49 protein-coding genes and 1 pseudogene (1 of these 50 only partly in view) are annotated in these 57,671 nt (G+C 65.5%); 21 read left to right on the top strand and 29 right to left on the bottom strand.

Features of this window, described 5'->3' with window-relative positions; all coding sequences use genetic code 11:
• Positions 1-205: 205 nt before the first annotated feature.
• The 5 genes from KF791_03700 (at position 206) to KF791_03680 (ending at position 7,937) form a co-directional block, all read left to right on the top strand.
• A complete protein-coding gene (locus KF791_03700) occupies positions 206-1,330 on the top strand; it encodes a glycosyltransferase family 4 protein (protein ID MBX3731680.1) in 1,125 nt (374 codons plus the stop codon).
• A complete protein-coding gene (locus KF791_03695; GenBank protein MBX3731679.1) occupies positions 1,327-2,391 on the top strand; it encodes an NAD-dependent epimerase/dehydratase family protein in 1,065 nt (354 codons plus the stop codon). The genes KF791_03700 and KF791_03695 overlap by 4 nt, the downstream gene beginning before the upstream one ends.
• 14 nt (positions 2,392-2,405) lie before the next feature.
• Positions 2,406-3,110 (top strand): DUF1080 domain-containing protein, encoded by a 705-nt coding sequence (locus KF791_03690; protein MBX3731678.1) that lies wholly within the window; start codon positions 2,406-2,408, stop codon positions 3,108-3,110.
• A 126-nt stretch (positions 3,111-3,236) separates the two neighbouring features.
• Positions 3,237-6,422: a PSD1 domain-containing protein gene (locus KF791_03685; protein MBX3731677.1), complete on the top strand. Its 3,186-nt coding sequence runs from the start codon at positions 3,237-3,239 to the stop codon at positions 6,420-6,422.
• 33 nt (positions 6,423-6,455) lie between these two features.
• Positions 6,456-7,937 (top strand): DUF1501 domain-containing protein, encoded by a 1,482-nt coding sequence (locus KF791_03680; GenBank protein ID MBX3731676.1) that lies wholly within the window; start codon positions 6,456-6,458, stop codon positions 7,935-7,937.
• Between the two features lie 17 nt (positions 7,938-7,954).
• Here KF791_03680 and KF791_03675 read toward each other — a convergent pair whose 3' ends face one another.
• The 7 genes from KF791_03675 to ilvN form a co-directional block, all read right to left on the bottom strand.
• Positions 7,955-9,244, bottom strand: a complete 1,290-nt coding sequence (locus KF791_03675) for a glycosyltransferase family 4 protein (protein ID MBX3731675.1) — start codon at positions 9,242-9,244, stop codon at positions 7,955-7,957.
• 18 nt (positions 9,245-9,262) lie between these two features.
• Complete coding sequence (locus KF791_03670; GenBank protein ID MBX3731674.1) at positions 9,263-10,060, bottom strand: HAD family hydrolase; 798 nt, start codon at positions 10,058-10,060, stop codon at positions 9,263-9,265.
• Complete coding sequence (locus KF791_03665) at positions 10,042-11,601, bottom strand: glycosyltransferase (GenBank protein MBX3731673.1); 1,560 nt, start codon at positions 11,599-11,601, stop codon at positions 10,042-10,044. The genes KF791_03670 and KF791_03665 overlap by 19 nt, the downstream gene beginning before the upstream one ends.
• A gap of 141 nt (positions 11,602-11,742) precedes the next feature.
• On the bottom strand, positions 11,743-12,438 hold the full coding sequence (locus KF791_03660; GenBank protein MBX3731672.1) for a polymer-forming cytoskeletal protein: 696 nt from the start codon (positions 12,436-12,438) through the stop codon (positions 11,743-11,745).
• Between the two features lie 30 nt (positions 12,439-12,468).
• Positions 12,469-12,897, bottom strand: coding sequence for a polymer-forming cytoskeletal protein (locus KF791_03655; protein ID MBX3731671.1), 429 nt, complete (start codon positions 12,895-12,897; stop codon positions 12,469-12,471).
• 103 nt (positions 12,898-13,000) lie between these two features.
• Positions 13,001-14,023, bottom strand: a complete 1,023-nt coding sequence (ilvC, locus tag KF791_03650) for a ketol-acid reductoisomerase (protein MBX3731670.1) — start codon at positions 14,021-14,023, stop codon at positions 13,001-13,003.
• A gap of 120 nt (positions 14,024-14,143) precedes the next feature.
• On the bottom strand, positions 14,144-14,617 hold the full coding sequence (ilvN, locus tag KF791_03645) for an acetolactate synthase small subunit (GenBank protein ID MBX3731669.1): 474 nt from the start codon (positions 14,615-14,617) through the stop codon (positions 14,144-14,146).
• 426 nt (positions 14,618-15,043) lie between these two features.
• On the opposite strand from ilvN, the gene KF791_03640 reads away from it, so the two are divergent.
• Positions 15,044-15,976: a sugar phosphate isomerase/epimerase gene (locus KF791_03640; protein MBX3731668.1), complete on the top strand. Its 933-nt coding sequence runs from the start codon at positions 15,044-15,046 to the stop codon at positions 15,974-15,976.
• Position 15,977: 1 nt separating this feature from the next.
• Positions 15,978-17,051 carry an alpha/beta hydrolase gene (locus KF791_03635; protein MBX3731667.1) on the top strand — a complete coding sequence of 358 codons (1,074 nt, stop codon included), beginning with the start codon at positions 15,978-15,980 and terminating at the stop codon, positions 17,049-17,051.
• Here the strand turns inward: KF791_03635 and KF791_03630 are convergent.
• Positions 17,021-17,719 (bottom strand): TIGR04283 family arsenosugar biosynthesis glycosyltransferase, encoded by a 699-nt coding sequence (locus tag KF791_03630; protein ID MBX3731666.1) that lies wholly within the window; start codon positions 17,717-17,719, stop codon positions 17,021-17,023. The genes KF791_03635 and KF791_03630 overlap by 31 nt on opposite strands.
• A gap of 53 nt (positions 17,720-17,772) precedes the next feature.
• Positions 17,773-18,678, bottom strand: a complete 906-nt coding sequence (locus tag KF791_03625; protein MBX3731665.1) for a sugar kinase — start codon at positions 18,676-18,678, stop codon at positions 17,773-17,775.
• Between the two features lie 492 nt (positions 18,679-19,170).
• On the opposite strand from KF791_03625, the gene KF791_03620 reads away from it, so the two are divergent.
• Positions 19,171-19,848: a transposase gene (locus tag KF791_03620; protein MBX3731664.1), complete on the top strand. Its 678-nt coding sequence runs from the start codon at positions 19,171-19,173 to the stop codon at positions 19,846-19,848.
• A gap of 21 nt (positions 19,849-19,869) precedes the next feature.
• Here KF791_03620 and KF791_03615 read toward each other — a convergent pair whose 3' ends face one another.
• Positions 19,870-20,349, bottom strand: a complete 480-nt coding sequence (locus KF791_03615; protein MBX3731663.1) for an ecotin family protein — start codon at positions 20,347-20,349, stop codon at positions 19,870-19,872.
• Positions 20,350-20,566: 217 nt separating this feature from the next.
• Here KF791_03615 and KF791_03610 point away from each other — a divergent pair, with 217 nt between their 5' ends.
• Positions 20,567-22,147 (top strand): CotH kinase family protein, encoded by a 1,581-nt coding sequence (locus KF791_03610; protein ID MBX3731662.1) that lies wholly within the window; start codon positions 20,567-20,569, stop codon positions 22,145-22,147.
• A 90-nt stretch (positions 22,148-22,237) separates the two neighbouring features.
• On the opposite strand, the gene KF791_03605 is transcribed toward KF791_03610, so the two are convergent.
• From KF791_03605 to KF791_03595, 3 genes are all read right to left on the bottom strand, one after another.
• The gene (locus tag KF791_03605; GenBank protein ID MBX3731661.1) at positions 22,238-23,137 is read right to left on the bottom strand and encodes a prepilin-type N-terminal cleavage/methylation domain-containing protein; all 900 of its coding nucleotides are present in this window, start codon (positions 23,135-23,137) and stop codon (positions 22,238-22,240) included.
• Between the two features lie 169 nt (positions 23,138-23,306).
• Positions 23,307-26,516, bottom strand: a complete 3,210-nt coding sequence (locus KF791_03600) for an excinuclease ABC subunit UvrA (protein ID MBX3731660.1) — start codon at positions 26,514-26,516, stop codon at positions 23,307-23,309.
• Positions 26,517-26,620: 104 nt separating this feature from the next.
• Complete coding sequence (locus KF791_03595; protein ID MBX3731659.1) at positions 26,621-27,664, bottom strand: alpha/beta hydrolase; 1,044 nt, start codon at positions 27,662-27,664, stop codon at positions 26,621-26,623.
• A 167-nt stretch (positions 27,665-27,831) separates the two neighbouring features.
• On the opposite strand from KF791_03595, the gene KF791_03590 reads away from it, so the two are divergent.
• The gene (locus KF791_03590) at positions 27,832-28,470 is read left to right on the top strand and encodes a hypothetical protein (GenBank protein ID MBX3731658.1); all 639 of its coding nucleotides are present in this window, start codon (positions 27,832-27,834) and stop codon (positions 28,468-28,470) included.
• A 276-nt stretch (positions 28,471-28,746) separates the two neighbouring features.
• On the opposite strand, the gene KF791_03585 is transcribed toward KF791_03590, so the two are convergent.
• Both KF791_03585 and KF791_03580 read right to left on the bottom strand, forming a co-directional pair.
• The gene (locus KF791_03585) at positions 28,747-29,643 is read right to left on the bottom strand and encodes a hypothetical protein (protein MBX3731657.1); all 897 of its coding nucleotides are present in this window, start codon (positions 29,641-29,643) and stop codon (positions 28,747-28,749) included.
• Positions 29,644-29,920: 277 nt separating this feature from the next.
• On the bottom strand, positions 29,921-31,480 hold the full coding sequence (locus tag KF791_03580; GenBank protein ID MBX3731656.1) for a hypothetical protein: 1,560 nt from the start codon (positions 31,478-31,480) through the stop codon (positions 29,921-29,923).
• 151 nt (positions 31,481-31,631) lie between these two features.
• On the opposite strand from KF791_03580, the gene KF791_03575 reads away from it, so the two are divergent.
• On the top strand, positions 31,632-31,814 hold the full coding sequence (locus tag KF791_03575; protein ID MBX3731655.1) for a hypothetical protein: 183 nt from the start codon (positions 31,632-31,634) through the stop codon (positions 31,812-31,814).
• 12 nt (positions 31,815-31,826) lie between these two features.
• Here KF791_03575 and KF791_03570 read toward each other — a convergent pair whose 3' ends face one another.
• The 5 genes and pseudogenes from KF791_03570 to tpiA all read right to left on the bottom strand — a co-directional run bounded on the left by KF791_03570 (position 31,827) and on the right by tpiA (position 36,748).
• Positions 31,827-32,762 carry an ABC transporter permease gene (locus tag KF791_03570; protein ID MBX3731654.1) on the bottom strand — a complete coding sequence of 312 codons (936 nt, stop codon included), beginning with the start codon at positions 32,760-32,762 and terminating at the stop codon, positions 31,827-31,829.
• Positions 32,755-33,717 (bottom strand): ABC transporter permease, encoded by a 963-nt coding sequence (locus KF791_03565; GenBank protein ID MBX3731653.1) that lies wholly within the window; start codon positions 33,715-33,717, stop codon positions 32,755-32,757. The genes KF791_03570 and KF791_03565 overlap by 8 nt, the downstream gene beginning before the upstream one ends.
• Positions 33,718-33,721: 4 nt before the next feature.
• A complete protein-coding gene (locus KF791_03560) occupies positions 33,722-35,464 on the bottom strand; it encodes a peptide ABC transporter substrate-binding protein (GenBank protein ID MBX3731652.1) in 1,743 nt (580 codons plus the stop codon).
• A 267-nt stretch (positions 35,465-35,731) separates the two neighbouring features.
• Positions 35,732-35,965: pseudogene (secG, locus tag KF791_03555) on the bottom strand (preprotein translocase subunit SecG).
• 18 nt (positions 35,966-35,983) lie between these two features.
• Positions 35,984-36,748: a triose-phosphate isomerase gene (gene tpiA, locus KF791_03550; protein MBX3731651.1), complete on the bottom strand. Its 765-nt coding sequence runs from the start codon at positions 36,746-36,748 to the stop codon at positions 35,984-35,986.
• A gap of 231 nt (positions 36,749-36,979) precedes the next feature.
• Between tpiA and KF791_03545 the strand changes: the two genes are divergently transcribed.
• The gene (locus tag KF791_03545) at positions 36,980-38,977 is read left to right on the top strand and encodes a hypothetical protein (GenBank protein MBX3731650.1); all 1,998 of its coding nucleotides are present in this window, start codon (positions 36,980-36,982) and stop codon (positions 38,975-38,977) included.
• Between the two features lie 35 nt (positions 38,978-39,012).
• Entirely contained in the window at positions 39,013-40,230 is a 1,218-nt protein-coding gene (locus KF791_03540; protein MBX3731649.1) for a c-type cytochrome, read from the top strand.
• 52 nt (positions 40,231-40,282) lie between these two features.
• On the opposite strand, the gene KF791_03535 is transcribed toward KF791_03540, so the two are convergent.
• The 5 genes from KF791_03535 to rpmH are packed head-to-tail and all read right to left on the bottom strand — an operon-like array spanning position 40,283 to position 43,458.
• On the bottom strand, positions 40,283-40,756 hold the full coding sequence (locus KF791_03535) for a KH domain-containing protein (GenBank protein ID MBX3731648.1): 474 nt from the start codon (positions 40,754-40,756) through the stop codon (positions 40,283-40,285).
• Positions 40,757-40,784: 28 nt separating this feature from the next.
• Positions 40,785-42,620, bottom strand: coding sequence for a membrane protein insertase YidC (yidC, locus tag KF791_03530; protein ID MBX3731647.1), 1,836 nt, complete (start codon positions 42,618-42,620; stop codon positions 40,785-40,787).
• 9 nt (positions 42,621-42,629) lie between these two features.
• A complete protein-coding gene (gene yidD / locus KF791_03525) occupies positions 42,630-42,863 on the bottom strand; it encodes a membrane protein insertion efficiency factor YidD (protein ID MBX3731646.1) in 234 nt (77 codons plus the stop codon).
• A 20-nt stretch (positions 42,864-42,883) separates the two neighbouring features.
• On the bottom strand, positions 42,884-43,300 hold the full coding sequence (gene rnpA / locus KF791_03520) for a ribonuclease P protein component (protein ID MBX3731645.1): 417 nt from the start codon (positions 43,298-43,300) through the stop codon (positions 42,884-42,886).
• 20 nt (positions 43,301-43,320) lie between these two features.
• The gene (gene rpmH, locus KF791_03515; GenBank protein ID MBX3731644.1) at positions 43,321-43,458 is read right to left on the bottom strand and encodes a 50S ribosomal protein L34; all 138 of its coding nucleotides are present in this window, start codon (positions 43,456-43,458) and stop codon (positions 43,321-43,323) included.
• Between the two features lie 150 nt (positions 43,459-43,608).
• Between rpmH and KF791_03510 the strand changes: the two genes are divergently transcribed.
• The 3 genes from KF791_03510 (at position 43,609) to KF791_03500 (ending at position 45,736) form a co-directional block, all read left to right on the top strand.
• Positions 43,609-43,905 (top strand): type B 50S ribosomal protein L31, encoded by a 297-nt coding sequence (locus tag KF791_03510; protein ID MBX3731643.1) that lies wholly within the window; start codon positions 43,609-43,611, stop codon positions 43,903-43,905.
• Positions 43,906-44,018: 113 nt separating this feature from the next.
• Positions 44,019-45,095, top strand: a complete 1,077-nt coding sequence (gene prfA, locus KF791_03505; protein MBX3731642.1) for a peptide chain release factor 1 — start codon at positions 44,019-44,021, stop codon at positions 45,093-45,095.
• A 59-nt stretch (positions 45,096-45,154) separates the two neighbouring features.
• The gene (locus tag KF791_03500) at positions 45,155-45,736 is read left to right on the top strand and encodes an HAD-IA family hydrolase (GenBank protein MBX3731641.1); all 582 of its coding nucleotides are present in this window, start codon (positions 45,155-45,157) and stop codon (positions 45,734-45,736) included.
• A 19-nt stretch (positions 45,737-45,755) separates the two neighbouring features.
• On the opposite strand, the gene nifS is transcribed toward KF791_03500, so the two are convergent.
• On the bottom strand, positions 45,756-47,015 hold the full coding sequence (gene nifS, locus KF791_03495) for a cysteine desulfurase NifS (GenBank protein ID MBX3731640.1): 1,260 nt from the start codon (positions 47,013-47,015) through the stop codon (positions 45,756-45,758).
• A gap of 199 nt (positions 47,016-47,214) precedes the next feature.
• On the opposite strand from nifS, the gene KF791_03490 reads away from it, so the two are divergent.
• Genes KF791_03490 through KF791_03475 form a run of 4 tightly spaced genes read left to right on the top strand, consistent with a single transcriptional unit; the run spans position 47,215 to position 51,876 of the window.
• Entirely contained in the window at positions 47,215-48,924 is a 1,710-nt protein-coding gene (locus KF791_03490; protein MBX3731639.1) for an NADPH-dependent assimilatory sulfite reductase hemoprotein subunit, read from the top strand.
• A 20-nt stretch (positions 48,925-48,944) separates the two neighbouring features.
• Positions 48,945-49,625 carry a phosphoadenosine phosphosulfate reductase family protein gene (locus tag KF791_03485; protein ID MBX3731638.1) on the top strand — a complete coding sequence of 227 codons (681 nt, stop codon included), beginning with the start codon at positions 48,945-48,947 and terminating at the stop codon, positions 49,623-49,625.
• Positions 49,622-50,560 carry a sulfate adenylyltransferase subunit 2 gene (locus tag KF791_03480; GenBank protein MBX3731637.1) on the top strand — a complete coding sequence of 313 codons (939 nt, stop codon included), beginning with the start codon at positions 49,622-49,624 and terminating at the stop codon, positions 50,558-50,560. Before KF791_03485 ends, KF791_03480 begins: the two co-directional genes overlap by 4 nt.
• Positions 50,560-51,876 (top strand): sulfate adenylyltransferase, encoded by a 1,317-nt coding sequence (locus KF791_03475; GenBank protein MBX3731636.1) that lies wholly within the window; start codon positions 50,560-50,562, stop codon positions 51,874-51,876. The genes KF791_03480 and KF791_03475 overlap by 1 nt, the downstream gene beginning before the upstream one ends.
• A 156-nt stretch (positions 51,877-52,032) precedes the next feature.
• Here the strand turns inward: KF791_03475 and KF791_03470 are convergent, their stop codons facing one another.
• The 3 genes from KF791_03470 to KF791_03460 all read right to left on the bottom strand — a co-directional run bounded on the left by KF791_03470 (position 52,033) and on the right by KF791_03460 (position 56,235).
• The gene (locus KF791_03470; protein MBX3731635.1) at positions 52,033-53,058 is read right to left on the bottom strand and encodes a hypothetical protein; all 1,026 of its coding nucleotides are present in this window, start codon (positions 53,056-53,058) and stop codon (positions 52,033-52,035) included.
• 24 nt (positions 53,059-53,082) lie between these two features.
• A complete protein-coding gene (locus KF791_03465) occupies positions 53,083-54,735 on the bottom strand; it encodes an immunoglobulin domain-containing protein (GenBank protein MBX3731634.1) in 1,653 nt (550 codons plus the stop codon).
• 198 nt (positions 54,736-54,933) lie between these two features.
• On the bottom strand, positions 54,934-56,235 hold the full coding sequence (locus KF791_03460) for an outer membrane beta-barrel protein (protein ID MBX3731633.1): 1,302 nt from the start codon (positions 56,233-56,235) through the stop codon (positions 54,934-54,936).
• 220 nt (positions 56,236-56,455) lie between these two features.
• Between KF791_03460 and KF791_03455 the strand changes: the two genes are divergently transcribed.
• Positions 56,456-57,671 carry the 5' portion of a hypothetical protein gene (locus tag KF791_03455; protein ID MBX3731632.1) on the top strand. 113 nt of this gene lie beyond the right edge of the window, so 1,216 of the gene's 1,329 nt are visible here — the first part of the coding sequence; it begins with the start codon at positions 56,456-56,458; its stop codon lies off the right edge, out of view.

Genomic DNA, 57,671 nt, shown 5'->3' with positions numbered 1-57,671 from the left:
GGTCCGGGAAACTCACCTTGACGGTCAAATTTCGGCAGCGATACGCTGTCCGGAGTCAGAGTCGGCGGGGTACGAGACGCTCCTGATTTTCGTCCGCCCTCGAAGCCTTGAAATTGCCGCATCGCAAGTCCGCCCGGGTCACTTTGGCTTCGTGGATTTCGCGATCCGGCGTCGGGTGCTCCCCTCGTTGTGTGGTCGAACCCTCATGAAAGTCCTAATCGTCGGGGCGGGTTACTTTCCAGCCAATGCCAGCCTGATTCGTGCCGCCGCCCTTGGCGGGGCCCTGAAGCGTCTGGGGCAGGATCCGGTCCTGTGCCTCGCCGAGTCGCCGGGGAGCCGCCAGCTGCTGGAGCAGCACGATTTGGTCGAGTGCTGCCGCTGGGTTCCCAGCCGCAATCCCGCACATTTTGCGCGGGCCGCCCGCGACTTTCGCGATGTCCAGTTTGTCCACCTGATCAATGCCAACCTGGTGGGCGAAGTCATGGGATGGAGCCTGCGCCGCCACGGGGCGCGGGTCATTTCGGATTGGGATGAATGGCTGTCCTCCATGCCGCGTGGCTGGAAGGCGAAGCTCAAATCCGTCCTCATGGAATGGATCGCCCGCCGCATTTCCTCCGGGTTCGTCTTCTCCTCGACCTACCTGCAGTCCGAATACCGGCGTCATCTGGGCGCCCTGCCGACGGCGTACATTCCTTACGGATTTGATCCCACGGGACCCACGTCTCCCGGGCTTGCGGAACAATGCCTGCGCCCCGGCCGCCAGTATGCGATGTACCTGGGCAGCCTGGGCGCCTTGTACCGCGAGGATCTTCAGGAACTGGTCCTCCTGGCGGCGTGCTGCCGGGATCTCGATCTCGACCTGTTGATCGCCGGCAATGGCTCCGAACGGGAGCGTCTCGAGGCGGAAATCGCCCGGTTTCTGCCCGACGGGCGGGCGGTGTTCACGGGGCAGCTGACCCTGCCCGTCCTTGACGGCCTCGTACCCGCCCCGGCCATCCGGTTCTGTTTCCTGCCGCTCAAGGACACGGTCCAGAACCGCTCCCGATGTCCCAACAAGGTGTTCCACTACATCCGCGGCGGCAAACCGGTCGTCACCAACCGTGTGGGAGAGCCGGCCAACCTCCTCGCCGAGCAGGGGCGATACTACGAGTACGGCAACCGGGCCTCCCTGATCGCAGCGATGCGGGACGCCCTTGCCCGGCCGGCGCAGTACGTTCTCGAAGACTACACGTGGAAGCGCCGCGCCGAGACCTACCTGCGGTTTCTTCAGGACCATTTCCACCCGGGACGCTCACCGACACCTCTTCCACCCCCTTTTCCTCGAACATGACTCCCAAAAAACTCCTTGTGACCGGCTCGTCCGGTCTGATTGGCAGCGAGGTCGTTGCCGGCTTCTCCCGCGACGGCTGGCGGGTTCACGGTGTGGACAACAACATGCGGGCCGATTTCTTTGGGCCGCAGGGGGACACCCGCTGGAACATGAACCGGCTCCGCGAAACGTGGCCCGGGTTCCGTCACCATGAGCTGGACATCCGGAACCGGCCGGGCGTCCTCGAACTGCTTCAGACCGTGAAGCCCGACGCCATCGTCCACACCGCCGCCCAACCCAGCCATGATCTGGCGGCCAGCCGGCCGTTCGATGATTTTGACGTCAATGCGGTCGGGACCCTGAACCTGCTGGAGGCGGCCCGGCTTGCGGTCCCCGAGGCGCCCTTCGTCCACATGAGCACCAACAAGGTGTATGGGGATGCCCCGAACGAGATCCCCCTCGTGGAGCTCCCCACCCGGTGGGATTACGGGAGCCCGGAGTATTCGGACGGCATCCGGGAGACCTTTCGTATTGACCAGAGCAAGCACTCCCTCTTTGGCGCCTCCAAAGTCGCGGCGGACGTGATGGTCCAGGAGTACGGGCGCTACTTCGGGATGCCCACCTGCTGTCTGCGCGGCGGTTGCCTCACCGGGCCCAACCACAGCGGCGTCGAGTTGCACGGGTTCCTCAGTTACCTCATCAAGTGCAACCTGGAAGGCCGCAAGTACCGGATTTTCGGCTACAAGGGCAAGCAGGTCCGGGACAACATCCACAGCGCCGACGTCGTCGGATTCATCCAGCGGTTCCTCGCCGCGCCCCGCATGGGGGAGGTGTACAACATCGGCGGGGGCCGTGCGAACTCCGTGTCCATCCTCGAGGCCTTCGACCTCATCGCGGGCATTTCGGGCCGGCCGATGCAGTACGAGTACGTGGACCAGAACCGCCAGGGGGACCACATCTGCTACATCTCAAATCTGGACAAGATGCGGGCGCACTATCCAGGCTGGGAGATCACCAAGAACTTGAAAACCACCTTTGAGGAGATCTTCCAGTCCTGGACCCGGAGGCAGCCCTCGAACTGAATCATTCCCGCCCCATGAAACCCTCCCGGTTCAACGGCATCGCCGCATTGTCCCTGCTTCTTGTCACCGTCCTCCGTTGTCCCGCCGCCGATGCCGAGCCGCGGGTGGTGACTCCCGGAACCGCGGGTGGCCCGCCCTCCGATGCCATCGTCCTGTTTGACGGCACCGACCTCTCGGCCTGGGTTGGCGAGGGGGGCACCGCCCCGAAGTGGAAGGTGGAGAATGGCCATGCAGAGGTCTCCGGAGGCAGCATTCTGACCCGCGAGGAGTTCGGCCCGGTCCAGTTGCACGTCGAATGGGCGGCGCCGGCGGTGGTCCGGGGTGAGGGGCAGGAGCGTGGGAACAGCGGCGTTTATCTCCAGGGCCGTTATGAGATCCAGGTCCTCGACTCGCACCAGAACCCCACGTATCCGAATGGCCAGGCAGGTGCGTTCTACGGTCACAACCCGCCGCTGGTGAATGCCAGCCGCAAGCCCGGGGAGTGGCAGTCCTACGACATCATCTTTCATCCCCCGATGCCCGGACCCGACGGCAAGGTGGCACCCGGGTCGTTTACCGTGCTGCACAATGGCGTGCTGGTGCAGGATCGAATCCCGGTGAAGGGCGACGCGACCACCGCCGCGAAGTTCGCCGGCGCCACCCCGAAGGGCCCGATTTTGCTTCAGGACCACGGGGACCCCGTTCGCTACCGCAACATCTGGGTCCGACGGCTCGACTGACGGGCCTCCGAAGGGTTCGATGCCGGCGGTCGGTTGAGCTCCGGAGACACACCGTTGAATAATTTCGCGGCTCAATCGGATGCCTGACCGGTTGAAATTGCGCCGCCAAGGTCAAAACTGCTTCCGATGGGTTTATCGTCCCTGCCGTTCAACGTCCCGTCGCCACGGGGCATTCGATGGGGTGCGGGTGCGCTGATTGCGCTCGCGCTGGCGCTGGACCTTTCGGTCGCCGCGGTGACCGAGGCCCCGTCCCGGCTGTCGTTCAATCGGGACATCCGGCCCATCCTCTCCGACAATTGCTTCGCCTGCCACGGCACGGATGCCCAGCATCGCAAAGCGGGGCTCCGCCTGGACGTTCCTGAGGGCGCCCTGTTCCCCGGCAAGTCAGGTGTGCCGGCAATTGTGCCTGGAGATCCCGAGGCTTCGGCGCTGTGGCAGCGGGTGGTCACCACCGACCCTGATGATGTGATGCCGCCGCCGGACACGCACAAGGCATTGACCGCCGAACAGCGGGACCTCGTGCGGCAGTGGATCCTGGAAGGGGCGGTCTATCAGCGTCACTGGTCCTTTGAACCCGTCGTTGCCCCTCCGGTTCCCGGGCCAATCCAGGGCGACCCGAAGTCCGAAAGCCCGGTGGACCGCTTCGTCCGGGAACGCCTGGCGCAGGAGGGTTGGAGGCCAGCCGAACCGGCGGATCCGTCCACATTGATCCGGAGGCTCAGCTTTGACATTCGGGGACTGCCGCCGACGCCGGCGGAGGTCGGGGCTTTCGTCGCCGATCCGCGGCCGGATGCCTACGAACGGGTGGTGGACCGGTTTCTCGCCTCCCCGTTTTTTGGGGAACAGATGGCGCGGCACTGGCTGGATGTGGCCCGGTATGGCGACACGCACGGGCTGCATCTCGACAACGAGCGCTCCATGTGGCCGTACCGCGACTGGGTGGTGGCGGCGTTCAACCGGAACCTGCCCTTCGATCAATTCACCATTGAGCAACTCGCGGGAGATCTGCTGCCGTCACCCACGCGGGAGCAGCTGACGGCGACCGGGTTCAACCGGTGCAATGTCACGACCGGTGAGGGGGGGGCCATTGATGCGGAGTTCATCTTTCGATACGCGGTGGACCGGACCTCCACGATGGCCGAGACGTGGCTGGGGCTCACCGCCGGTTGCGCCGTCTGCCACGATCACAAGTTCGATCCGATCTCGGCGAAGGAGTTCTACTCCCTCTACGCCTTCTTCCTCAGCGCGGCCGATCCGGCGATGGATGGCAACGCCCTGCTGACCGCCCCGACGATCAAGCTGCCCGAGCCAACGCAGGAGGAGCGCCTCGCGGCGTATGATGCCAGGATCCGGGAGGCGGAAGCCCGAGTTCTCGAGGCGCTGGCGACGGTGTCGTATGCCGACCCCGCCACCCTCGACCCGCCGCCTCCGGCGCAGGAGCAGGAAACGGTGTGGCTGGATGAGGATTTCCCCGCGGGGGCGAAGGTGACCGCTTCGGGAGGCCCGACCCGGTGGGTGGAGGCGGGCGAGGGCCCGGTGTTCTCGGGTCAACGAGCCCTGCGGCGCCAGGACCGCGGGATCGCCCAGGATTTTTACGACAGCGGTGCGGCGCTGCTGGAGATCCCCCCCGGAGCCACCCTGTTCGCCCACGTGTATCTGGATCCTGCGGATCCGCCGAAGGCGATCATGCTCCAGTTCAACAAGGACGGATGGGAACACCGGGCGGTCTGGGGCGACGCCGATGCGATCAACTGGGGCGAGAAGGACAAGCCCAGCCGGGCCCGGATCGGGGACCTGCCGCCGGCGGGGGCGTGGACGCGTCTGGAGGTGCCGCCCGAGCGGGTGGGATTGAAGTCCGGCGACCGGCTGAAGGGCCTCGCCTTCACGCAATTCGACGGAACGGTGACGTGGGACAAGGCGGGCGTTCACGGACGCGTGGATCCGGCCAGCGACCCTCTCCACTCGCTGCTGGTGTGGCAGCGACAGTATGAGGGCAGGGAACCCGGTGAACTGCCCGCGGAACTCCGTGCCATTTTCAAGAACTCCTCGATCACCAACCGTTCCCCAGAGGATCTCACGAAACTTCGGGATCACTACCTGGCGAAGGTTTGTGTGCCGACCCGTCCGACCTTTGACCCGTTGAACAGCGAGGTTGCGCGTTTGAAAAAGGATCGCGCGGACCTGGACAACGCCATTACCGGGACCTTCATCTTCCGCGATCTCGATATGCCGCGCGATGCCTTTGTGATGGTGCGTGGACAGTACGACAAGCCCGGGGACCGGGTGGTTCCTTCCATGCCGGCGGCGCTGTCGCCGGCCCCGACGGTGATCGCGGGTTCTTCCGATACCCCGCCGCGTCTGAACCGGCTGGATCTGGCGCACTGGCTGGTGTCCCCCGAGCAACCGCTGACCGCCCGGGTCACCGTCAACCGCATCTGGCAGCAGTTTTTCGGAAGCGGGCTGGTTCGGACCGCCGGGGACTTTGGGTCGCAGGGGGAGCCGCCGAGCCATCCCGACCTGCTCGACTGGCTGGCCGCAGATTTCCGGGATCAGGGTTGGGATGTGAAACGGCTGGTCCGGCAGTTGGTGACTTCCGCCACCTACCGGCAGTCGCCCCAGGGAACCCCGGAGCAGTGGTCCCGGGATCCGGAGAACCGGCTCCTGGGCCGTGGTCCGAGGTTCCGGCTCGATGCCGAGCAGATCCGGGACAATGCCCTGTTCGTGAGCGGGCTGATGGATCTCACAATGGGCGGGCGCGGCGTAAAGCCCTACCAGCCACCCAACATCTGGGAGCCGGTGGGATTCGTGGGATCAAACACCCGGGAATACCGGCAGGACACCGGAGCGGCCCTGTATCGCCGGAGCGTGTACACGTTTTTCAAGCGCACGGCGCCTGCGCCGTTCATGTCCACGTTCGATGCGCCCAACCGGGAGCAGCCCTGCACCCGTCGGGAACGCAGCAACACCCCCCTTCAGGCGCTCCAGTTGTTGAATGATGTGCAGCACTTTGAGGCGGCGAGAGCGCTGGCGGAACGGATGCTGGCCGAGGGCGGATCCACCCCCGAGGAGCGCATCGGCTTCGGGTATCGCGTCGTTTTGGGCCGCCCGCCGCTCGCGAATGAGCTGGCGGTGGTCTGCGAGGCCCTCGACGCACACCGGGCCCGCTACGCCTCGGATCCGGAGGCCGCCCGCATGGCGGTGACCTTTGGCGAGTCGCGTCCGGACTCCGCGCTTCCCGAAGCCGAGCTGGCCGCGTACACGCTCACCGCCAACCTGTTGTTGAACCTCGACGAGACGGTGACCCGCAACTGAGACCGCTTCCGCCATCCCGCCATCCCCCCCGCCATGCAGACGAATTCTTGGAATGAATTTCAGGCCCGGCAGACCCGCCGCCAGTTCTTTGGCGATGTCGGCCTGCGTCTTGGTGGCGTCGGGCTGGCGCTGCTCGGCGGCACGCGGGCTGGGGGGCGCCTCCTGGGCGCCGCCGTGCCCGGCCCGGTGCATCCCCCCCTCCCAGGCCTGCCGCACTTCGCCCCGAAGGCCCGCAGTCTGATCTATCTGCACATGAACGGTGCGCCGTCCCAGCTGGACCTGTGGGATTACAAGCCGAACCTGGAGGCGCAGTTCGACAAGGACCTGCCGGAATCCGTGCGCATGGGCCAGCGCATCACGACCATGACCAGCGGCCAGTCGCGGCTGCCGGTGGCACCGTCCATGTTCCGGTTCTCCCGGCACGGACAGTCCGGGATGTGGGTCAGCGAACTCCTGCCGCACACGGCCCGCATTGTGGACGACATCGCCCTGATCAAGACGGTGCACACCAATGCGATCAACCACGACCCGGCGTGCACCTTTGTGATGACCGGCAGCGAGGTGCCGGGGAAGGCGAGTCTGGGTTCGTGGCTGGCTTACGGCCTCGGGAGCGAGAACAACGACCTGCCGGCGTTTGTGGTTCTCACGCCCAACTGGTCGTCGAAGGCCAACGCCCAGGCCCTGTTCACCCGCATGTGGAGCAGCGGCTTCCTGCCGACCCGGTATTCCGGGGTCACCCTGCGCGCCGTGGGGGATCCCGTGCTGTACCTGCAGAATCCGCCGGGCGTGACCGCCGGGGACCGGCGCACACTCCTCGATGCCCTCAACCGGCTCAACGAGCAGGGCCATGCCCGGATCGGCGACCCGGAGATCGAAACCCGGATCGCGCAGTATGAGATGGCCTTCCGCATGCAGACCAGCGTGCCGGACTTGGTGGATTTCTCATCAGAGTCCCCGGCCACGCTGGACCTGTACGGTCCGGAGGTCACCAAGTCGGGAACCTACGCCGCCAGTGCGCTGCTGGCGCGGCGCATGGTGGAGCGTGGGGTGCGCTGCGTGCAGATCCTCCACCGGGGCTGGGACCAGCACGGGAGCCTGCCCAGCGAGATCCGGCTCCAGTGCCGCGACGTGGACCAGGCCAGTGCGGCCCTGATCCAGGATCTGAAGCAGCGCGGGCTGCTCGACGAGACGCTGGTGGTCTGGGGCGGCGAATTCGGGCGCACCGTCTATTCCCAGGGCACGCTCAAAAGGGATGACTACGGGCGGGATCATCACCCCAAGAACTTTTGCATGTGGATGGCCGGCGGCGGCATCCGGGGCGGTGTGGTGTATGGGGAGACGGACGATTTCAGCTACAACGTGGTGGAGCACCCGGTGCACATCAACGAGATCAACGCCACGCTCCTCCACTGCCTGGGCATTGATCACCGCCGGTTCACCTTCAAGTCCCAGGGGCTCGATCAGCGTCTCACCGGGGTCGAGGAGGTCCACCCCATCAAGGCGCTCCTGGCCTGAGGCGCGCCCGGGCGCGCTCAGGCGCCGTCGCCGAAGAGATTGGAAAGACGGGCGGCGAGCTTTCGCCGGGCGACGGTGTACGAGAAGTACTTGAGGCCGAGGGCGTAGTTGATTCCCGCCCACTCGGAACGCAGCGCACCGTCCTCCAGAACCTGCCGCGTTTGTTCCACCGCCTCGCGGGTGAGCAGCTGGTTCATTTCGATGATTTTGAACCCGAGGGGATCAATGTCGCGGGCGTACACGGCGTACGTGTTGACCACGACGGGCTTGCCGAAATAGATCGCCTCAAGGAAGGCGTTGCCAAAGCCCTCGTACAGGCTGGGGTAGGTCACCAGGTCGGCGTGGGGATAAACATCAAACAGGGTGTACACCTTGCGGCCCTCGGCGTTGATCCCCCGGTGTTCCCCCACGCGGTCGGCGATGAACCGCACATCAATCCCGGCGTCGGCGATCCGCTCGCGGAGCAGCTGCATGTAGGCGTTGCCCTCATCGCCGGCCGGATGCGAGATGACCAATCGTGCCCGGGGATCGCCAAGCCGCCGCACCAGCTCGATCGCATGTTCAATGCCCTTGCGTGCCACGACACGGGTCGGCTGCAGGATGAACCAGTCGTCGTCCTTCAGCCCGATCTCCTTCCGGAGGTCGGCGTTGTAGGCGTCAATCCCCGGCGGCGTGTTTTCGAACTCCACGACGTTGGGGATGATCTGGGACGGGATGCCGAGGCGGCGCGCGAGTTCCTTCTGCGCCATCGAATTGATGACCACGTGCTCCATGCCAAAGAACGCCGGTGGGAACGCCGACGCCAGATAATCGTTGACGCCGTTCAACGTGAATCGCTCCCGCTCCCAGGCGAAGTCGTGGTGATGGGCAATGACCGGGAGCGTGGTCTCCGCGATGACCTCCGTCATGGCCAGCCCCAGGGGGACATGCATCGGGATGGCCAGGATGTTCTCGGGGATGAGCACCTCCAGATCGAACTTGCGGATGAAGTGGTAGAGCTCGTCCTTCAATTGCTCCTTGAGCGCCTGAATCTGGTTGGTAATGGCCCGGCTGCGGCTGGTGACGTCAAACAACCGGGCCTGCACCGCGTCCACCTCCGGATGCCCGAAGTAGGCCAGGGGCGCCTCATAACTCCGGCCGGCCGGCGCGTCGAGCTGGCCGGCCATCCAGTGGCAGGTGTGCCCCATGTCCTCCAGGATGGTCGCCCATTTCCGGGCTTCGAGCGTGACGCCGTCCGTGCCGCGGAAGCGCGTCGAGATGAAGCCGATTCGTTTGGGGGTGCAACCGGTGGGCGTGGGGGTGCTCATTTGAGAAATCGGGGCGCTCTAGGATTGGGACGGGACCTCATCCGGGCCCGGGGTGCGGTGGGCGGCGGTTTCCTCGGAACCGGTCCTCGACTCGAGCCAGGTGCGCAGGTCGCTCCACGAACCGAACGGCGCCTCCCCGGGGCCCCGGGTCAGATGCCACGTGCTCCAGCCAAACGTCCGCGCCGGCCGGATGTCATTGTCCGCGCGGTCGCCCACCATGAGGGACTGCGCGGGCGGAATGCCCAGGGATTCCAAGCGCAGGGTCAGGCGCTGAAACACATGAGGATCCGGTTTGCTGAATCCGTTCCTGAAGGACCAGAAACACAGGTCCGGATGAAAGATTCCGAGATCCAGGCCATGGCCCGCGAGGGCCTCCCCCAGTTCGCGAAGGGTGTAGGCCTGCGCGTTGGAGGCGATGCCCAGCGGCACGCCCCGCTGGCGCAGCAGGTGCAGGGTCGTCGCTGTTTCCGACCCCATGCCGACGGTCCGCCCCAGCTGGATTTGCCGGTCAATAAACGATTCCAACCGCCCATTCGCGGAGTCCTTGAGGTCCGGGATCAGCTCGGTGACCACCGAGGGCCAGTGGATCTCCGGCCAGGGAATGCCCCGTGCACGGGCCTCGGCGTGGCGGCGGGCGATGACGTGGCTGCAGGCCGCGGCGAACGCGGTCCGCGTCCACGGCGCCTCCCGGTGCACCTGTTCGCGGTACAGCGCCTGCCATCGCGCCTCCGCGTCGGCCGGCGCGGGCCCGACCGTGAGCATCGTGGAGTACACGTCCAGAATGACCGCCCGGATTCTTAGGAACGGGAGCTCCATAGCAGCGGATACAAATTCTCCGGACTCAGCTTGGCGTTGAGCAGGTCCTGTTGGCAATCGGGACCGCGATCGTGCTGCGGGGAGGTCGCCGCTGTCGCCACCAGGGAGGCCAGGCGTCCGGCGTAAGCGGACTCCGAAAGCCAGTGTCGCGCCCCCCGCGGCCAGCGCGCGGCCTGCAATGCGCCCCGTCCTGCGCGACGCCGCCAGACCTCCAGCCAGGGATTCCACCTGGCGCACAGGGTCCAAGACCGTTCCCGGGGTTGGCGGAGCACTTCCAGTTGCGCCGTCAGTGTCAGGCGGCTGAAGGCCACGGCAGACGGTGGCGCAGCGGTGGCCAGCATCGCCGGACACGGCACGCGGCTCCGGCAGGAGGCCGGAATCGCCGCCAGCCAGTGACGGAACAACCGCAATTGCCGCCGGCGCTCCGCATCCCAGTCGAGCAACTGCGGGTCCACCCACACCTCGTCGTAAACCTGCGGCAGCCGGAAGCCGAAGGCCTTCAAGTCTGGCGCAATGTTGGGCAGGGAACGGGCCATCAGCGGCCGTCCCGCCGCTGAGGCTTCAATAAAGGGCAGTCCGAATCCCTCCTGCAGGGAGGTCAGCAGCACCGCCTCGCTGGACGCCATGAGCTCGGGAACGGACGGACGGGTTCCCGGGCCGGTGAGCACGGACAGGCGGAGCCGCCACCCTTCCTCCTGCGCCGCCTCCCGGAGTCGGCGCGCGTAATCCTCCTCGGCGGGCGAGCTGACCCCTCCAGTCGTCACCAGCCACGCCTCCGGACGCAGCCACCGGGTCAGCAGCAGCGCCTCGGCCAGGTTTTTCCGGCGGATCAGGCGGCAGGGCACCAGCCAGACCGGGTCGCCGCCGGCGATGTTTTTCCGAATCCAGGCCCGCACCCGACGCCGTCGCTCGGGGGTCACCTCGGGAAATGGTTCAACGCTGTTCGGGATCCAGGCGGCGTCCGCTCCCAGGTGGCGCTTCAGCACGGCGGCATCCGCTTGGTTGATGGCGGCATGCCGCACCCCGGGAACGTCCGGAAAGAGCGTCCGCGCGACGTCATGAAGGGTTCGGAATCCGCACCGCAGCATTTCCGGCCAACGCGCCCACCGGTTGTCGAACCACCAGTCGTGGTGATGCATCACGACGGGGAAACCACGAGCCGGGCCTGCGGTCAGGACCGCCTGGGTCAGCAGCAGGTTTCGCCCGAGGCATTGATTGTGCGCCCAGATCACGCAGGGGCCGGGAGCGAGGCTGTTGAGGACGGCTTCCAGATGGCGCCGCAGCCTCCGGGCGATGGTGGCGGGGGCCAGGCGTTGCTCGGAGACGTAGCCGGCGGCCGGTTCCGTGGCGCAGACGACCCTGGCGGGACCGGCGCGGGCCTTGAACTCCCGAAGCCACGCGCCGTCGGGGGGCTCCCCGCCCACGAGAACAATCCGGGTCACCGGCGTCTCCCAAGCCTCCAGGAGGGCGGGGAACGCCAGTTCGATGACGCGTCGGACGCCTCCCGGCCGGTAATGGTTGTGAACGATGAGGAGATTCAACCCGCGGCAGTCTGGCCTGAGCGGGCGTTGTGCGGCGAACGGATTCGTGTTTTGAGGCGGGTCCGGGGCCATCGGGCGGCGCCCGGGCGTTGAAGTCGGACACCGGTACGGTCAGGACACCGGATCGCCGGGCGGGATTCCTCAACCCGGCGCGGTGGAGATCTGTCCGACCAGCACGGCCCCCTCCTCCACGACCAGGGAGTGGGCATGAAGGTTTCCAAACACCGAACCGGTTGCGCGCAGGAAGACCGTCCGCTCGGCCCGGATGCTGCCGACCAGTTCCCCGAAGATTTCCACAGAGGTCACCCGGAGGGTTTCCCGCGTGTGGAAACAATTGTCCGCCGGAATCACCAGAAGCGGGGCCTTGAACGTGCCCTGGATTTCGGCGTTTGAATGGACGGTGAGGGTCCGTTCGGCGGTCAACTTGCCGAGAATGCGGCCGCGAATGACGATCTCCCCGGCCAGCACCTCGGTATTGAAGACGTAGCCGTTCTTCTCCACCACAAACCGGCCCTTGGTCTTGAAGCTCTTCGAGATCGTGCTGGCGATGGAGTAGTCCTGGAAGTCGAGATAACTGCTGCACCGTTTGCACATCGAAGACCGTGCGGCGACCGGCACGTCCATCTCGGTGCCACAGTCGAAGCAGGTGACGCGTCGGTGCGCGTGCAGCAGGGCGGGCGCGGGGGCGGGCGCGAGCCTGGGGTTCAGCAGTTCCTGAACCAACAGGTGCTGCCGGCATTTCCGACAGGTCGTGGAGATCGCCCTGCGGGGCTCGAGTTGCCCGTTTCCGCAATTCGGACAAACGACCTGGATCTGATCCTTTGGCTGAACTGGCATCCCGGACTGGGGACTGAAGTCCCCTGGGGATTAGCGCCCGAGCAGCTTGCCGGCGTCCGGCGGGCGCGGGGCTTCCGGGGCCTTCTCCACGCCGCGAGGAACGGGCGGCGGGGTGGGCACCGCCTTGTTCGGATTCACCTCGGATTTGCCGACGAAGGTGACCCCTTCCTCGACCACCAGTTTCGCCGCCTTGATGTCGCCGAAGAGTTCGGTCTTCGCCTTGATCTCGATCCGGTCCTTCGCCGAGATGTTGCCGTTGATCTTGCCGCGCACGACGACCGAGTCGGCATGGATGTCTCCCTTCACCGTGGCGCTGTCTCCCAGATGGAGCACGCCCTCGCCACGAATCTCGCCTTCGAGTTTTCCTTCAAACGTCATCTCACCCGCAAACTTGAGGGTGCCCTGGATCTCCACATCGGAGCGCAACACGTTTTTCGCCGCAGTTCCCGGTTCGTTCATGATCAATCCGTAATTCCGTGATTTAAGTTTCCGTCTAGGCTGAAGTCACGATCCTAGGCTGCGTCGCGATCGGTGTCCACTGCGTCTTGGCGGCCGCCGCGGTTCAGTAGGCCGCCTGGGCGCCGCGAATGTTCTTCCGCTGCATCCACGGCATGAGGGCCCGCAATTTGGCGCCGGTCTTCTCGATGGGGTGCTTCTCGCCCGCCTTGAGCAGCGCCTGATACCGTCGGTAGCCGCCCTCGTATTCCTTCACCCAGTCCCGCGCAAACTTGCCGCTTTGGATGTCCTTCAACGCCGCCTTCATCCGCTTCTTCACGGACGCGTCAATGATCCTGGGGCCGACCGTGACATCGCCCCACTTCGCCGTCTCGGAAATGGAGAAGCGCATGCCGGCGATGCCGGACTCGTTCATCAGGTCCACGATCAGCTTCAGTTCGTGGAGGCACTCGAAGTAGGCCATTTCCGGGGAGTACCCGGCTTCCACCAGCACTTCGAAGCCGGCCTGCACCAGCGCCGAGGCGCCGCCGCACAGGACGGTTTGCTCGCCAAACAGATCGGTCTCGGTCTCCTCCTTGAAGGTGGTCTCGAGGACCCCCGCTCGTGTGCCGCCGATGCCCCGCGCCCAGGCCAGAGCGGTCTTCCGCGCCTTCTTGGACGGATTCTGATAGACCGCGATCAGGGTGGGCACGCCTTTTCCTTCGACAAACTGGCGGCGGACGATGTGGCCGGGTCCCTTGGGGGCGACCAGGATCACGTCCACATCCTTTGGCGGCACCACGGTCTTGAAGTGGATCGAGAAGCCGTGGCTGAACAGCAGCGTCTTGCCCTTGGACAGGTTGGGGCCGATGTCCTTCGCGTAGGCCGCAGCCTGCTTGGTGTCGGGAAGCGCCACGAAGATCACATCAGCGCGCCGGACCGCTTCCGCGGTCGGCACCACCTCGAAGCCCTTTTCGCGGGCGACGGCGATGGATTTCGACCCTTCATAAAGGCCGATGATGACGTTCGCACCGCTTTCCTTGAGGTTCAGCGCGTGGGCGTGGCCCTGGGAGCCGAAGCCGAGCACTGCGAGGGTCCGGCCTTTGAACACGCCGAGGTCGGCGTCCTTGTCAGTATAGACTTTTGCCATGGTTCAGTTGTGGATTCTTGGAGAAGGGGTTGAGGATGCAAGCCTCCGGGCCGACATTCGCCTGGGGCGGCCGCTCATCGTGACTTTCGTGCAGCGGGCTCACCGGGCGGCATCCCGTGTTCACGACCGGGGCAGGGCCACCTGACCGGTCCGGGTGAGGTCCAGGATGCCGAAGCTCTTCATCAGTTCGATGAACTTCTCGATCTTCCCCTCGCCGCCGGTGATCTCGATGGTGAGGCTCTCGGGCTGGACGTCCACGACCTTGGCGCGGAACAGCTCGGCCATCTGGGCCACCTCGGCCCGGTTGTCGCGGCCGGTGGCGACCTTCAACAGCACCAGCTCGCGGTCAATGAAGTCGCCCTGCCGGTAGTCAATGACCCGGACCACATCAATCAGCTTGTCGAGCTGCTTGACGATCTGTTCGACGGTGGCGTCGTCGCCCCGGGTGACGATGGACATCCGGGAGAGCGACGGGTCGTGGGTGGGAGCGACGTTCAGGGAGTCAATGTTGTAGCCGCGGCCGGAGAACAGCCCGGCGACGCGCGTGAGCACGCCAAATTTGTTCTCCACGAGGACCGAGATGGTATGGCGCATGTGTGTGGCGACCCGTAAATCGTGACCGGCTGTTGTCGTTCGTGATGTTCTCCCGTTCCCGGAAGACCGGCTCACGCTTCACGTGACCCCCTCCCCGGAAATCGAAAACCCGCGGCGGAACCGCGGGCGACCCGGGAGCCGGCAGTGCAGGCCCAAGGTCACGCGTCAGCTCCGTACCGACGGAGCCGCGCCACCCTGAACATGAACCATCGGAATCATCGGGAGAACGCTACCGAACCGCTGAAAAGGGGGTCAACGGGTTTCTGTGCGGTACGCGTCGTCCAGGATCCGGGGCATTTGGGGACCTCCTGCCTCGGTGAACGGGAGTTCGTCCGGCACCGCTTCCGGCTTCCAGCCTTCAGCCTTCCTCCCATTCCCGGTTGAGTTGATCGGCGATCCTGCGACACCCTGCGGCGGCCGCATTCCATGAAACTCGGTTTCGTCTCCGCAATCCTCCCCGAGCTCACCCTCGAACAGGTACTCACGTTCGCCGCGGCCGAGGGATTCGAGTGCGTCGAGGCCATGTGCTGGCCCAGTGGCCGCGCGGAACGCCGGTTTGCCGGGGTCACCCATGTGGTTGTGGACGGCCTCACTGCGGCCGGGGCGGACGCGATCCACGCCCTCTGCAACCGGCATCAAGTGTCGCTGTCGGCCCTGGGTTATTATCCGAACCCGCTCGACCCGGATCCCTCGGTGTCCCGCGCAGCGGTGGCCCACCTGCGCCGGGTGATCCTGGCGGCGGAGCGGCTCGGGTTGGAGACGGTGAACACCTTTGTGGGTCGCGACTGGACGCGCTCCGAGGACGCCAACTGGCCGCGGTTCCTTAAAATCTGGCGGCCGCTGGTCGCCTTCGCCGAAGACCATGGGGTTCGGATCGGCATCGAGAACTGCCCGATGCGTTTCACGGGCGACGAATGGCCGGGCGGTAAAAACCTGATGACCACGCCGATCCTATGGCGCCGGGCGTTTGCCGACATTCCTTCGAAGCACTTCGGGCTGAACTACGACCCGTCGCATTTTGTCCTGCAGCACATGGATCCGGTCTCCCCGCTCCAGGAGTTTCAGGACCGGATCTTCCACCTGCACGCCAAGGACGTGAAGATCCGGCGTGACCGGATGGACGACGTCGGCGTCTTTGCGCATCCGCTGGAGTGGCATCAACCGCGGATCCCGGGATATGGCGAGATGGACTGGGGCCGTTTCCTCGGCGCCGTGATGGAGACCCGCTATCGCGGCCCGGTGTGCATCGAGGTTGAGGACGACACTTTTGGCAGGACGCTGGAAGGCCGTCAGAACGCCCTGCGGGTTGCCGGCAACGTGCTGCGACCCTTCTGCCCCGGGGCCGGGCGCCCTCGCTGACGTGCCGCGCCGCCCATTTTCCCTGCCATGGATGTTGGCTCTGGCGCTGGCGGGGGCGCTTCCGGCCTGCACGCCCTCAGGGTTTGTGGCCCGCCAGTTGGCGCGCGCCCCCAACACTTTTCCCCAGGCCGTCGCCCCCGAGCCCCGGGTGTACTACGCATTTCCCGGCGAATTCACGGAGCGGGTGCCGCTCCAGTGGGCGACCGTTGGGGAGCCACCGGTGACTCTCGCCTACCGGGTCGTGCCTCCTGCGGACTACGGGCTCCAAGTGGTGGTGACCAATCACGCCAGTCCCTCAGGGCCTCGCCCATTCTACCGGTTTCTTGCCACGGTTCCCGGCGACCCGTTGCCGTCGTCTAGCCGTCCCCGCGGCACCGTGGTGCTGCTGCATGGATATGGGCTGAGCCAGGATTCGATGATTCCCTGGGCGCTGCGGCTGGGTTCGGCAGGGTGGCGGTGTGTCCTGGTGGATCTGCGCGGGCACGGGGAATCCAACGGGCGGCGCATCTCCTTTGGCATCCGGGAGGCCGCCGACCTTCGGGAGTTGCTCGACGAACTGAAGCGCCGCGACCAGGTGTCCGCGCCGATCGCCGTGTTGGGAGTGTCCTACGGGGCGGCCGTGGCCATTCGCTGGACCCTGGTGGATGGCCGGGTTGCCATCACCATCGCCATGACTCCCTACGGGCGCCTTGGCGATGCCGTCGAGGCGCTGCGGGAAGACTACGCCTCCTGGCTTCCCAGGGGAATCATCCGGCGCGCGACCGCACGGCTCCCGGCCCTCGCGGAGGCCGGACCCGACGGCCTCGATCCGGCCGACTGGCTGTTTGGATCCGGATTGACGCCGCTGTTCATCGCGGCCGATGGGGACGTGGTGGCGCCCACTGCAGTGGTTCAGGGCCTTCGTGAGCTTTCCGCTCCCGGCTCGGCGATGGTTGAACTGAGTGGTGCCAGCCACGAGGAGGCTCCTTTCCGGCTCGACGCATTGTCCGGGCCCGTCGTGCAGTGGTTGGAGTCGGCTCCTCGCCGAGTGGGAATTCCGCACGATCAACTTCGCGAGGAGGGATCCGGGCCTTGAGCGTAGCGCCGTTGAAGGAACGCGGGGCTCGCGCCAAACCACCAGGCCAGTGTGACCATTCCCATGCGCAGATAAGTGCGAAGCGTCCCATGCTGCCGGAATCGCCGGGAGGACGTGGAAACCGTGGCGGGTGCCAGGGCGAGGCGTCCGAGACGTCGCAACGCCGCGCAGAGGAGGAACTCCTCCATGAGCGGGACCTCGGGCACCCCTCCCGCGCGGGCGAGCTCGTCCCGCCGCACAAACAGCGCCTGGTCGCCATAGGCAAACTGAAACCACCGCATCCGTAGCCGGCACCGAAACCGGGTGCCTCGTACGAACAACGGCGGATCCCGAAACTCCATCTCGAATGCGCCGCCGACCACTTCGGGCCGTGCCAGCACGGCTCCGATTGCCGTACCGGCGTCCGGGGGGAGCCAGGTATCGGCGTGGAGCAGCACCACCACGTCCCCCACTGCCAGGCAGGCACCCCGGCGCAATTGCGTGCCCCTGCCTGGCGGTCCTTCCAACACCCGTACCCCGGCAGAACGGGCGCGTTCCCGGGTTGCGTCACGGCTGCCACCATCACAAACGAGCACTTCGGTCACCTCGGGAACGGCGGCGACATGCCGCAGGGTCGCCGGCAGTTCCTCCGCCTCGTTGAGCGTCGGGATGACGATGGAGAGCGTCATCGGCAGGTCAGGCTTGCCAAATGGCGCGGTGCCGACGCACCGCCGGACTCCCGTCAGAACCGCGCAAGCTTTTCCAGCTCCCGGACCCGGCGCACCACGTCGGGCCGCTTTGCCCGGATCGTGCGGCTGAGTCCGAAACCCTCGCAACAAAACGACGCCACCACCGCTCCGTGGATCATTGCGCGGCGCAAATGGCGCGCCGGGGTGCCGGACTTCTGCGAGGCGAGGTACCCGAGCAGACCGCCGACGAAGGAGTCGCCGGCGCCGGTGGGGTCCACCACGCGCTTCAGGGGGTAGGCCGGCGCCACAAAGAGGCCGTCGGGACCGGACAGCAGCGCCCCGTGCTCCCCCTTTTTGATGATGACGTATTTCGGTCCAAGCCGATGGATGCGGGCGAGCGCCGTCACCACGTTGTCCTCCTCGGTCAACTGACGGGCCTCCCCATCATTCAGGACAAGGCAGTCCACGCGCTTCAGCAGGCGGAGAAGATCCTTGAGGGCCACGTTCAGCCACAGGTCCATGGTGTCGGCGATGACGAATCGGGGCCGCGTCATCTGGTCGAGCACCGTGTGCTGGATGGCCGGGGCGATATTGGCCAGGAGCACGTAGGGGGCGGTCTCATAGACCCCGGGGAGTTTTGGGGACCAGTGCTCGATGACGCCGAGCACGGTGTTGATCGTGCGCCGCTGGTTCATGTTGACCTCGTACTCGCCGTGCCAGTGGAAGGTCTGCCCGCCCTTCACCCGCTCAAGACCGGTCAGATCAATTCCACGGGAGGCGAACAGCTTCATGTAGCGCGCCGGGAAATCGTCACCGACCACCCCCACGAGCCGGACCGGGGCAAAGAAGCTGGCCGCGACCGCCGCATGGCTTGCCGAGCCCCCGAGGAGCCTCGGATTGCGGGCCTTCGGGGTGTTGATGGAATCAAGGGCGGTGGTGCCGACAACGAGGACGCTCATAAAAAAATGGACGGGGATCGTGGATGCGCACCCGGGAGTCGCCGGACCCCCGGACCGGACGTGACGCTACGGGGCGCAGGGTCTTCGAGGCAAGGTGCGGTCTGCGGGGACTCCGCCCGGCAGGCCTGAAGCATCGGGTCGGCGATCGCGCGAACGGACTTGCGGGCGCCCGGTCCGGTCCCTCATCAGGCCAGTGCGTCCGCCACCTCCGGCCGGATTCCGCAACGCGAGCGGTTGCCAACGCTGGGGAGGCGAGCCCAGCGCCGGCATGAGCGGAACGTCGTAAGGTACGCGCGGCCCTCCGCCGTTCTCGGTGCGAGGTCGCCCGCCATCCCGGGGCGCAGGGTCGAACTTTGGCTTCGCCCACTTCCGCGACACTCCGGAACGTCGCGGGGCGTCGCACCGCACAGACGAAAGCAAAGGCGGCAGTGAGATCAATGGGGTCGCACCTCAACGTTTGATAGCTGGAGGTGAAACTGGCCATGTTCGCGCATGGCCAGGGCGTTGCGGGTTGTTGTGGCGGGCGGGTGGTATCTTGTGACGGCGCGCGGGAACCGGGAGGAGGCGCTGTTTCTGAGCGGGGAGGATCGGCATCGGTTCCTTGGGCTCGTGTCGGAGCTTCCGGAACGGTTCGCACTGGAGGTGCATGCGTTCGTCCTCATGGACAATCACTACCACCTGCTGGTGCGGACACCCCTGGGGAACCTGAGCGCGGCCATCCGATGGCTGAATGTCACCTACAGCATCCGATTCAATTGGGCGCACCGGCAGACCGGGCACGTGTTCCAGGGACGCTTCAAAGCCATTTTGTTGGAGGATGAAAAGGGGGTGATCGAGGTCGCCCGGTATGTTCATTTGAATCCGGTCCGGATCAAGGGGTTGGGGCTGGGGAAGGCGGACCAACGGCGCGCAGCGGTGGCCGGCGCTCCGGATCCGGGGCGCGAGCTGGTTCGACGACGGTTGGAGGCGCTGGGCGAGTATCCGTGGAGCTCCTGGCGGGTGTATTCGGGGAAGGATCCGGCACCGCGCTGGCTGGAAGTCCGGACGCTCCGGGGTGGCCGCGGAAGGCGATCCATGGCGAAGCCGCGCCGGGCGCTGCGCGCGTCCGTCGAAACGCCGGTGCGACAGGGGGCGTTGGAAGGCTCTTGGGAACGCCGGCAGGGGTGCTGATCGCGGGGGGGTGAGTAATTTTCAGCCTTCCTTCGCCACAGTGGTCCTGGAGTCGGCGCGCCAGACGCGGTAGCGAACCTCAACGCCCTCGGGAACGTACACCACGAGCGGCAGGCGGCTGTTGTAGCGCAGCAATTGCGGTTCGCCGCCGAGCGTCACAAAACGTTCGACCGGCTTCGCGTCGGGCGGCGGGGCCATGAGCGTGCCGGCCATCGGGCCGAGTTGACGCAGGATGTGCCGGTCGAAGCCCCAGCCCTGGATGGTCTCCGTCTCGAGCGAGCCCCCGAAGAAATGACGGTTCACCGGGTCGGTCAGGACGGTTTTGCCGACCAGGAGCTGCACGCGGAAATCCTCCTCCGCCTTCCTTGCGGGCACCAGGATGACAAAGCGTCGCATTCCCGGCTCCGCCGACGGAAATGCTTTCAGGTTGCGGACGGCTTCGTCGGTGGCGGCAGCGGGCAGGGCGACGGCGAGCAGGGCAAGGGCGAGCAGGACTTTCATGAGCGATGGACCGGTAGATTCACCAAGATTCGTCCCAGCAAGGATCTCCAAAAGCGGCTCCACCTTCAATCCTTGTGATCGGATTCGTCCGTGAAGCGCCACCGTTGTTGGCCTTGATCGCGGTGGCGTCCAGACCTGTCGCGCAATCGGGTCCCGCGTCAGGGGATCATTGCCTCCATGCTGGAGTCTTCCCCGACAGGGGTTAGGATGGATCGTCATGGCATCGGAACCCGGCATCCCCGTGGCACGGCCGGCGGCAACGCTGGCGGCACTGGGCCTGGCGATGGGAAGCATCGCGTGGTCGGCAGGATCCCTCCGCGAATGGTGGCAGGAGCGGCAGGAGGCTTTTGCCGTGGAGGACGCCGGATTTCGCCCGCGTCGCGGCGCGGAGCCTCCGGAGGGGCCGACACCGAATCCGACCAACGCCTGGGCTGCATTCGCCGCGCGCCGTCCTGTGGACGGGCTGACCCCTGCCGTCCTGTATGGGACCACCAATATCTGGACGGTTCACCTGCGGTTCGATCCGGAACAATGGGCGGCCATTGAACCCCGGTCCATCGAGCCGATGGAGCGGGGACGCGACTTCGGCGGCCGCTTTGAACTGCGGAATCCTGCGGCGCGGCGGAGCGGGCTGTCGGGCGTCCGTGGTATCGAATTTGACTGGGTTCACGGGGTCGTGGAGTTCGAGGATCGCCTGTTTGCCGACGCGGCCGTCCGGTACAAGGGCAACGGGACCTACCTGCGTTCCCAGTCCTCCGCAAAGCGCCCGTTCAAGGTGGATCTCAACAAGTTTGTGAAGGGCGAATCCCTCGCGAGCCGCACGACGCTGAACTTCGGGAACCTGGTCACGGACGACTCCTGCCTGCACGACGCGCTCGGCTACGAGGTGTACCGTGCTGCGGGCGTACCGGCGCCCCGAACCGCCTTTGCGCGGCTGTTCCTGTCCCCGGGAACCGTCTCCCCCGGGTATCTCGGCCTGTACGTGCTGGTGGAGAATCTCGATGCGAAATTCGCCGAGGAACGGTTTGGAACGCGCGCCGGGGCGATTTTCAAGCCGGTGACGACCGAGTTGTTCAGCGACCTCGGCGACGACTGGGCGGCCTATCAGCCGATCTACGACCCGAAGACGCGCGTCACGCCCGACCAGACCTCGCGGGTGATCGGGTTGTCCAGACTGCTCACCCACGCGGATGACGCCACCTTTGCCGGGCAGGTCGGTGACTTCCTCGATCTGGAGGCGTTTGCACGGTTTCTTGCGGTCACCGTGCTCCTTTCGAGCTACGACGGTTTCCTGACCAACGGGCAGAACTTTTACGTCTGGCTGGACCCGGATTCCGGGAGATTTCATTTCATGCCCTGGGACCTCGACAACGCGTGGGGACGCTTCGGGATGGCGGGGTCGGCGATGGACCGCGCGCATGCCAGCATTGACAGGCCCTGGGTGGGCCGGCACCGGCTGCTGGAGCGGGTCATGGGCGTGCCGGAGTTTCAGATGCGCTACCGGGCGGTGCTCGCGGAGTTGTTGGACACCGTGTACGTCCCCGAGGTGCTGCATCGCCGGGTGGAGGCCCTCGCCGCGCCGCTGCGCCCGATCGTCTCCGAGGAATCCCATCGTCGAGGTGCACGGTTCGAGCGGGCGGTGACGTCCACGGCGCTGGAGGAACCGGACGGCGAGGCGGGCTGGGGACGCGACCGGGCCGCACACCCGTTGAAGTGGTTCATCGCGGAGCGTGCCGCATCCGTCCGCGCTCAGCTTGCCGGCACGGAACCGGGGGTGATCCTTGGGCGGTGGCGTTGAGGGCCTGGTCGTTCCCGCATCCGGCGTCCGGGATCTGGAGACAAAAAAGCCCGCCACCAAGGCGGGCTTTCGGGGACGAGGTGAAACACCTCAGGGTCCGTAGAACCGGTCCGTGTTTCGTGGCGTTCGGAAGCTCAACCACGCGATATCCGGATCGCCGCGGCGGCCGGTCGCGCCACCGAACGCTGCCGTGCGGACCGGTTGGCGCACGCTCGCGATCCACTTGTGGACCTCGCCATGGCCATCGGCGAAGGCGACCGCGCCGCCTCCATTGAAATAGCTGGCGGGAAGGTCAATCCAAGAGGTCTGGCGCGGGGCAAAGAAGCCGGCATCGTTGATGCTGTCAGGATGCTCATCAAGATACACCCAAGTGTCGGCAGGCCCCGGGATGGTGAGGTCGCCACTCTTCTTGACGTGCCGGTAAATCGGATCGGTGGGACCGGTGTTCGCATTCCCTTCACCGACATAGATGTTCCCCGCAAGACTTCGGGCCCGCTTGGACCACCCGCGGGCCTTTTGCACCCGGCTGGCGTAGCGGTCCGCCGGGCTGGTAAAGAGGCCAGGGGCCCGGCCCGTGTAACGCGCCAGTTTCGCGAACCGCTCGTCCACCAGCAGGAGGATGTTGGTGTTGTCCGGCCGCGCTTCCCAATCCAGCCACCCCATCACCCACGGAGCGGCATCGCGGCCGTTCCATTTGAAGGGCGCCGTGGGGTAGGGATTGTTCATGTTCAGCCCGTCACCACGCGACTCGCCGCCGTGGAAGGCCATGACGAAGAAGTCGTTGTTGTCGGTCTGGTACAGGTGCCAAGCCAGCATGACCTGCTTCAGGTTGCTCAAAACCAAGGTCTGCTGGGCTTTGGCCTTGGCCTTGGCAAGAGCCGGCAGAAGCATGCCGGCGAGAATCGCGATGATGGCGATCACGACCAGCAGTTCGATGAGCGTGAAGCCCGGCCGCTTGCGCGAAAAGAACGACTTGGAAAACGAGTTCATGACAGGATCTGGGAGAGATGCACGTGCTGTGTGTGTTGAGTAACACAGTGGATTCGCGCCTGCAAGCGTTTTGACATCGGAATTCCGACCGCCACTGACGTTGCCCCGTCCCCGTCACGACGGCACCGCAATCCGCCGGACCCGGCGAGCCGGCCCTGGGTGCCCACGATCAGTGGGTTCGGATGTCTGCGCGCTTCGATCGGGAGGCCGTCCTCACGGCACGTTGCCCACCACCTCCGGACCTCCTGGGGAATCCGTCCGCGCCCCGGCCCGGGAACCGTTCCCTGAGGAACTCCCCGGTCGGGCTCCCTACGGTGGCGGCGACGTCCTCCGGGGTCCCCTCGGCCACGACGTTTCCCCCTTCGTCGCCCGCCCCGGGGCCCAGTTCGATCACCCAGTCTGCGGACTGGATGACGTCGAGGTGATGCTCGATGACCAGGAGCGAATGCCCGGCATCCACCAGGCGGTGGAAGGCCTCCAGCAGCACCCGGACATCCTCGACGTGCAGTCCGGTGGTCGGTTCGTCGAAGACAAACAGGCAGGGCCCGGAGGTGGTTCCGAGCCCGCCGCCGTCCAGATGGCTGGCAAGCTTCAGTCGCTGTGATTCGCCGCCGCTCAGCGTGTTGATCGGCTGCCCGCACCGCAGATAGCCGAGGCCCACATCGCACAAAAAGCGCAGCCTCGCCGTCGCCCGGACGGCGGCCTTGGAGTCCCGAAAGCGCCCGAGAAATGACATCGCGTCCTCAATCGGGCTCTCCAGCAGGTCGGCGATGTTCCAAGTGCGGGCGGGGGCGGCATCCGTCGCGGTGACCGGATCGGGCTCCCGGATCGTCACGGCGAGGATGTGCTCCCGATAGCGGCGTCCGTGGCAGGCCGGGCAACGGATGAAGACGTCGCTCAGGAATTGCATCTCAATCTTTTCGAACCCGGCACCCCGGCAGTGTGGACACTGACCGCGTGCTGAATTGAAGCTGAAGGCGCCGTCGGTGAGCCCCTGCGCCCGTGCCGGCTCCGAGTCCGCGAAAAAGGCGCGGATGTCGTCGAAGGCGCCGACATAAACCGCCGGATTGGATCGCGGGGTGCTTCCGAGCGAGGCCTGGTCCACCAGCACCATGTTTCCAAGCGATTCGGTTCCCGTGAGTGTGGCCTCCCGGAGCCGGGCACGGGCGGCCTCCCGAAGTTCACCATCCAACGCCGCATCGAGCACGGGGGCTTCCGATGCCGACAACGCCTGCTGCAGCAGGGGCATCAAGACCTCCCGCACGAGCGTGGTCTTGCCGGAGCCGCTGACTCCCGCGAGGCAGACCAGTCGGCCGAGCGGGATGGAGACCGAAAGGTCGCGCAGGTTGTGGGCCGTGGCATGGGACAGGTGCAGGATGCTGTCGGCGGGGGGGCGCCGGCGTGCCGCAGGGATGGCGCGGCGTCCGGTCAGGTACTCCGCAGTGAGCGAGCCCCGGGCGGTGGCCAGTTTGGAAGGCGGTCCCTGGAAGACAATTCGTCCTCCCGACTCGCCATGGCCGGGTCCCAGATCCAGGAGTTCGTCCGCAGCCTCCATCACCGCGGTCTCGTGCTCGACGACGACCACCGTATTCCCCAGGTCGCGCAACCGGTGAAGGATGCCCACCAGGCGATGGGTGTCGCGCGGATGCAGCCCGACGCTGGGTTCATCAAGGATGTAGAGCGTGTTGACCAGCCGGGTCCCCAGACAGGTCGTGAGGTTTACACGCTCGGTTTCGCCACCGCTCAGCGTCCGGGTCGTGCGGTCGAGGGTCAGGTAGCCGAGGCCCACTTCCACCAGGTAACCGAGGCGATTCCGGACCTCCTGAAGGGCGTGCCCGAGCGGCTCGGTGCGGCCCGAATGACGGCCCGCCAAGGCCTCGATGATCCGGAGCGCATCGCGGATCGGAAGGGCGTAGAAGTCGGCGAGCGAGCATCCGGCCGCCGCCTGGTCACCCGTCGCGACGCTTGGACCCGGACCGCCGGCCCCCGGGAGGACCAGCGCGTCATCCACCCGGAGGGCCTCCGCCTTCCCCGCGGCGTACCGCACCGGGCCTGCTGTCGTCGTCTCCAGATCCGCGGGCAGGCGATACAGCAGCGAATCGGGATTGAAGCGGCGGCCTCCGCAGTCCGGACAGGTCCGGTAGCTGCGGTATCGCGACAACAGCACCCGCACATGCATCTTGTAGCTCCGGGACTCCAGCCATCGGAAATAGCCCTTCACGCCATACCATCGGTTTGGCCATGAGCACTCCGGATCGTCGGGGACGTAGTCCGGGTCCCCCTCGAGGACCCAGTGCTGATGGGCCGGGGTGAGATCACGAAAGGAGACGTGGACGGGCACCCCGGCCTTGCGGGCGGCCCGGACCAGATCGCGCTGGCATTCGGCGCTCATGCCGGACTGCCAGGGCTTCACGGCACCTTCCGCGAGGGCTTTGGCCCGGTCCGGGATCGCCCGGTCGAGGTCAATGCCGATCACCCGGCCGAATCCTTTGCAGGATGGACAGGCCCCGGCGGGGTGATTGAACGAGAAGAGGGCCGGCCCTGGTTCGGCATAGTCGAGGTCGCATCGGGCGCAGTGAACACCTGCCGAGAACTGGCGGATGCCTCCCTCCCGCCGCAGGGCGAGGCGTCCGCGTCCGAAGTGATACGCCGCCTCGCAGGCCTCCACAAATCGCGCCCGGTTCGCCGCGGTGATCCGGACACGGTCCCCAACGACGGTGAAACTTGAGGCCCCCTTCAATGCCGCGGACGCTTCCTCGATCCGACGGACTTCCCCGGCGACCAGGACGCGGCGGAACCCTTGTTTTCCCAGGAGTTCGAGCTGTTCGGAGATCCCCATCCGCTCCGTCAACGAAAGCTCGAACGTGATCATCACCTCCCCCGTGGCGCCCTCGCCAACCTCGGAAATGACCGTCTCCCAAACGAGCTGTGGCGGTTCCCGCCGGACGCGGTGGCCGCACTGCCGGCAGTGCAGCACCGCGAGGTGCGGCCACAAGGCCTTCATGTGATCACACACCTCGGTCATGGTGCCGACTGTGGATCGCGAGGTGCGCACCGCGTTGCGCTGCTCGATGGCGATTGCCGGCGGGATGTTCTCGATGCGATCCACCGCCGGCTTGTCCATCCGGTCAAAGAACTGCCGCGCGTAGGGGGTGAACGTCTCGACGTACCGGCGCTGTCCCTCGGCGTAGAGTGTCTCGAACGCCAGCGAGCTCTTGCCCGAACCGCTCAGGCCCGTGATGACCGTGAGACGCCCGAGGGGCAGATCGAGATCGAAGCCCTTCAGATTGTTCTGCCGGACGCCCCGGAGCCGGATGAAGCCGTCGGGCGGAGCGGCATTCGGTGTCGTGGGGAAGGAGGCGGATCGCGCGGCGTCCATCGGGCCGCGAACCTACGGTGGGCCAACCGACCGTCAACGCTCGCGCGTCGTGGCGTCCCCATCGCGGGGCGCCCGAGGGATCCCTCCCGAGTCCGCCCAGGCGGTCAATCGGCCTTCAACACGGCGTCCATCATGCGGTAGGCGTGGGCCCGGACGTCGGGTGGGAACCGGTGGCCGGTTTTCGGATGCTCCACCGTCAGATCCGAATCCACGCCATCGCGGGACGCCAGCGCCCGGGCCTCCGAGGCGACACGGTCCACACTTCGCCAGCGAAAATTGTCATCGCCTTCGGGCGCGAAGATCACCACCCGGCGCGGGGCGATCGCCGCCAGCACGTCCGGGAAATCGAAGGGGATTTCTGCGAGGCGCCCCCGATAGGCTGCCAGCCGGGGCATGTAGCGGTCCTGACACCAGCCCTTCCCCGGCAGCCAGACCGCTGGATCCCCGTCGTAGTAGTCGCGGAACGAGTCGAGTCCGCAGCTCGACACCACCACCCGGATTCGCGGATCGAACGCCGCGGTGAACAGGCCGTTGTGACCCCCGAGCGAGTGCCCGATGCAGCCGAACCCGTTGGTGCGCACTGCGGGCAGGGAGGCCAGGACGTCGAGTCCGCGCACATTGTCCCAGATGGCCTTCAGGGTGCCGCTCGCGTAGTCGAGGCCCTGCAGGTCGGGCGCATAGTCCGCCAGGTGCGGATACGGCGGAGCGAGCACCACATAGCCGCGCCGCGCCAGTTCGAAGCCATATTCGTCGTCGGGCGAGTCGCCCAAGCCCACGACGACGCGGCGTCCGGCCGGATGGGTCTGGTGGAGGGCCAGGACGCCCGGGAATCGCCGGTCCGCGCCCGCGCCCGCCGCCGCTGCCCCGAGGGGCAGGAGCAGGAATGCCGGCACCCGCGAGCCGGGTTCGCTCTGGTACGAAATCTGCCGGCGCACCACGTCATCCACGACCTCTTCACCCTCGATCCGCACCTCCAGCGGAACCCGTTTCTCGGCGCCGGGAAACGATCCCATGACCGACTCCATTGCCCGGAGGTACGGCTGCCGGCGTGTCGTGTCGTCCGCGGACGCGGCGCGGCCGTGTGCCGAACCCGCGAGCGTCGCGAGCAGGAGCAGCGCGGTAAGCGTGCACAAGTTGGGAGCCGTCATGAGCGTAACGGACACCGGTTTTCGCGGATCTGGCAATGGCATTCCTCGGGGATCGCATTGCTCGGGGAGCCTCCGCGGAGGCACGCGGGGCCGCCCGGTGGATCGCCATGACGTGTCGGTGGCGTGCCGGTTGCCGGACGGATTGGTGCCCACTAGCCTGATCGGCGATGAACGTGCTGGTGCTGGGGATGATCGCGGGACTGCTGACGGCCCGCGTGTGTGCTGCGGAAATCCTGTTTGCCGAGGATTTTTCCAAGGTGGAACCGGGGCCGCTCCCTGACGACTATCTGGTCCTCGACGGCCTGTTCGAAGTGCGAGAGGACGGCGGCAATCGCTTTGCGGAACTGCCAGGTGCGCCTCTGGAGTCCTTTGGCTTCCTGTTCGGCTCCAACCAGCCCTCGGGCGTCGAGGCCACGGCGACCATTTTTGGAACGAAGAGCGGACGGAAGTTCCCCACCTTCGGACTTGGGCTCAACGGGGCCAGTGGCTACCGCCTTCAGGTGGCCCCGGCGAAGAATGCCGTGGAACTTCTGCGTGGCGATCTCGTGGTTGCGACGGCCCCCTATGCCTGGGAAAGCGGGACCTGGACCCATTTGAGGCTCGCGCTGCGAAAAACCGGGGAGTCCACGTTCCGCCTGGAGGGCACCGCCTGGGCGGCATCGGCCGAGGCGCCAACCGAACCCCTGCTGACCTTCGACGAGACCCTGTTGCAGCCTGCGGGAAAGGCGTCCGTCTGGGGCATGCCGTTCGCCGGCACCCCGATCCGGTTCGACAACCTGGCGGTCCGCCGGCTGCCGGCTCCGTGACACCGGGCGGGCTCAGCCCTGGCGCGGATCCAGGGCATCCCGCAGGCCGTCCCCGAGGAAGTTGTTCAGTCAGTGAGAAAGACGCGAACCCAGAAGCCTCCGGATTCCTGAAACCGTGGAAAGGCCGTGATCGCTTCATGCCACCACTCCCCCGGATCTCGCCTCGAAACCCGTTACGATTGAAGCGAACTCATCTCGCGACGATGCCAGGAGGCTTGTAACCGATGTGGAATTCAACGCAACGGTCAGCAGTCCTGAGCCAAATTTGACCCGGAATTATGCGGGTGACAACCTAGCATTGCCATACGGAACCGCTCCGGGCAATATGTTTTCGATCAAATCTGCAACACCGACGGCAAGCCCCATCACTCGATTTCTTGAATCGTAGCTTTTCATTACATGAACACCGAGCAACTTGCAAGTGGATGGGTTTCTATAGTCCCTGATGAAAACGCCGGCTCCGCTGTCACCGTCAATGGTGCAATAAGGTTCGTTCGCAGGATTCCCGTCACTTCCATGCAAAAATGGATATGTATAGGCGAACAATGATGTGAATTGAATTGGAGCGGAACGGGAACACCACTCCGGCTGATATTCGAGCTTTTCAGATGTCGAAAATACCTCAATCTGAACACGGCGACTTACTCCGGCATCGCGCTCCACCCAAACATAGCCTTCAGATGCTCGATTGAGTCTCGAAGCCATTGCAACGTCCTCTGCGGTTGCAAAATCGCCCGTAAATTCTGGCGGCCAGCCACAATTGCGAGGCTCCGGCAAAGTTCGGCCCAGAAGTCGGACAACTGTCGCATCTCTAAACTCCGGGCGTCTTCCCAGGATCCGAGGTTTCAGTTGAGTGGGCGTCAAGGCATGAGGGTAAAACCCCCTTCGGTATAACACGCCCTCATTCGACTGCTCCCATGCCGCTGCGCATGTATCCACAAAGACATGCCCGGCGGATAGCGCGTACTTCTCCCCTTTCTGCGTGGCGAAGATTCCTCCGACGGTGCCGATCGAGGTGCTGTTGAGCGAGGCTCCACCCGGAGCCGGGCGAAATCCGAAAAGACGTCCCACCAAAAGGGCATCGTCAACCGTGATATTCCTTGCCCGTCCTGTTTCCTGCTTGACCAGCAATTCCGGCTTTAATCGTGTGGATTCTACCACGTCGGTGCGCACGCGACTTCGTTGACCCTCCGGCCCGATCCATCCTGCAACAGTTTGAGCAATTCTGCCACCTGGCGGAGGGTTTCTCCGCTTCAACTTGACAAAGGCATGAATGCACGGCACCAGATGCCCAGTTTTGGTCCGGGCCAGCAGATTTGAGTTTTGGAGGAGCTTGCTTCCAAAGCCCCAACCAACAACAGATGGATGATCCTTAAGCCGCGCCTCCGCCAACCTGATCATGCGTTTCGCACTGGGACCTGAATGTCGTTTACTCATGTTCTGAGAATTGTCATTTAAATTGCTCTAGCAATGTCTGGATGGTCTCAGTTCCGGTGATTGTAATTGAGGAATCAGCAGCGTTTCTTGCGGCCGTCCAGTTGATTCCCGGGTTGTTGAACCGCGCCTTGAATGCGCCAAGAACCTCCTCTTCAGCAAGCGATTGTCCATTCTTGACGGCTACAGTGATCTCAAAATGGTTCCCGTTCCTTCCATTCGCATTCGAAACGGTGGAGTCCTTCAATTCAATACGGTCACTGATCGATTTGGTCCAAAAATTCTCCGCATTCTTTGGATCGAAAAGCTTCGTCGCCAGACTGAGCCTGGGTTGCTCGCTGGTTGCGTTGTCACCATCGCTGCTGGAATTGCTGGCGACTGCAACCGGCGAGGTCGCTGGAGCAATAAATACGTCACTGGTTGTATTGAAGCCGATCATGGTAACTGGAGGGCACGGAATAAATGCCATGTCAGACCGGATCCATGGCACACCGGAACTCATAATCAAGACGTCAAGTGCCAGATCAGGATCGTTTGAAATCTGAGGCTGGCCATGCAACCATTGGCGAATCTCCCGGGGTTTGAGGATGGGGTAGATTCCGGGCTGCGCGATCCTCACTTCTGAAACCTTGATGAGCAGGATACCGCCAAGCACGTCTTGTCCGATGGCGCCCGGTTCCCCGCCGGAGTTTCCACCTTCTAGCTTATTCTTTGCAATGCGGGCGAGCGCCTCGGCTGGAACTTTGGTGATTCCCGGTGGCAATCCTGCGGCTGCAGGTGCCCATGTCATGAAAATGTTGGCCGCGGCATCAGAGGCCTTGCTCACCTGATCAATCACGTAAGGAATGAGTGTTGAGTTGTCGGCTTGCTGGGAGAATGTTTCCGCAGCCCATCCGTTGCGAAGCCTGGTCTCGATGTCGGCTTTGCCGAGGCCGGTCTGCGATCTGATTACAAACTGTTCTTCGAAGTCGGGGAGGTAGACAATGTCCATCCGGTCACCAAGTCGGGTGACTGGATCCTCATTGTTGATGAATCCTGTCCGCGCTTTGATTTCACTTGGCGTAGTGGGTGGTTGTGACGCCGTATCCGGTCCTGACGATCCGCTTGAATCTGTGCGCGAGGGCTCCGGAGTCTCGCCGCCCGGAGTGGTCAAACTTTGCGGCACGGTCCCAGCTATTCCCCCAGTCTTGCGAGGTCCTTCCGGCGGCAAATGGAGCATGAGAGCCGCGGCCTGGGTGAGTGAAATCTTTCGGGGCGCGATCTTGCGCAGCCACGTCTGAGAAAGCTCAGGGAGTTCAAGGACGTAACTCTCCGATTCCGAGTCCCAGCGATAGCTGACCAAACCCGTTCGCTGACTCACGGGCGTTGACTGTTTAAGATGGAGGAACGGCCTGGGCAAGTAGTATCGCACTCCCTGCATGTTGTCGGCAGCGCGTTGCTGCGCATCGGTCCACGTACTGTATTGTGTTGGCGTCGGGACCTTAACATAATCGAGTTTGGCACAGCCAGCAAGAAGCGGTCCGAGCAGCAGGACGACGGCAGTGGTCGAGAACGCCTTTGTTTGATTTGTGTTCATTGGGGGGGTGGCATTTGAACCGAAGTGCTTTGGGGATCATCGCTGATCAGTTATTGAATCCGATTCTTTAGGAGAACGCTGTAGTCGTCATGTCGCATGATTATGCGACATCGGGGCAGTGTTTATCGGGATTCAGAGGGGGACAGACTGTGTGGCGGGGCAGAGCCCGGGCACCGCCTGGGCGGCATCGGCCGAGGCGCCAACCGAACCCCTGCTGACCTTCGACGAGACCCGGGTGCAGCCTGCGGGAAAGGCGTCCGTCTGGGGCATGCCGTTCGCCGGCACCCCGATCCGGTTCGACAACCTGGCGGTCCGCCGGCTGCCGGCTCCGTGACACCGGGCGGGCTCAGCCCTGGCGCGGATCCAGGGCATCCCGCAGGCCGTCGCCGAGGAAGTTCAACGCAAGGAGCGTCAGGGCGAGCAGGGCGCCCGGCCAGACGATCAGCCACCAAAAGACCCGCAGCGGATTGATCTGCGCGGCGCCCTCGGCAATCAGCGTCCCGAGGCTGGCGTCGGGTGGCTGGATGCCCAAACCCAGATAACTCAGAAAGCTCTCGTACAGGATGATCGCCGGAACGGTGAGGGTCAGGTACACGATGATGACCCCGAGGACATTGGGCAGGATGTGCCGGAGCAGGATGCGCCGATGGCTGGCCCCCAGCGACTGGCTGGCCAGGACGAACGGACGGGTCCGCAACGACAGCACCTGTCCGCGAACGATGCGCGCCATGGTGAGCCACGAGACCGCTCCCAGCCCGGCGAACAGGAACAGCAGGCGGGCGGTGGGTACGAGGTCGGGCGCCCAGGAGCCCACCCAGCGCTTCACATGGCCCTCCAGTGTGGTGATGAGCACGATGACGAACACGATGCTGGGCAGCGAATAGAGGACGTCCACGATCCGCATGAGCACTCCATCGAGGCGTCCGCCGGCATAGCCGGCCACCAACCCCCAGCAGACGCCGATCACCAGGCTGACCCCGGCGCCGACCGCACCCACCAGCAGGGAGATGCGCGTGCCGGCAAAAACGCGCGTGAACACATCGCGTCCATGCACATCGGTGCCAAACCAGTGGGTGCGGTCCGGAGCGGAGAACTGCAGGTCGGAGCCCTGTCCGGTGCCGTACGGGCTCCACCACGGGACAAGCAGCGCCAGCAGGATCATCATGGCAAGCCAGGCGGCGGAGATCATCGCGGGACGGTGCCGCCAGAGGCGGCGCAGCGCCTGCTGGTTGGGGGTGAGCGGACGCGCCACGGCGTCCGATGGCATGGCGGGACTACTCATGACGCACGCGCGGATCGAGCAGGCTGTAGGCGAGGTCCACCGCGAGATTGAGCACCAGCAGCAGCAGGGCGTAGAGCAGCACGAGGCCCACGACCATGGTGTAATCCCGGCTGAGCGAGGAATTGACCATGAACACGCCGATTCCCGGGATCTGGAAGATGTTCTCCACCACGAAGGAACCGGTGAGCAGGTCGGCCAGCATGGGGCCGCTGTAGGAGACCACGGGCATCACTCCAAGGGGAAGGGCGTGGCGGAGCAGCACCCCGGCGGTGCCCACCCCCTTGGCCTGGGCGGTGCGCACGAACTCGCTTTGCAACGCCTGTCCCATGCCCTCCCGGGTGAGGCGCGCCACGCGGCCGCCGAAGTACAGTCCCAGGGCGATCATGGGCAACACCGCGTGCGCCGGGGTTCCCCAAAGCCCCACGGGAAACCATCCGGCCCGGAGCGCCAGCAGGAGGATCAGCACGGGGCCGATCACAAACGCCGGCACACAGATCACCAGCAACGCCGCCAGGCTGCCGGCCCAGTCGGCGATCCCCCCGCGGCGCACGGCGGTGAGGAATCCGATCGGGACGCCGAATCCCATTGCGAACAGGAAGGCCAGGCCGCCGAGGGCCAGGGAGACGGGCAATCCCTGGCGAATGATGTCGGCCACGGTGTGATTCCGGTACTTGAGCGACAGCCCAAGGTCGCCGGTGAGGAGTCCCCCGGGTGCACGGCGCCACGCGCCGTCCGGTCCGCGTTCCCACTTCAGCCCCAAAAACCGCAGGTATTGGGAGATGAGCGACTCATCGAGGTGATACTTCGCCGCCAGGGCGCGTTCGACCGCGGGGGATGCTGGACGCCGTTCGCGATCGAACGGGCCGCCGGGAGCCACCCGCACCAGGAAGAACGCCAGCGTGACGATGACGAGGGTCAGCGGGAACAGGAACAGGAGGCGCCGGAGAAAATACATGGATTCAGGGCGCGGACGGGTTCGCCGCGGCCTGGCGTCGCCGGATGGCCCAGACCGGATGTTGGTCGGTCAGGTTCTCGTGGATTCCCTCCCACTTTTCAGGATCGTAGGCAAACAGACCCACGTAGGTGTAGAGGGGCAGCAGGGGCACCTCATCGCGAACCAGGAGCGTCTCCGCTTCCCGCAACCGGTCGAACCGGATCTCCGGATCGGCCTCACCCGCCGCGGATGCCAGCAGGGCATCGTAGCGCTCGTTGCGCCAGCCGGTGCGGTTGTTGCCGCTGTCCGAAAGGAAGCAGTCCAGAAAGGTCGTCGGATCCTGATAGTCCCCGACCCATGAGCCCCGGATCATGTCGTAATTGAGCCGGGACATTTCGGAGAGGTAGGTCTTCCACTCCACGGGACGCAGCTCCACGCGCAGGCCAAGATGCTCCCGAAGGCGCGTCTGCAGTTCCACGCCGATGTTTTCGTGCAGGAGCGCCCCGCCGCCGCCTCCGGCGTTGTACATGTAGGTGAAGGGCGGGAAACCGTTCCCACCGGGGTAACCCGCCTCGGCGAGGAGTCGCTGCGCCTCGGCTACCGCCTCAGCCATCGCCGTCGCCTGGGCGGCCGGGTCCGGTGCCGCCACCGCGGCGTGGCCGAGTCCCGCCGGCGGCTCGTAGCCGCCGGTGCCGGGGGGGGTCAGTGCGCTGGCCGGACGCTCCCCCATGCGCGTAATCCGCTCCGTGATCCGCCGGCGATCCACCACCAGGCCGATGGCCTTGCGGACCCGGGGATCATCGAAGGGTTTTCGCGTGACATTGAACCGCAGGAAATAGGTGGCGAGGTAGGCGTAGGCATGGAAATCGGGACGTCGCACCAGGACGTCGCCCAGCTCGGTCGGAATGACCACCTTGTCTATCAGGAAGTCTATGTCGCCGGTGAGGTAGAGGTTCAGTGCGGCGGCGGGCGAATCGCCCGCCAGAAAATCTACCCGGTCACAGCCCACGGCCGCGGCATCCCAGTGGAAAGGGTTTCGCCGGACCCGGATCCGGTCGTTGGGCCGCCAGGAGACCAATTCATACGGACCGCTGCAGGGCAGGGGACTCGCACGCACCCACTGGTCCTCGTGTTCCTCGATCGTCCGGCGGGGGACCACGGCCATGATCCGCATCGCGCACAGGTCCGGAAAAAATGGCGTCGGATTGACCAGATCCACGGTCACGGTGTGCGGGTCCACGGCCTGGATGCCGAGTTCGGCGAGATTGGTCGAGGCTCCGGTGGCCAGTGCCTGTCCGCCCTCGACATAGAAGAAGAACCCGCTGTAGTCGGCCGCCGTGGCGGGGTCCACGGCCCGCCGCCAGGACCACACGAAATCGTCGGCGTGGATGGGTTCCCCCGTCGAAAATGCCGCGTTGGTTCGCAGGTGAAAGGTGTAGCGGCGGCCGTCCGCGGACACCTCCCAGTGACTGGCCAATCCCGGCATCGCCCGTCCGGTCCGCGGATCAAACCGGGTCAGCCCTTCAAACAGCGAACCGCTGACCCGTCCGTCGGGCATCCCCGTGAGCACGTGGGGATCCAGGGTTTCGATCTCGGATCCATTGTGGATCACCAGGTCTGCCCTGGGTTCCGGGGAACACCCTGCAAGGAGAACCGTGCACAGCGCGACGACCAACGCGAAGGGGAGTTCTCCGGTCGCGGCCGGGAGGGCCGGACGCCTCCCGGGACGCCCGGCGGTGATGGTCGTCGCTGCCGGCACGGTGGGCACGGGCGAGGATGCGCCGGCCACCGAGTTGAATCAAGGGGCGGCCGCGCCCCGTCAGGGATCCGGTGTTGGTGCCGGGGTCACCGGCTCGGGACTGGTTGGATCCGCGGCAGGCACCGGGGCGGGCTCGACCGGGAAGGCCTCGGGGGTGAGGACGAGCGGGGCGGGCTCTCCGCCCACCGTGGCTGCCGGAGTCTGGGGCAGGACAGCCGGGGCGCTGGCGGCCTTGAGTGCCCGCTCCACTCCCAGGTTTCGGCTGCGGGCCAGTTGTGCATTCATCCACGCCAGGAGCACGCACAGGATGAGGAAGGCGCCGGCACTGTATTTCGTCAGCTTGGTGAGCGCCGTGCCGGAGCCCGCCCCGAAGAGCGCCTCGGTGGCCGCGCCGCCGAAGGCCTGTCCAAGGCCCGCCTCCTTCTTGGGCAGTTGGATGAGAATCAGCAGCCCGAGCAGGAGGCAAACCAGCACGAGCACAAACATCAGGAGATTAATCGCCAGCGACATGGCAGGAACTTGGATGGTTCAGATGGAATTCTTCACAATGTCCGCAAAACTGCGGACCTCCAGGCTGGCGCCGCCCACGAGGGCGCCGTCCACATCCGGCTGCGCCATCAATTCACGGGCGTTGCCCGGCTTGACGCTGCCGCCGTATTGGATCCGCACACGCCGGGCAACGGTCTCGCCGTAAAGGGATCCCAGCACCCCGCGGATGAAGGCGTGAACCTCCTGGGCCTGGGCGCTGGTGGCCGTCCTGCCGGTGCCGATGGCCCAGACGGGCTCGTAGGCAATGAGGGTGTCTTCCACCTGACCGGCGGTCAGGTCCTTGAGCGAGCCCTTGATCTGTGTTTCCACGACCTCGTTGGTGATGCCGGCCTCGCGCTCCGCGAGGGTTTCGCCGACGCAAACGATCGGCACGAGGTTGGCGGCGTGGGCCGCGGCGGCCTTGAGCGAAACCAGGGCATCGGATTCCCGCTGGTATTGGCGCCGTTCGCTATGGCCCAGAATCACGTAGCCAACGGAGAACTCCTTGAGCATGCCGGCGGCGATCTCGCCGGTGAACGCGCCATAGCCGTGGTCCCCCATGTTCTGGGCCCCAAGGCGGATGTTGGAGTCCAGGATGGCCTTGGACACCGATTCCAGCGCGGTGAATGGAGGGCAGACGACGATGTCCACCTCCTTGACCGCGGCCAGTTCACGACGGAGGTCCGCGACGAGATCGAGGGACTCGGCAACGGTCTTGTTGCACTTCCAGTTGCCGGCAATGATCAGCTTACGTTCCTTTTCCATGCAGAATTCCCGTGGGACACGGGGACGAGGACACTAGGGAAGCGCCGGGTGGGGTCCAAGCCGAAATTGGTTTGCGAAAATGCCGGCCATCGAGTGGATGCCTTGCCGTGTCGCCACGTCGCCGGCACACTCCGTCGGTCACCGTTTAAGAACCCGGAGCCGGCCCGCCCCGGGCGCTGTGGCGCGTGACGCTGTCCGTCGTTCGGAATCATCCCCTGCACTGCGTTTGCCATGGAACGAGTCCCCGGTTGTTGTTTGCTCCGGATCGCCGCGACCCTGATGGCCCTGATGGGCCACGGGGGAGTGCTTCCGGCCCAGGAGCCCCCGCCGCCCGCCGACACCGTGCTGTTCGCGGGTCTTGAACCGGCCGCAGCGGTCGAGGCGGCGACCCTGCCGCCGGGTTTTCGGCTGCACCTCGCGGCGGCAGAACCGGAGGTGGTGCAGCCCATCGCGTTTTGCGAGGACGACCGGGGTCGCCTCTGGGTGGCGGAGGGTCTCACCTACCCACGGCGCGTGGGCAGCCCCCCGCCCAAGGCCACGCCGACGCAGATCCAGGAGGACTTGTTTGCCGGACACGACCGCATTCTCGTATTTGAGGATACCAACGGGGACCATCGTTTCGATCGTCGGACCGTGTTCCTGGAAGGGCTCAACCTGGTCTCAGGAATCGAGTATGGCTTTGGTGGCGTGTGGATCGGGGCGGCGCCTTATTTGCTGTTTGTTCCGGTGGCGGATGGCGACGCGCCGCGTCCGGCGGGGGAGCCGCGAATTTTGCTGGATGGATGGAACTTCACCGCCGACACGCACGAGACCTTGAACACCTTCACGTGGGGTCCCGACGGCTGGCTGTACGGGTGCCACGGGGTGTTTTGCCCGTCGAACGTGGGCCCGCCGGGCTGCGATCCATCCGCACGCCAATGGGTGGACGCCGCGGTGTGGCGGTACCATCCGGTGCGGCACCAGTTCGAGATCTTCACCGAAGGGGGCTCCAATCCCTGGGGCATTGACTTTGACGAGCACGGCAACTTGTGGGCGGAGATGTGCGTCATCCCGCACTTGTTTCACATGGTGCAGGGCGGGAGGATCACCCGGCAGGGCGGCGAACACTATTGCTTCAACGCGTCGGAGACCGCCCGCAACGGCCGCCATCGCGATCCCCGCAGCGGGAAGCCGGTGTTTCCGTACGTGTACGACGCCATCACGACAGTGGCGGACCATGTCCACTATGCGGGCCAGGGCGGGCCCCACGCGGGGAACGGGCGCAGTGATGCCCACGGGGGGGGCCACGCGCATGCCGGCCTCATGGCCTACCTGGGCACCAGCTGGCCGGCCGAATATCGAAACCGGCTGATCCTCGGCAACATCCACGGTCAGCGCCTCAACACCGACATCCCGGTCTCCGAGGGGTCTGGATACGTCGGACGCCATGGTCCGGACTTTCTCAATTTCAACGATGCCTGGAGCCAGACGCTGAACCAGCGGCTGGATCCCGACGGTTCGATGTTTGTGATTGATTGGTACGACGGGAACCAGTGTCACCACAACCGTGCGGACGGCCATGACCGGTCCAACGGGCGCATCTACAAGATCGTGTACGAGGACACCCCGCGGACCCCGGTGGACCTGGCGGCCCTTGGCGACGATGCCCTGGCAGGGCTTGTTGCCTCCCGCAATGAGTGGAAAAGCCGTCATTCCCGGAGGCTGCTGCAGGAGCGGGCGGCTGCCGGCCGCCTCGGTGCCGGTGTGCGGGAGCAATGGTTCCGCGAACTGGCCAAGGCCACCGAGACCCCGGCCCGTCTGCGTCTCCTTTGGGCCCTCCATCTGACCGGAACGGTGCCTCGCGACCGCCTGCCCCTGGACGACGAGTGGGTGCGGGCGTGGTCCCTACAGCTCGCGGGCGAACAGCCCGCTTCGGATGGAGCGATCCCGAGCTGGGCCGATCTGGCGGATCGTGCCCGGACCGAGCCGTCGCCGGTGGTGCGCCGTTTCATGGCGTCCGTGCTGCAGCGGATGCCGGTGGAGGCGCGTTGGGACACCCTTCAGGGATTGGTACAGCACGCCGGGGATGCCTCGGACCACAACCTTCACAAGCTCTACTGGTATGCCGCAGAAGGCGGGGTTGCGACCGATCCGGATCGTGCGCTGGCCCTGTTGAAAGCCACCAGGATTCCCAAGGTGCGTGAGTGGATTGCGCGACGTCTCGCAACCGGAAACCTCGCTGCGAAATGATCCCTTACTCGGACCGGCTTCGACGAAACCTTTCGATGAAACGCGCCGTTTTCCGCCTGGCCCCCGTTGCCGTTGCCTGTGCCGCCTTCCTGTCCGCCGTCCCCGCGGCATGTGCGGCGGATTCGCTGCCGCAATTGACCGCGCTGCTGGCTGATTCCGACGATCCCCAACTGACGCTCGACGTGCTGCGGGGCGTGGCTGCGGCGCTGGCGGACCGGCGGAGCCAGCCCATGCCGACCGGCTGGGAGGTCGTTGAGGCGCGCCTGGCGACCAATGCCCATCCGGAGATCAGGACCCTTGCCCAGACGCTGTCGCTCAAGTTCGGCAGTGGTCGGGCGCGCGAAACCCTGAGGTCTGTGGCCGGCGATCCCGCCGCCGGCCCGGTGGCGCGACGTGTGGCGCTGGAGTCGTTGCTGGCCGTCCGGGATCCCGAACTCCCCGCGTTGCTTCAGGGGTTGCTGGAGGACCCGGCGGTGGTCGCGTCCTGTCTCAAGGGTCTCGCCGCCTACGACGATCCGGCGACGCCACAAACCATCCTGGCGGTTTACCCGCGCCTCGGACCTGGGGCGCGTCGCGATGCCCTCAATACCTTGGCTTCGCGACCGGGCTATGCCCGTCCACTGCTGGAAGCCGTCGCCTCCGGGCGGGTGCCGAAGTCTGAACTGAGCGCGGACCTGGTCCGGCAGTTGCGGAGCCTGAAGGATGCGGCCTTGGCGACCCAATTGACGGAACTCTGGGGCGTGGTCCACGAGACGAGCCCCGACATGGCTGCGGAGATCGAGCGGGTTCGGCGCCTCTACTGGGCGGGGGGATCCCAGCCAGGGGACGCCTCCCGTGGGCGGGCGGTGTTCAACCAGATCTGCGCCCAATGCCACCGCCTTTTTGATTCGGGCGGCGATGTGGGGCCGGACATCACCGGGGCCAACCGCGGGGACCTCGGCTACCTCCTTGAGAACATCCTGTATCCCAATGCAGTCATCCCCAACGAATTCCGGGCCACCACGGTGGAGACCCGGGACGGCCGCACGCTGACGGGCGTGTTGAAGTCCCGGGACGCCACCAGCTTGCGGCTGCAGACTGCGAACGAGGTGGTGGTGGTGGCGTCCGGTGAAATCGAACGGATCGAGCCGGGCGAACTGTCCATGATGCCCGAGGGGCTGTTGGAGCCGCTGGAGGACCAGCAGATCCGGGACCTGCTTTACTACCTGGGCCGACCGGGTCAGGTGAACCTGCCCGTGGCCTTGGAACCGTGATGTTCGGGTCGCTAATGTGAGACGGTGGGAGGCGGGCGGTGCCGGCAAGCGGTCAGCGCCGTCGGGGCCGGACCAGGATCACCTTCTTGTCGCTGCCCTCCACCTCGACGCTGGACGTCTCGATATCGGGATCGTCCTTGAGCGCCTGATGGACGACCCAGCGGTCGTATCCGTTCATCGGCTCCAGTTCGAGCACATCACCCCAGCGCCGAACCTTCTCCGCGGTCTCCAGCGCCCGCCGGACCAGCTGCTCCCGCGCCTGCTGACGGTAGCCGCAGACGTCGAGGACAATTTTTGGAATCCGGGCGTCATGGTGAAAGACCAGCTTGTTGAGCAGGAACTGGAGTTCGCTGAGCGTCTGGCCCGAGCGTCCGATCAGCCGTCCCGGATCGTCCGTCTGGATATCAAGGAGGATCTGGTCGTCCATCGGACGCTCCTCCACCGTGATTTCGAAGCCGAGGGTGGCCAGCAGTTCCTGGAGCGTGACCTTGGGATCGAGGCGGGGCGGTTCGGTCTCGGGTGGCATGGAGGGAGGGGTCACGGGGAACGACGGGCTAGGGTTTGCGGGGAGCGGACGGCTTGGGTGCCGGCTGGGGGGTGGACTTCGCGTCGTTCATTTTTGTCAGCTTGGTCTGGAACACAGTTAGCAGGTTCTGGGCGGTCCAGTAAAGCGTCAGACCCGAGCTGTAATTGTAGAGGAACAACACGAAAAACACCGGCATATAGCGCATGATCTTCTGCTGGGCCGGGTCCATCTGCGGGGACATCGGGGTCAGATGTGCCATCCACAGCGAGGTCGCCCCCATCAGGAGCGGGAGCAGGTTGAAGGGCAGCCCGACACCGGCAACGCCGAGGAAGGGCAGCCAGCCCAGCCCGGGGATCATGAACAGGGTGTCTGGTGCGGAGAGGTTGCACACCCATAGGAATTCGGCCCCGCGAAGTTCGATGGCGGTCCGCAGCATGAAGAAGAATCCGATGAACACCGGAAACTGGATCAGCATGGGCAGGCAGCCCGCCGCCGGGTTCACCTTGTGGCGCTTCATGCACTCCATGGTCTTTTCCTGCATCCGCTTCGGGTCGCTCTTGTACTTTTCGCGGATGGCCTGGAGCTCGGGCTGGATCGCCTGCATCCGCTTCATCGAGCGGGTGCTCAACGCGGTCAGCGGCCAGAACAGGCCCTTGATGATCACGGTGAGGGCGATGATGGACCAGCCGTACGAGGGGATGAACTGGTGGAGGCCGTTGAGGCTGAGCAGCAGGCCCTTGGCGAAAAACCCGGTGAACCCGGTGAGGTCCATCACCGCCTCCAGGTTGTTGCCCATCCGGGAGAGGGTGAAGTATTCCTTCGGTCCCGCGTACAGGCTGAACTGCTGCTCCAGCGAGGCCCCGGGGGCCAGCACGGGCGGCGGCAGCAGCAGCGCCGTCTGCAGTGCACGGGGGTTGGGGTTGAGGCGTCCGTTGGCCTCGAGTTCGGACGGCGCGGGCTTCGGCAGCGCGAAGTCGCGCACGACGATGCGGTCGGCCGGGGATTCCGGCACCGTGATCATGGTGAAGAACCGGTTGTTGGCCGCCCCCCACACCACGTTGCTCGCGCCCGCCACGTATTCCGAACGCGGTGTGCCCGGCAGGCAGCCCAGGGTGCGGTTCGCGAACCACCCTTCGTTGACCACCGTGGTGTCCGCCCCGTTAAACCAGTGCGCGCCCAGCCATTCGCTGGTCTCGGTCCGGTCTCCCGACGACGCGGTGCCGATCACCAGTTCGCGCGCCGGGATGGCCACCGGAGCCGTGCCGGTGTTCTCCCATCGCAGCGTGACGGCAAAGACGTAATTGCTGGCGATCCGGAACTCCTTGGTCAGCCGCAGCCCGTTGGTCAGGGACCGCGTCGCCCGCACGACGCCGTCCCGTTCGCTCAAGGTGTAGGTCACCCCCGCGCCGAGTTCGGCGGAATCCTGGTGCACAAACGCCGGAAGAAACGCGGGGTCGTTGAGTGAGGCCGGTTCGCTGGCCATCGCCCGGTCGTCCTGACGGCAGCCCACGCTCGCCGGATACTCCTTGAGGTCCACCGAGCGGAGGCCGCCACCGAGTGCGGTGATGGTCGCGCGCACCTGGGCGTTTTCGAGGGTGAGCACCGGGCCTGGAGCTGCCGACAACTCTGCCAGGGGCACCAGCGGGGTCGCGACCACGGCCGGATCCGCGCCCGCCGGCGACAATTGCGGGGATCCGGCGGAAGCGGCGGACGAGGGTGTTGCCGGTCCGGGGGCGGCCATTCCGGGTGCGTTGGTCATCCCCGGGGGGCGGGGCACAGGCGGGTAGAGCCGGTTCACCAGCCACGACCAGGAAAGCATCAGCGCCAGCGCGCCAGCGAGGATGAGAAAGCCCTTGCGATCCATGCGAATATTTCAGGAAATCCGCCCCAACCGTTCCGGCACCGGATCCGGACCGGCACCACCCCAAGGGTGGCAGCGGCAAACCCGGTCCACGGCCAGGCGGCTGCCGTGAACGGCCCCGTGACGGCGGATCGCCTCCAATGCGTAGTCGGAACATGTCGGCATGAAGCGGCAGCATCCGGACGGCCCGAGGAGGGCGTTCTTTGCCGGCGATACCACCCACCGATATCCCAGCAGCGCGGTGATGAGGATCCACCGGACCGGGTTCACGCGGCGGGCTCCGGGTGGGGGCGGGAGGCCGCTTCCAGCGTCACGGCTCCCTTCAGCAGGCGGGCGTGGCGCAGGGCTTTCAGGAAGTCGCGTTCGACCTCGGCGTAACCCCGGCCGGCGATGGACTTGCGGGCGACGAGCACGGCGTCCACCGATTGAGCGAACTCCGGACGATGGCGCCGGAAGGCCTCACGAAGCAGGCGTTTGGCGCGATTTCGAACCACGGCCCCTCCCACCGACCGGCCGGCCACCAGACCGATGCGGTCGGGTCCGGGGCCTGCAGGCAGCCAGTTGAAGATCAGGCAACCCTGGACGACACGATGCCCGCCGGCCTTGAGGCGTACGAAATCCCTGCCGGCACGCAGCCGGTGACGACGGCCCAGCCGCCACCGGCTTCCGGGAGTCGCGGACATCAGGCGAAACCGGGACGGAATCAGACCGGGGTGAGGCGGCGGCGGCCCTGGCGCCGGCGGTTCGCGATATTGGCGCGGCCGCCCTTGGTGGCCATCCGCGCGCGGAAACCGTGCTGGCGGACGCGGCGGATCTTCGAAGGCTGGTACTGTCGTTTCATGGAATCGGAGCCCGCAGCGAAAGCGGAGTCGCGCAGGCTACCGACCCGGTTTCTCGAGTCAATCCTTGAGTCCTTCCAAATTCAGGTGTCCGGAACGTTGAAATCGCGCTTGTCAGCCTTTCTCCCATCGGTACGGTCGTCCGGCTCGAAATGAAGGCAGAAACGCACCCCAAGAATTACCGGTTGATGATCTTCCGGGACTCGGCTTCCGGACAATCCTTCCTGACCCGTTCCTGTGCCAACACGTCGTTGTCCGCAGCGTGGGAGGACGGGCAGGAGTACCCCCTGTACCTCATGGGCATCAGCGGGTTTACGCATCCGTTTTACACCGGGCAGCAGAAGTTTGTGGATACCGCCGGCCGCGTGGACAAGTTCCAGCAGCGGGCCGCCAAGACGGCGGAAATGCAGGCGGCGAAGGCTGCGGTCAGCCCCCGGAAGAAGAAGTAGCGGCCCTCCAGATCACCGCCCGCCGGCTGCAGCGACAGCCGCCGGGCGGTTTTCTTTTTGGGCCGCGCGTTCCGGTGTGACGGCGGTGTCAAGTCCCACGATCGAGCCTTCCGATGGATCTGCATCTGTTCGTCCGGCGGTTTCGTGAGCGGTTTGCCGAGGTGGAGGCCCGGCTGAGCGCTCCGGATGCCTTTGCGCAGCCGCAACGGGGGCAGGAATTGACCCGCGAGCATGCCCGGCTGCGGGAGCTCGTCGAAGCCGGGGATGCTCTGGAGCGTGTCGAGGCCGAGCTGGCGAACAACCGCGCGCTTCGCGACGGCGAACCGGCCGGCTCCGAGCTGGCGGCGATGGCGGGCGAGGAGATCGGTCGCCTGGAGGCGGAGGAGCGCCGCCTGTCCCGCCGCATCCAGGAGGGCGTCGTGCCTCCCGACCCGGCCGATTCCCGAAACTCGATCCTCGAAATCCGGGGTGCGGCCGGTGGCGACGAAAGCGCCCTCTTTGCCGCCGATCTGCTCCGGATGTACCAGCGTTACGCGGAGCAGCAGGGATGGCGGTTTGAGATTCTGGACCTCAGCCCGTCCGATCTTGGGGGGTGCAAGGAAGCGATCGTCAGCGTGACGGGTCAGGATGTCTTCAAGCGGTTGAAGTACGAGTCGGGCGTTCATCGCGTTCAGCGGGTGCCGGCAACCGAGGCCCAGGGGCGCATTCACACCAGTACCGTCACGGTGGCCGTGCTGCCTGAGGCGGCGGAGGTGGATGTGGTGATCCGCCCGGAGGATTTGGAAATCAACGTCTGCCGCGCCTCCGGTCACGGGGGCCAGGGGGTCAACACGACCGATTCGGCAGTGCGGCTCTTTCACAAACCGTCGGGCATCGAGGTGCGCTGTCAGGACGGACGCTCGCAACAAAAGAACAAGCAGCAGGCGCTCACCGTCCTGAGGTCCCGGCTCCTGGAGCGGCGAAGGGCCGAGGAGGACGCCCGATACGCGGCGGAGCGGAAGTCCCAGGTGGGCACCGGGGAGCGCAGCGAGAAGAGCCGCACCTACAACTTTCCCCAGAATCGGGTGACGGATCACCGGGTGGACCTGACACTCTACAATCTCAGCGCGGTGATGGACGGTGACCTCGATCCGGTGATCGAACCGCTGATGGCCCACGATGTTCAATGCCGCCTTGCGAGGTTGAATTGACCGGGGCGGACGCCCCTGATGCCGCCTTCCGAGACCCACTCCTGTTGCCGATGAATCCCATGCCCGAATTCCCCCAAGCCTTGATCTTCGATTGTGACGGCACTCTTGCGGACACTATGCCGGTCCACTGGGAGGCGTGGCGGGAGGTCACCGCCCGGTACGGCTTGGAATTTCCCGAGGAGCGTTTCTATTCGCTCGGGGGCGTGCCGACCCGGGACATCGTGCGATTGCTGGCTTCCGAGCAGGGGCGCACCGAGATTGATCCCCTGGCCTTCGCCGCGGAGAAGGAGGAGGCCTACTTCCGGAGGTTTTCGCACATCGGTCCGGTCGAAGAGGTGATCGCGATTGCGGCGGAGCATCGAGGCCGCATCCCGATGGGCGTCGCCAGCGGCGGGTCGCGGACGGCGATCACCCGGGTGCTCGGCCATCTGGGCATCCTGGACTGGTTCGGCGCCGTGGTGACCAACGAAGACGTGGTCCGCCAGAAGCCGGCCCCCGACATCTTCTTGGAAGCGGCGCGACGTCTCGGTGTGGCGCCGGCGTTGTGCCGTGCCTACGAGGACACCGATCTCGGACTCGAGGCGATTCGCGCCGCAGGCATGGAGGCGGTGGACATCCGCCATCACACCCGGGGTGTCTGAGGCGGGACGGGGCGCCGGATCAGGCTCCGACCACGTCGTCCGCCCGGGCGACGGCCAGTTCCTGCTCGTGCTTGGCACGGGCTCCCGCGACGTCGTAGGCGTCGTTGTCCGGATGTTCCGGACTCAACGGGGAGATGCTGCGCAGCTTCTCGATGATCGGGGGCAGGTGTTTGAGCAGGTAATCCACGTCCTCATCCGTGTTGTAGATGCCGAGGCTGAACCGGAGGGAGCCGCGGGCGCGCATGGGGCTGACGCCCATGGCGGTGAGGACGTGGGACGGATCGAGGGAGCCGGTGGTGCAGGCGCTGCCGGAACTGGCGCAGATTCCCACGAGGTCGAGCATCATGAGCACGGCCTCGGCCTCGACGAAATCGAAGGCGATGTTGGTGGTGTTCGGCAGCCGGGGTTCCTTGCCGCCATTGCGCACCGTGTTCGGGATGTGGCTGAGGATGTGATTCTCCAGCCGGTCGCGGAGACCACGGACCCGCGAATTTTCATCGGCCAGCGAGGCGATCGCCAGTTCCGCCGCCCGGCCGAACGCAACAATATTGGCCACGTTCTCCGTGCCACCGCGGCGACCCCGTTCCTGATGACCGCCGATGACGTAGGGGGCGAAGCGGGTGCGGCGCCGGACGTACAACATGCCGATTCCCTTCGGAGCGTGCAGTTTGTGGGCGCTCAAAGACAGAAAGTCCACGCCGAGCTGCCTCACATCAATCGGGAGCTTTCCTGGAGTTTGCACGGCGTCGGTGTGGCAAAGGACCCCTTTCGAGCGGCAGAGGGCCGCGACCTCCTCGATGGGGAAAATCACCCCGGTTTCGTTGTTGGCCCACATCACGGAGACGATGGCCGTGTCGGGTCGGATGGCCTGCTCCAGGCGATGGAGGTCCAGCGAGCCATCGGGTTCGACCGGAAGCCATGTGATCTCGTGGCCCTGTTTCTGGAGAAACTCGCAGAAATTGATATTGGCACTGTGCTCGACAGCGGTGGTGACCACGTGCCGCTTGCCGGTGGTCGCCAGGGCACTGTGGATGGCCGCATTGTTGGACTCGGTGCCGCAGCTCGTGAAGGTGATCTCCTTGGGATCCGCATGGACCAGCGCCGCGACCCTTTCGCGGGCCATTTCGACATGTTTGTGAACCTGCGAGCCAAACATGTAGGCACTGGAGGGATTTCCCCAAAGTTCGCTCAGGAATGGGACCATGACCTCGACCACCTCGGGGGCGACCCGGGTCGTGGCATTGTTGTCGAAATAGTGAAGGCGCGAAGGAACGATCATGGTGGACATCAGGCAACGACCATGGGTCGAGCCGCCCATGAGGCTACGCCAACGCCTTTGGGGTGCAAGCGGTCAGGTCCGGCGGCTCCACGTGCGTCCCCGGGGGGCCCGCAACGTGGCGTGTCTCCTCCCCGCGATTCCTCTTGGAATCTCGCCCATCTCGATTCATCATCCCAAACCTTATCGGGAAACTGAAGTTATGACCGCTGATGCGACGGGAGCCACGGAATCGAAGGTATTGACCAGGAATGAGCAGCTGAAGATCGCGGTGCCGACGCTGGCCGGGACGATTGCGGCGACGCTTTCGGATCCGGCTGCGGACTGCTTTTCTTCGGATGACGAGCAGTTTCTGAAGTTCCACGGGATCTACCAGCAAGACGACCGGGACCGGCGAAAGCAGGGCAAGGTGCATATCATGATGATCCGGGGCCGGATCCCCGGGGGGGTGCTCAATGCCGCGCAGTGGATTGCGTTTGATGACCTGGCCTCGCGTTATGGCAACAACACCCTCCGGATCACGACCCGGCAGAGCATTCAGTGGCATGGGGTGGCGAAGTCCGGGCTTGGCGCCCTCATGAAGGGGATCCATGCCGCGATGCTCGACACCCTGGCAGCGTGTGGCGATGTGAACCGCAACGTGATGGCGGCCCCGACGCCGGCAGGCACGACGGCCCGGCAGGAGTTGTACGAGGACGCCCGGCGGGTTTCCGACGCCCTGCTGCCGAAGACGCAGGCCTATCATTCGATCTGGCTCGATGGCGTGCAGCTGAACCTGGAAGCGCCGGAGAACCGTGATTTTGAGGATCCGCTGTACGGTCGTCAGTACCTGCCCCGGAAGTTCAAGGTGGCCTTCGTGCTGCCACCGTCCAACGACATGGACATCTTCACCAACTGCCTCGGATTCATCGGGGTGGTCGAGGGGGGACGGGTGGTCGGGTACAATCTGGCAGTCGGCGGCGGCATGGGTCGCAGCCACGGCAATGCAGCCACCTACCCCCGGTTGGCGACGGTGCTGGGATTTCTTCCGCGGGAACGGCTCGTCGAGGTTGCGAGGGCGGTGCTCACCATCCATCGGGACTTCGGGGATCGCTCGGACCGCAAGCACGCGCGCCTCAAGTATGTCGTCGAGGAGCGTGGCACGGCGTTCATCAAGGCCGAGGTGGAACGTCGCGCGGAGCTCACCCTGGCACCGGAGCGTCCGTATGCGTTCACCACCACCAACGACACCTACGGCTGGCAGCGGGCGCTCGACGGCACATGGTATGTCACCCTGTTCGTCTCCATGGGGCGCATCCGGGATGACGGGGGGCATCAATTAAAGACCGCTCTCCGGTTGGTGGCGGCGCAGTTTCCCTCGGTGGAGTTTCGCCTGTCGGCAAACCAGAACGTATTGCTGGCAAGTGTCGCGGACGCGGAACGGGAGCGGATCACGGCGCTCCTCGCGGGGCACGGAGTGTGCACGGACCCCCCGGCCTCGGTGCTGCATGCGGCGGCCATCGCTTGTCCGGCGCTGCCCACCTGCGGTCTCTCCCTTGCCGAATCCGAGCGGTACCTGCCGGGCCTGCTGACCCGGATCGAGGCGCTGTGTGCGGAGTTGGGGCTGGGCGGACAGGAAATCGTGATCCGGATGACCGGTTGCCCGAACGGATGCGCGCGGCCCTACATGGCCGAGATCGGATTCGTCGGCAAGGCACCGGGACGCTACCAGGTCTGGCTGGGTGGCAACCAGAACGGAACCCGCCTGAACCGGGTGTGGAAGGAGATGGTCAAGGACGCCGAGATTCTGTCCGAACTCCGGCCGCTCCTGGAGCGTTATGCCGCCGAGCGGCAGCCGTCGGAACGGTTCGGGGATTGGGTGGCGCGGACTCTTTGGGTGCCCTCCAGCCAGAACGGAACCGGTCCTGTTTGATCCCTTCCCCCCGAGTGCTCATGCCTGAGGAATTCCTGCCGGAAATCAATGCGCAGTTGCGCAACCAGCCGCCGATCGAGGTCATCCGATGGGCGGTCTCGCGATCGGGCGGACGTGCCGTGATTTCCACGAATTTCCGCCCGTTTGAGGCGGTGCTTCTCCACCTGGTGACGCGGGTGGTGCCCGCCATCCCGGTCCTGTGGGTGGACCACGGATACAACCGGCCCGCGACCTACCGGCATGCCGAGGACCTGCGGCGGCGCCTGGATCTCCAGATCCATGCGTACGTGCCCCGCATGACCGCGGCCCATTACGACGCGCTCCACGGGGGTGCGCCCGAGCCGTCGCCGGAGCACGAGGAGCAGATCAAGGCGTTCAGCACCACCATGAAGCTGGAGCCCTTCCAGCGCGGCATGCGGGAGCTGGCTCCTGCGGTCTGGTTCACCGCCCTGCGGCGGGTCCAGAATCCGAATCGTGCCGGGAGGGATCTGGTGACCGAAGACCCTGGCTTCCGTGTGCTCAAGGTGAGCCCGCTGTTCCACTGGACGGATGGGCAGATGGAGGCCTACCTGAGGGAGCACGATCTGCCGAATGAATGGGATTATTTCGACCCGGCCAAGGCGGACGAAAAGCGCGAGTGCGGCCTCCATGCCGCGTGGGGGGCGAAGGCCATGGCGGTGGGGCAGGAGAAGGCCGGATGAGCAGCTACCATCTCGACCATCTCCAGTACCTGGAGACCGAGGCGATCCATGTGCTCCGCGAAGTGGCTGCGGAATTCGAGCGTCCGGTGCTGCTCTTTTCCGGTGGCAAGGATTCCATCTGCCTGCTGCGGCTCGCCGAGAAGGCCTTCCGCCCCTCGGAGCTTCCGATGCCATTTCTCAACGTGGAGACCGGACACGAGTTTCCCGAGTTGATCGAATTTCGGGACCGGAGGGCACGGGAACTGGGGGCGCGGCTGCTTGTCCGGTCGGTCGAGGACGCCTTCGCGAGCGGCATCGCAACACCGACTCCGGGCCAGGTGAGCCGCAATCAGCTGCAGATTCCAGTGCTTCTGGCGGCCATTGAGGAGTTCCATTTCGACTGCTGCATCGGCGGTGCGCGACGGGACGAGGAGAAGGCGCGTGCCAAGGAGCGGTTTTTCAGTTTCCGGGACGCCTTCGGGCAGTGGGATCCGAAGAACCAGCGGCCAGAGATATGGAACCTGTACAATGCCCGGCTGAACCCGGGTGAAAACATGCGGGTTTTCCCCCTCTCCAACTGGACCGAGATGGACGTCTGGGAATACATCCGCAGGGAGCGGCTCGAGGTTCCCTCGATTTACTTCAGCCACACGAGGGAATGCTTCCGCCGCGGCGGGCAATGGTTGCCCCTGCCGCCACCACACACCGACGCGAACCGTCCCGATCCCTACGCGGGCGCCCGGCCGCGCCCCAATGAGACGGTCAAGACCCTCGTGGTCCGGGTCCGCACCATTGCCGACATGGTCAGCACCGGCATGATGGAGAGTCCGGCCTCGAGTGTGGAGGACATCATTGCGGAGGTGGCGGCGGCCCGGGTCACCGAGCGGGGCTCGCGGGCCGATGACCGGGCCAGCGAAGCGGCCATGGAGGATCGCAAGAAAGCCGGGTACTTTTGATGACGACTGCCGTCCACACCATCGAGCTCCTTCGTTTCAACACCTGCGGTTCCGTGGACGACGGCAAGTCCACGCTCATCGGGCGGCTGCTCTACGATTCCAAGTCCCTGATGGAGGATCAGATCGAGGCCTTGGAGCGGTCGGCGGATCTGACCGGTGGGGGCCAGATCAATCTGGCAAACCTGACCGACGGGCTGCGCGCCGAACGTGAGCAGGGGATCACCATTGACGTCGCCTACCGCTACTTTGCGACCCCGCGGCGGAAGTTCATCGTGGCGGACACTCCGGGACACGTGCAGTACACGCGCAACATGGTCACCGGAGCCTCCACCGCGAACCTTTCGGTGGTTCTCGTGGATGCGCGCCAGGGTGTCATCGAGCAGAGCCGCCGCCACACGTGCATCGCATCGCTCCTGCGCATCCCGCACCTCGTGATTGCGGTCAACAAGATGGATCTCGCGGACTGGTCGGAGGCGCGTTTCCTGGAGATCCGGGCCGAGTTTGAAACCTTCCTGCCCCGGTTGGACATCAAGGACGTGAAGTTCATCCCCATGAGCGCGCTGAACGGGGACAATGTCGTTGAGCCGTCCCGACACACCCCATGGTTCCCCGGACCGACGCTGCTCGGCCATCTGGAGTCCGTGCACATCGGCAGTGACTGGAATCTGGCCGCGTTCCGCCTGCCCGTGCAGTGGGTGAACCGGCCGCATCAACCCCGGGACCCGCGGCTCCACGATTTTCGGGGATTCAGCGGCCAGATCGCCGGCGGCATCGTCCGGGTGGGTCAGCGGGTGATGGTGCTGCCGGGCGGATGGAAGAGCACGGTCCGGCAGATCTGGACCCTCGACGGGCCGCTCGACGAGGCCTTCTGTCCGCAGTCGGTGACCCTGGTGCTTGATGATGACCTCGATGTCAGCCGTGGGGACACGATCGTGGGCATGGAGTCGCTGCCTGGATTGAATTCGGAGCTGCAGGCCCGGATTTGCTGGATGCATCCGCGGCCACTGGTGCGTGGGCGCAAATTCCTGCTGAAGCACGGCACACAGACCGTGCCGGCGGTGGTCTCCTCGATTGAGAACCGCATCCACGTGGCCACCTACGAACCGGAGCCGGAGCCGGCGGATCTGGTGATGAACGACATCGGGGAGATCCGGTTGAAAACGGGAAGACCGTTGGTGTTCGACGGGTATGCGACCAACCGCATGACCGGGGCGTTCATCCTCGTCGAACCCGGGATCAATGCCACGGTCGCCGCCGGCATGTTGCACCCGCCCCTGGAGCCCGTCCGCCCCGAGTACAACGATTTTGCCATCTGAATGAACGGCCGCCCGGCCGGTCGCATTCCCGGTGCGACGCCCGGCGGCCATCCGGCATGGGAGTGGGAGCATCCGGGCGACGGCTGGAGATCCTGGCGGCGGGCTGGAATCCCGCGGGGGGGATTGCCGCTGTCCGTGCCGGACCGGTGTGCGGACTCAAAAACTGACCTGCACGCCGCCGCTCACGGCGAACGTGGAACCGAAGTCAAAAACCGCTTCGTAGCCAAGCCCCTGGATTCGCAGGGCGCCGTTCCACGCCCACTCGACGCTCCCGTATGCTCCAATCCACTCCCGGAACCAGTAGGTGGCGCGCACCTGCATGTAGGCGCCCGGAAGCCAGTCCCCCTTGTTTTGCCCCAGGGACTCGGTGACGGATGGAATCAGCGGTGAGGCGTAGTCCTGGGATTGGGCGAACTCCGCGTTGCCATAGGCGTAAATGGATGTGAAACCCGCGCTCGCGGCCGTGGAGAATTTCTCCGTGATCGGCACCAGGAGCCACGCACCGAACCGGGCGGTGTAGAAGTCGGCGGATAGATCCGTCGAGAGGGTGGAGGTCGCCGCGGAGGAAATGGGCGCCTGCGGGACCGGCGTCAGCGAGATCAAGGGACCCGCGACATTGGCCGACCCGGAGTACGGAGCCAGCGGGGCGACGACCCCGCCAAGGTCATACCGATTCCGTTCCTGCAGGACTTGGGACTCCACCGAGGTCCGGTCGTTCCCCGAGTAGCTGGCATAGCGAAAACCCAGTTCGAATCCGAAAAGCCCGGTTCGTTTCCCCAGGTCAAACCGGTAGAACTCGAAACCGACGAGGATTTCGGGTCCGAAAAGATTGGCGTCGCCGAATCCGTCGAGTCCGGTGACCGGCTGGCGCCCAAGAATGCGGCTCATTTCGATGGAGCCGTCCACCAACTGACCGGCATCCTGATACCCCCAGTTCCACGTCAGGTCATCCGCACCATTGTTGATGTCGGGAAGCACGTAGCCGTTGTCGTAGATGCCGCGTTGAGGGGACGGCGGCGGGGCCGTCGCATTGACGGAGACGGACAGGCCAAACTGGTAGAAGGCGCCGGCGCGGACGTACCAGCCGGTCTTTTCCAGATCGTAGGGGGTCTCCTGGGCGGTGGCGGTGGCTCCGGCGGCGGCGGCGAGCAGCAAGGTGAGAGGGCGCAGGGGACGGTGCATGCAAGGGTTCATGAAGCCACGGGGTTATTGAACTTCGAGGACTCGATAGAGCCGGAGATCGCCATCGGCCGGCTCCGGCTGGGTTCGGGGGGGTCCGGTGTCCACCCACTGCAGATTGGAACCGGTTCCGGTGACGGGCGGCAGGGAGGTCTCCACATTCCCGCTCAGAAAATGGGTCAGGCTCGACGCGTACTGGATGTAGTATCGGCGGATGGGTGCGGTGGGGAATTCAACGAGGACCAGACCGTTGGTGCGCCGGACCTGCGCCTGGAGGACCGTTCCGGGCGGCACCGGAAAATTCACCGTCGGTGTGGCTGTCATGTCGAAGGAGGGCGTCGGAACGGTGCGGCGATCGGTGACGTAGTATTGAAGCAGGCCCTTCCGGATTTCTGTGGGTGCGATGGCGCCGAAATCCACATAGGGCACAAAATCCGGCAGCAGGAAACCCTGTGCGTTCGCCAGCGACACGGCGTTGGTGTTGGCGTCCACGCCCAGACCCATGACGGTGAGCCGCACATTGAGCGCCAGCGAGCGACCGGGATTCGCGAACTCGATCTCCTGCTGCAGGAAGCCGGTCTGCCGGTCGAGCACCGGAGCTCCGGCGAGGATCACCTGGGGATTGATGATCCCGAGGATGACGGTATTGGTGCCATCAATGGGCGGCGCCACGAGTGCGGGCACCGGTGCCCCGGTCAATCCGAGGCGGCCGGCATACAGTGTTTCGCCGACGACCGGCTGGAATTGAATCTGCGCAATGGTGGATTCCCCGGGGTCCAGTGACGTGCCGGGCGCCCAGGCCAGTGAAACGCCGAGTCGTCCCGCGTCGAGCTGGCTCTCATCAAGCGACACCACTGTGGCGTCCGGCAACCCCGTCGGACGCGGCCCGGCCGCCCCGGTGGCCTCCGGCCCGGGTCCGGGATCCAGCACCGGTGTGAATCCGGCAAATCCGTAGGCCAGCGGATCCCAATCCACCGAGAAACTGAGGTTCGTCTCGGTGCCAAAGGCCGTGTACAACACGGGCACGGTGGCGCCGTTCGTGACGGTCAGTACACCGAGCCGCAGCGCGGGCTGGGGCAGGGCAAGCACGGTCAGCTGCGCCGAGCGGCTCGTGATGCTCCCGTTGCTGTTGCCCACCCGGACCGCGTACGCGCCAGCATTGTTGGTGGTCACGTTGGCAACCGTAAGCGTCTGGTTGGTTGCGGCGGGGAGGTCCGAGCCCAGGAACTGCCACTGATACGTCGGCACACCGCTGCTGACGGCGCTGACGCTGAACGTTGCCGATTGTCCCGGGTACACGGACTGGTTGGTCGGCTGCGCCGTGATCACGGGCGGACCGATCACGGTCAGCACCGCCGGGGCGGAGGTTGTCGCTCCGAATACATTGGCCACCACCGCAACGTAGGACCCCGCGTTCAGCGCGTTGACGTTGTTCAGCGTGAGGGTGTTGGTCGTCGCATCGGGGATCTCCCGGGCGTCGAACCACCAGCGATAAACCAGGGGTGGAACTCCGGTGGCGCCGACGGACAGCGTCACATTCTGCCCGGCATTGACCGTCTGTGTGGACGGGCCGGACTCAATCACCGGCGGGGTGTCCTGGGCGCGGGCGGGGGTCAACCACGGGAGTGGGAGCAGCAGGGCGGCGATCAGGCGCCAAACGGGGCGGAAAAGGCGTTGCATCAGGGACGGTGACGGTCGGGCCAGGACTGGGAGGGCCCGGGCGGCGCGGGGACGATACGCCGTCACGGTCCCGGACCCGCAAGCGAAACTTTGCCGGGTGTCCGGTGGACGGCGACCCCGGGCCTGCGCACCGCGGGATTCGGGCAACAAAAAACCCCTCCCGAATCCGGGAGGGGTTTGTGTGCGATCCAGTCGCCTTTAGAAGCGGTAGATGATGTTCGCGGCGAGGGTCACCGAGTTGTTGCGCCCGTTCACGATGGTTGGCGTGCTTTCGCCATCGGACGTGTACTGGCTGGAGAAGAGGTCGCTGCCGTTCAGGTCATGATCCCAGATGACTTCGATCCGGGTGATCACATTGGCCCAGAGGGCGTAGTCGAGGGTGACGGTAGTCCCGAACAGTTCGGTGGCACCCGTGTAGAGGAATTCTCCGCCATCAACGCCGTAGGAGGGTCCGAGGACCGGGGTGCCGGTGTACGGCCCGATCGCCCAGGCATTGTAGTCGGACTTCGCCCACTCAACGCGCCCGTTGAGCTTGAGTTTTTCGCTGATCTGCCAGGAGACATACCCCGCGACCGCGAATGCGTAGGTCCCGTCGCCGTTGCCATCGGTCAGGTAGTCGAAGGCACCCCCGACGGTCAGTTCCTTGATCGGGGTTGGGAGGGAGACGCCCACGTAGTAGTTCAGCGTGTTGTCGGTATTCCGAACTTGTTCGCCGTCCACCAGAACGCCGTTGTTGTAGTTGTTCACCCCGTTCAGCACGAGGCCGCCGTAGAGCGAGGCCCCGGCGAGGGCGCCCCAGCTGTCGGGAGCCGTCAGGGTGATGGCGCCCATGTAGGTCAGGGTCCCGTTGCCGGATCCGCCATTGGACGTGATGGTGCCGCCGTCGTTCTTGCCGGTGTACGACTCCTTTTGGTTGGTGCCGTTGAATGCGGAGTCGGCGATGCCGCCCACCAGACCCAGCCACTCAAACAGCTGGTAGCTCACCGTCATGCCGGTGTGCGAGAACGGCTCGATGTTGAAGCCGTAGGAGCGGCTGTAGTTGGGGTTCGCGTAGGTGTCGAGCACCTCGTAGCCGATGATGGTGTCAATCTGGCCGAATTTGAAATCGAGCCCGTTGCCCACCGGCGCCCGCAGGGCCACATAGGCCTGCTTCACACCGAAATTGTCGCCACCCAGCGCGCCAGGCAGACCGGCGGCCTGAGGACCGAACCAGAGGTCGGTCCTGTAACCGGCGCTCCACTGCGCCTCATCCAGCGGCTTCTCGATGGTGAGGTCCACCACGTTGAAGTTGAAGCCGTTCCACGTGCTGGGAGCGGTGTTCACGAAGCGGTAGGCCGCGGACTGCACCCCCGGCTTGTAGATCGCCGAAGTGTCCACGTAACCGTCGAGGGTCGTCCCACTGACGAGGGTCATTAGCGCACTTTCGTCCGCAATGGCCACCGATCCGAGACTGACCACGCCTGCCGCAGCCAGCCCGACTGTCCATTTGTCAAACTTCATCTGTTCCTCCTGTTGTGTTGGTTTGTGCACGACTGGGCATGGCTGAACGCCCGCCCGCGCTCGAAAGAGCGCCACAGGCCGGACAGTAGAAACGACCGGACCGCGGAGACAACTAGAATTTTGCCCCCTGGAGAATGATGCGCCGATGGAGTCCCTGGCGTGCCCTGGATCCGCTCCCGGGCGTGCATGGGGGCGGAAACTTGCCATACTGGTCCGAGCAATGAGCGCGGCGACTTGTATTTGGCGGCGGGCTGGACTGCGGGCCGGCCTCGTGGGGGCGTTGGGACTGGTGGCTGCTGCGGACGACTTCCTCCTGACACCCGCCCGGCCGACACTGGACCGCTGGGTGTATCCCTTTGGTGATTTTGTGGGCGACCGGCCCGTGGCTCCGACGTTTGCCTCGTTCGACCCCCGGTTTGACACCCGGGACGCCCAGTTTCTGCTGGGCTGGGATACCGCCGGTTCCCTGCCCACGGGCGCAGGCCCGGCGAACTACCTGATTCGCCGTCTGCGCGTGTCCCTGACCGTCCAGGCCGACGCCTCGTTCATCTATGATCCCACCTTTGATCCGCTGGAGACCTACTTTGAGGATTCTTCCGCCGCGCGGCCCGATGAGGATCCGGGCCGCCCGGTCGAGCTTTACGGAGCGGGGTTCCGAAACGGATTCACCGCGGCATCTTTTCTCGAGTCGTCTCCGTTTGGCCCCTTGAATCCCATCACGAGCGGCTCGATTTCCATCGGAACGCGCAATGCCTTCGCGGCCATGCATGGAGCCGACGGCAGGCTCAGGGACGTGGCGAACAATGTCGGACAATCAAATGCCGACTGGACCGAGCCTCCATTTGAGGTCCGACCGTGGGCGATCGGGATCACCGACGACGCCGTTCCCGGCGAAGCCGTTCCCGCAGGTTCCCGATTCCATTTTGACGTGGATCTTTCGGACCCGCTGGTGGTCGGCTATCTGCAGGCCGCCCTCGACGAAGGCCGGCTCCGGTTGGTGGTGTCCTCGCTGTCGCCCGCCAGCCAGGTGACCCCGGGTGGCATCGGCGGCGGCGGCCTGGGCGCCTATCCACAGTGGGTGACGCGGGAGAACATCCTGTTTGATGGCCCCGACCATCCGGGACTGGAACTGGAGGGCGTGCGGGTGAGTTCCTCGGATACCGAGCCCGACGGCTTACCGGACGACTGGGAGCGCTTCTGGTTCGGCCATCTCGACGAAACTGGCGATGGAGACCCCGACCGCGATGGCGTGAGCAATGCCGATGAGTGGATTGCCGGCACGAATCCGCGCGACGCGTCGAGCGTCCTGAGGATTTTCGAGGCTGGATTCGATGCCGAAGGACAGGTGCACTTGCGGTTTCCCATCGCCCCAAGCCGCTCCTATGCCGTCGAGCGCGGGCTGGCACTGGGTGATTGGGCACCGGCTCAGGGAACGC

The sequence above is a fragment of the Verrucomicrobiia bacterium genome, from assembly GCA_019634635.1.
Taxonomy (GTDB): domain Bacteria; phylum Verrucomicrobiota; class Verrucomicrobiia; order Limisphaerales; family UBA9464; genus UBA9464.
The sequence above is the reverse complement of the archived record's forward strand: the minus strand, read 5'-3'. Positions and strand labels throughout refer to the sequence as shown.

Excerpts from the sequence above, each read along its gene's own strand:
- KF791_03700 (MBX3731680.1), top strand. The coding sequence starts at position 206 with ATGAAAGTCCTAATCGTCGGGGCGGGTTACTTTCCAGCCAATGCCAGC.
- KF791_03695 (MBX3731679.1), top strand. The coding sequence starts at position 1,327 with ATGACTCCCAAAAAACTCCTTGTGACCGGCTCGTCCGGTCTGATTGGC.
- KF791_03690 (MBX3731678.1), top strand. The coding sequence starts at position 2,406 with ATGAAACCCTCCCGGTTCAACGGCATCGCCGCATTGTCCCTGCTTCTT.
- KF791_03685 (MBX3731677.1), top strand. The coding sequence starts at position 3,237 with ATGGGTTTATCGTCCCTGCCGTTCAACGTCCCGTCGCCACGGGGCATT.
- KF791_03680 (MBX3731676.1), top strand. The coding sequence starts at position 6,456 with ATGCAGACGAATTCTTGGAATGAATTTCAGGCCCGGCAGACCCGCCGC.
- KF791_03675 (MBX3731675.1), bottom strand. The coding sequence starts at position 9,244 with ATGAGCACCCCCACGCCCACCGGTTGCACCCCCAAACGAATCGGCTTC.
- KF791_03670 (MBX3731674.1), bottom strand. The coding sequence starts at position 10,060 with ATGGAGCTCCCGTTCCTAAGAATCCGGGCGGTCATTCTGGACGTGTAC.
- KF791_03660 (MBX3731672.1), bottom strand. The coding sequence starts at position 12,438 with ATGCCAGTTCAGCCAAAGGATCAGATCCAGGTCGTTTGTCCGAATTGC.
- KF791_03655 (MBX3731671.1), bottom strand. The coding sequence starts at position 12,897 with ATGAACGAACCGGGAACTGCGGCGAAAAACGTGTTGCGCTCCGATGTG.
- ilvC (MBX3731670.1), bottom strand. The coding sequence starts at position 14,023 with ATGGCAAAAGTCTATACTGACAAGGACGCCGACCTCGGCGTGTTCAAA.
- ilvN (MBX3731669.1), bottom strand. The coding sequence starts at position 14,617 with ATGCGCCATACCATCTCGGTCCTCGTGGAGAACAAATTTGGCGTGCTC.
- KF791_03640 (MBX3731668.1), top strand. The coding sequence starts at position 15,044 with ATGAAACTCGGTTTCGTCTCCGCAATCCTCCCCGAGCTCACCCTCGAA.
- KF791_03630 (MBX3731666.1), bottom strand. The coding sequence starts at position 17,719 with ATGACGCTCTCCATCGTCATCCCGACGCTCAACGAGGCGGAGGAACTG.
- KF791_03625 (MBX3731665.1), bottom strand. The coding sequence starts at position 18,678 with ATGAGCGTCCTCGTTGTCGGCACCACCGCCCTTGATTCCATCAACACC.
- KF791_03620 (MBX3731664.1), top strand. The coding sequence starts at position 19,171 with ATGGCCAGGGCGTTGCGGGTTGTTGTGGCGGGCGGGTGGTATCTTGTG.
- KF791_03615 (MBX3731663.1), bottom strand. The coding sequence starts at position 20,349 with ATGAAAGTCCTGCTCGCCCTTGCCCTGCTCGCCGTCGCCCTGCCCGCT.
- KF791_03610 (MBX3731662.1), top strand. The coding sequence starts at position 20,567 with ATGGCATCGGAACCCGGCATCCCCGTGGCACGGCCGGCGGCAACGCTG.
- KF791_03605 (MBX3731661.1), bottom strand. The coding sequence starts at position 23,137 with ATGAACTCGTTTTCCAAGTCGTTCTTTTCGCGCAAGCGGCCGGGCTTC.
- KF791_03600 (MBX3731660.1), bottom strand. The coding sequence starts at position 26,516 with ATGGACGCCGCGCGATCCGCCTCCTTCCCCACGACACCGAATGCCGCT.
- KF791_03595 (MBX3731659.1), bottom strand. The coding sequence starts at position 27,664 with ATGACGGCTCCCAACTTGTGCACGCTTACCGCGCTGCTCCTGCTCGCG.
- KF791_03590 (MBX3731658.1), top strand. The coding sequence starts at position 27,832 with ATGAACGTGCTGGTGCTGGGGATGATCGCGGGACTGCTGACGGCCCGC.
- KF791_03580 (MBX3731656.1), bottom strand. The coding sequence starts at position 31,480 with ATGAACACAAATCAAACAAAGGCGTTCTCGACCACTGCCGTCGTCCTG.
- KF791_03570 (MBX3731654.1), bottom strand. The coding sequence starts at position 32,762 with ATGAGTAGTCCCGCCATGCCATCGGACGCCGTGGCGCGTCCGCTCACC.
- KF791_03565 (MBX3731653.1), bottom strand. The coding sequence starts at position 33,717 with ATGTATTTTCTCCGGCGCCTCCTGTTCCTGTTCCCGCTGACCCTCGTC.
- tpiA (MBX3731651.1), bottom strand. The coding sequence starts at position 36,748 with ATGGAAAAGGAACGTAAGCTGATCATTGCCGGCAACTGGAAGTGCAAC.
- KF791_03545 (MBX3731650.1), top strand. The coding sequence starts at position 36,980 with ATGGAACGAGTCCCCGGTTGTTGTTTGCTCCGGATCGCCGCGACCCTG.
- KF791_03540 (MBX3731649.1), top strand. The coding sequence starts at position 39,013 with ATGAAACGCGCCGTTTTCCGCCTGGCCCCCGTTGCCGTTGCCTGTGCC.
- KF791_03535 (MBX3731648.1), bottom strand. The coding sequence starts at position 40,756 with ATGCCACCCGAGACCGAACCGCCCCGCCTCGATCCCAAGGTCACGCTC.
- yidC (MBX3731647.1), bottom strand. The coding sequence starts at position 42,620 with ATGGATCGCAAGGGCTTTCTCATCCTCGCTGGCGCGCTGGCGCTGATG.
- rnpA (MBX3731645.1), bottom strand. The coding sequence starts at position 43,300 with ATGTCCGCGACTCCCGGAAGCCGGTGGCGGCTGGGCCGTCGTCACCGG.
- rpmH (MBX3731644.1), bottom strand. The coding sequence starts at position 43,458 with ATGAAACGACAGTACCAGCCTTCGAAGATCCGCCGCGTCCGCCAGCAC.
- KF791_03510 (MBX3731643.1), top strand. The coding sequence starts at position 43,609 with ATGAAGGCAGAAACGCACCCCAAGAATTACCGGTTGATGATCTTCCGG.
- prfA (MBX3731642.1), top strand. The coding sequence starts at position 44,019 with ATGGATCTGCATCTGTTCGTCCGGCGGTTTCGTGAGCGGTTTGCCGAG.
- KF791_03500 (MBX3731641.1), top strand. The coding sequence starts at position 45,155 with ATGCCCGAATTCCCCCAAGCCTTGATCTTCGATTGTGACGGCACTCTT.
- nifS (MBX3731640.1), bottom strand. The coding sequence starts at position 47,015 with ATGATCGTTCCTTCGCGCCTTCACTATTTCGACAACAATGCCACGACC.
- KF791_03490 (MBX3731639.1), top strand. The coding sequence starts at position 47,215 with ATGACCGCTGATGCGACGGGAGCCACGGAATCGAAGGTATTGACCAGG.
- KF791_03485 (MBX3731638.1), top strand. The coding sequence starts at position 48,945 with ATGCCTGAGGAATTCCTGCCGGAAATCAATGCGCAGTTGCGCAACCAG.
- KF791_03480 (MBX3731637.1), top strand. The coding sequence starts at position 49,622 with ATGAGCAGCTACCATCTCGACCATCTCCAGTACCTGGAGACCGAGGCG.
- KF791_03475 (MBX3731636.1), top strand. The coding sequence starts at position 50,560 with ATGACGACTGCCGTCCACACCATCGAGCTCCTTCGTTTCAACACCTGC.
- KF791_03470 (MBX3731635.1), bottom strand. The coding sequence starts at position 53,058 with ATGCACCGTCCCCTGCGCCCTCTCACCTTGCTGCTCGCCGCCGCCGCC.
- KF791_03465 (MBX3731634.1), bottom strand. The coding sequence starts at position 54,735 with ATGCAACGCCTTTTCCGCCCCGTTTGGCGCCTGATCGCCGCCCTGCTG.
- KF791_03460 (MBX3731633.1), bottom strand. The coding sequence starts at position 56,235 with ATGAAGTTTGACAAATGGACAGTCGGGCTGGCTGCGGCAGGCGTGGTC.